Source organism: Helicobacter sp. 219-2, assembly GCF_030053225.1.
GTDB classification, from domain to species: Bacteria; Campylobacterota; Campylobacteria; order Campylobacterales; family Helicobacteraceae; genus Helicobacter; species Helicobacter pylori_C.
This window is the reverse complement of sequence record NZ_JASGBS010000001.1, coordinates 1,035,765-1,093,435: the sequence shown is the minus strand read 5'-3', so window position 1 is coordinate 1,093,435 and position 57,671 is coordinate 1,035,765. Positions and strand designations below refer to the sequence as shown.

Genomic DNA, 57,671 nt, shown 5'->3' with positions numbered 1-57,671 from the left:
TGATCGTTAAAGTCTTCGCTAACTACTTTTTTAAAGGTTTCATACATCGCTTGATTAAGCCCCATAGCGTCCTTACTCCTCAAAAACCCTAAATTCAAGCCTAATTTTTTAAAGATTTTAGCTAAAAGGATTTTACAACGCACTTTTAAGGGTTTTGACTCTAATATCCCTGCACTGCTCAATAAAACAATGCGTTCGTTTTCACACAAGATCGCTACTTTCCCTCCAAAGCTATGCCCAAAAACGACATGCGCTTTTTTATCCACGCTTTTTAAGAACAGATTGATGATATTAGCATAATCTTTAGTTTCTAAGACTTTTTCATCGTTAGGGCTTTGATTGAAGCCGGGCAAATCCACATACAAATGGTTGTAATTTAAAAAACAGCCTTGAAACGCTTGCTGCATGATTTCTTTAGAGCTCCCCCAGCCATGCAAAAACAAGGCGTTTAAAGGGCTATGGTGGTCTATAAAAGTGTAGGAAATGTCAAAAACGCTATCCAAATAAGCGATACTGCGTTTGGCCATTACTTATTCTTTTGGATTTGCAACAAATAAGAGTTTTTGATTGGGATTTTAGGGGTTTTGGGTAATGATTGCGCTAAATTTTCTAGCGTTGTTTTAAAATCATCAAACAAATAATTGGCCAAACTGCCAGGAATGGGGTTGATCTCATTAAGATACACTTCATTTTCTATGACAAAAAAATCGCAACGGATGAGCGCGCCATCAAACAAATCGTTATAGAGTTTTTTAAAATTTTCTTTCAATTGTTCTTCTAGGGCGTTAGAAAGATTCGCTTTAGGGGCTTTATTGCGTGAAAAATCCAAATATTTTTGTTTGAAATCTAAAAATTCCTGTTTGTTAGGCTCTTCAATATAGGAAAAACAAAAATCCTTTTTGATCTTACAGCCGGCTAAATTGTATTCTTTCACTCCCTGAATGAAAGGCTCTATTAAGACCTCTTTAGAATATTCAAACGCACCGTCTAAAGCGTAAATCAATTCTTTTTCTTCTTTCACAACGCTCACCCCTAAAGAGCTCCCGGCGTTACTGGGCTTGATTATGAAAGGAAAATTAAAGCCAATCAAATTCAGAGCGTTAGCGCGGTTTTTTTCATTCAAAAGAACATGATCTAAAGTCTTTACCCCTAAGTCTTTGGCGTAAAGCTTGGTTAAATATTTGTTATAACTCAACACGCTCGCTTCAATCCTAGGGCCTATAAAAGCGATACGATAAAATTCTAACAAGCTCGCTAATTTCCCGTCTTCGCCATCGCCCCCATGCACAAGATTGATCACTAAAGGCAATTCTATTATTTTAGTGCCTAAAAACGAGTTTTTAAGCAAGCCATTATGCGTAAGGATTAGGGGGGGTAATTTTTTTTCTTTGATTTGAGCGAAGTATTTTGAATGCATGTTAGATTCTTCAATCAAGTAAAAATGATGGTTTTCATCTAAAAAAATAAAATATTTAATCCTATCCTTTAGCGTTTCTTTAAGCGCGATCGCGCTCACAATACTGATTTCATGCTCAAAACTCGCCCCACCAAATAAAACGCAAAATTCCACGATCAAACTCCCTAAAAACGATTGCAATAAAGTCTATCTATATTTACCTAAAAAAAGGCTTTTGAATTTTCTTAAAATCAAAGTTTAATGTTAAAAAATCCTAAAATATTGATGACTAATAACACGCTCAATCCGGCTAAAACACCCGCTAAAGCGTCATCAGCCACAACCCCTAAGCCCCCTTTAACTTCTTTGTCTATCTTGCCAATGAGTGAGGGTTTAGTAATATCATAGATCCTAAAAAAGATAAAGCTCAAAATTACGCCCGCTAACGATAACCCGCTAATCGCCATCGCTAGCCACATGCCCACTAATTCGTCTATCACAATATAAGAGCTGTCATGGATCTTACTCTCTTCTTCTTCTTTATCTATTTGAGCGATAGCGATAAGCCCAATCAAAATTGCCGCTAAAAACAAAGTGTTAGCCGAAAAAATTAGAATAGGTAAGCCTAGTAACAACGCTACTAAACTCCCTATCGTTCCAGGAGCTTTTTTAGAATACCCGCTAAAAAAAAGGGTCAGAAAACACGCGCGAAGACTAAATTTATTCAATCATTGCCTTAAATTCTTTTTAAATCATGGCATTTTAGCATTTTATTTGCATTAAAAAGCGATTTTCTTAAACAATAAGGCTTAATTTTAAGCGCGTTTTAGTATGATAGCTTTTAAATTCTCTCAAAAATTAAAGGTTAATTTTAACATGTTGCTTTTCACTCCAGGCCCTGTAGCCATTAATGAAGAGATGCGCTCAAGCTTTTCTCAGCCAATGCCCCACCACCGCACTAAAGATTTTGAAAAGATTTTCCAAAGCGTGCGAGAAAATTTGAAAAAAATGACCGGTTTAGAAGAAGTTTTGCTTTTAAGTAGCAGCGGGACGGGGGCTATGGAAGCGAGCGTGGTTGCTTTATGTCAAAAAGAGTTGCTTTTTGTTAATGCGGGCAAGTTTGGCGAAAGGTTTGGCAAGATCGCTAAAGCCCATTCTATCAAAGCCCATGAATTAGTCTATGAATGGGACACGCCGGCTCAAGTGGATGGGATTTTAAACGCGCTTAAAGCCAACCCTAACATTGATGCGTTTTGCATTCAAGCATGCGAGTCTAGTGGGGGGTTACGACACCCTGTAGAAAAAATCGCTCAAGCGATCAAAGAAACTAACCCGAATGTTTTTGTGATAGTGGATGCTATCACCGCTTTAGGGGTTGAGCCTTTAGAAATAACGCATGTTGATGCGCTCATTGGAGGGAGTCAAAAAGCGTTCATGCTGCCTCCTGCGATGAGTTTAATCGCATTGAGCCAGAAAGCGATTGAACGCATAGAAGAACGCAATGTGGGGTTTTATTTCAATTTAAAGAGCGAATTGAAAAACCAAAGGAATAACACCACAAGCTACACCGCTCCTATTTTACACACTTTAGGGTTGCAACGCTATTTTGAATTGGTGCAAAATTTAGGGGGCTTTGAAGCGCTCTATAAAGAAACTAAACGAGTCGTTTTAGCCACTCAAAAAGCCGTTTTAGCTTTGGGTTTAAAGATTTTCCCTAAAAGCCCGAGCTTGAGCATGACAACGATTGTTAGCGAGCATGCTAAAGAATTGAGAAACCTTTTAAAAGAAAAATACCAGGTGCAATTTGCGGGCGGTCAAGAGCCTTATAAAGACGCGCTCATTCGTATCAACCACATGGGGATCATTCCTGTTTATAAAAGCACTTACGCTTTAAGTGCCCTAGAATTAGCCCTAAACGATTTGAATTTAAGGGAGTTTGATGGCGTGGCGAATACAACCTTTTTGAAGCAATATTATGAAATTTAAGGACTATAATGCATTATTCTTATGAAACCTTTTTGAAAGACAGCCTAAAATTAGTCAAACAAGTAGAGCAAATTTGTGGTGTCCCAGAAGCCCTTGTGTGCGTGATGCGAGGGGGCATGACTTTAGCGCATTTTTTGAGTTTGCACTGGAATTTAAGGGAAGTTTATGGCATCAATGCGATTTCTTATGACACCACCAACCGACAAAACGCCCTAAAAATTGAAAATATCCCCACGATCAAAGAGCGTTTAAAAACCATTCTTGTGGTAGATGAGATCGTAGATAGCGGTAATTCTTTAGAAGCGGTGCTTAAAGTGTTAGAAGACAAACACCCTGATAAAAAGTTTTATAGCGCGAGTTTGTTCCAAAAAACAAGCGCGAAATACAAAGCCGATGCGTTTTTAAAAGACGCTCCTGAATGGATTGATTTCTTTTGGGAAGTGGATTTGAAAAACTTAAAAAGCCATTAACATGCAAATTAAAGAAAACAAACAACTCTGCTTAATTTCATTAGGTTGTTCTAAAAATTTGGTGGATTCAGAGGTGATGTTAGGCAAGCTTTATAACTACACGCTCACTAATGACGCTAAGAGCGCTGATGTGATTTTGATCAACACTTGCGGTTTTATTGAAAGTGCCAAACAAGAGAGCATCCAAACCATTCTAAACGCCGCTAAAGATAAAAAAAGGGGGGCGATTTTGATTGCGAGCGGGTGCTTGAGCGAGCGCTATAAAGATGAGATCAAAGAGTTGATCCCTGAAGTGGATATTTTTACCGGCGTGGGGGATTATGACAAGATTGACATAATGATCGCTAAAAAACAAAACCAGTTCAGCGAGCAAGTGTTTTTAAGCGAGCATTATAACGCGCGCATCATCACGGGATCGAGCGTGCATGCGTATGTTAAAATTTCTGAGGGTTGCAATCAAAAATGCTCTTTTTGCGCTATCCCTAGCTTTAAGGGGAAATTACAAAGCAGGGAATTAGACTCCATTTTAAAAGAAGTGCAAGATCTCGCGCTTAAAGGCTATACGGATATGACTTTTATCGCACAAGATTCTAGCTCCTTTTTATACGATAAAGGGCAAAAAGACGGCTTGATCCAGCTCATTAGCGCGATTGACAAACAACAAGCCTTAAAGAGTGGTCGCATTCTATACCTCTACCCTTCTAGCACCACGCTAGAGCTTATTGGCGCGATTGAAAGTTCGCCCATTTTTCAAAATTATTTTGACATGCCCATCCAGCATATCAGCGACTCCATGCTTAAAAAAATGCGGCGCAACTCCAGCCAAGCGCACCATTTAAAGCTTTTAAACGCTATGAAGCAGGTTAAAGAAAGCTTTATAAGAAGCACGATCATTGTAGGGCATCCGGAAGAAAATGAGGGCGAATTTGAGGAATTGAGAGCGTTTTTGGACGAGTTCCGGTTTGACCGGTTGAATATTTTTGCTTTCAGTGCTGAAGAAAACACGCATGCCTATTCTTTAGAGAAAGTGCCTAAAAAAATCATCAACGCTCGCATTAAAGCCTTAAATAAAATCGCTCTAAAACACCAGAACAATTCCTTTAAGGCTTTGTTGAATAAGCCCATTAAAGCGTTAGTGGAAAATAAAGAGGGCGAGTATTTTTACAAAGCAAGGGATCTCAGGTGGGCGCCTGAAGTGGATGGGGAAATCTTAATCAATGACAGCGAACTAACCACCCCCTTAAAACCCGGGCATTATACGATTATGCCTAGCGAATTTAAAGACAATATCTTACTCGCTAAGGTTTTAAGGGCTTTTTAAAAGCTAGCTATAGGGCTAAAAGCGTGGCTGTAGCGTGGCTAGAGCAGGGGTTTGCGTTTTTTTTTGTTAAAATGCGTCAGAAAAATCCGGCATGAGGCAAAAATGAAAAACATTTATTTTAATGTAGAGAAAAGTATCAAAGATCTCCAAAAGATTTTTGAAAATACCGATGGCGCTGATGAGAGATTAAGAAAGTTCAACCAAAAAGCCATAGAGTTGTTCAAAAACTAGAGTCTGAGAGCTTAAAAGAGCTTGAAAGTTTAAAAAATAAGAAGAGTGGGAAAAATTTACCATTACTTTTTATGGGGAAACCGGCGCAGGGAAATCAACCTTCATTAAATGTTTGAGGCTGTTTTTTAAAGAACCAGGCAAAATGGATCAACAAGAGCGCTTCAAGCGGTTCTATGCAAATATGAAAAATTATAGAGGCAGCGAGCGTGCTGAGCTAGAAAAACTCCAAGATGGAGCGATCATAGGCGATGGGAGGAGTGATTCCACTTTAGAAACAAAATCTTACACTCTCAAGCACAACAATCAAAACTTTGTCTTGCTTGATGTTCCAGGGATAGAGAGCGATGAAAAGAAAGTTAAACAGCAAATTTCTAACGCTACAAGAAAAGCCCATGCTATTTTTTATGTTACAAAAACACCCGCTCCTCCGCAAAAAGGAGAAGAGGGAAAAGAGGGAACGATTGAAAAGATCCAAAAGCAACTCGATTCGCAAACAGAGGTATATACCCTATTCAATAAGCCAATTAACAATCCAAGAGCCTTAAAAGATGGGCTTATTGATGAGAACGAAAAAAAGAGCTTAAGAGATTTAAATGAAAAAATGAAAGCCATTTTAGGCAAACACTACGAGGGACACCAAATAGTCAGCGCCCAAGCGGCTTTTTATGGCCTTTCATCGGCACTACTGCCAGAGACTGATTTTTATAAAAACAAACAAAAATTTTTAGAAATTTTTAAAGTAGAAGAATTGTTATTGAAATCCCAATTTAAACAATTAGGAAAATTTATAGCCGGAACGCTTCTTGAAAACTCACGCAAAAAAATCATAGAATCCAACTGCAATAAAGCCTTAAGAGTGATAGAAAAATTGCAAAAAGCGATCGTAACCACGATTGACAGAGAGATAGACCCAACTATCAAAGAAATAAGGGATAAGCTACCAGAGACTTACTCCAACCTGGATCGTTCTAGAGATAAATTCGTATCTAATTTGAACAATTCAGTATCCAAAGAAACAGCGATTCAAAACTGACTTTAGAATAGAAATGTATGAGCGCATTGAAAAAGACATTAAAAATAAGGAATGTAAAGAAATCTTTAAAAATGAGCGCGAACAAGGCATGAAAGAATTGGATAGAACCATAGAAGGGTGAATTAAAAAGTGTGAGAAACAATTTAGTAAAGATATAAAAAAAGATATTGAACAATTTGAAGAGAGGATTAAAAATTCTCTAGTAATGTTAAACCACATCAACATTGATAGTGGTTTTGATCCCAATTTCAATATTCATAGAGGTAATAATATGCTAAATACACTAGGCTTATTGTCTTCAATAGCAAGTTTGGCTCTGCTTTTAGCGGTGCCTGTATTAAGGTGAGTTTGCACTAGCTGCAGGAATAGTTTTAGGAGCAATTGGGATAGTTAGATCAGTGTGGAGTTGGTTTAGTTCAGACTATAAAAAATCCCAACAAAGAAAAGAAGTGGATAAGAATTTAGATAAAGTTTGTGGAATAATTGAAGAGAAAATGAGAAACCAGATTGAAGATGCCAAAAAAGGCATATGTGAAAAGGTTGAAAGCCTAAAAGCTGGGCTTAACGATCCCGTTGTTTGTTATGAGCGCATGAGGGAAGGACTGATAAAAGCTGGTGAGGGCTTATGGCAAATATCTAATAACATCAAAACAAGGATCGCGCAATGAATGAAACGCTAGAACAATTTAAAAGAAATCAAAAGAGGAATTAAGAAAATCTTAAAAAATTGCTTGATTTTGTCAAGGCCGGTGAAAAATACGGCATTAAGGTTGAAGAGTCCTTCAAGGCAAAGATCAACAGCGCGATCCAAAGCGCTAATGATCAGAAACTCAGGGTGGCGTTGGTGGGAGGCTTTTCTGAAGGGAAGACATCCATAGCGGCAGCTTGGATCGAACGCTTGGATAAGAGCATGAAGATAGACCATCAAGAATCAAGCGATGCAGTTAAAATCTATGATATAGATAATGAAATGGAGCTGGTTGATACCCCGGGGTTGTTTGGTTTCAAAGAAAAAATAGCCGATAGCGGCAAAATAGAACGCTATAAAGATATTACCAAAAAATATGTCAGCGAAGCCCATCTTATTTTGTATGCGCTCAACCCGTCAAACCCCATCAAAGAAAGCCATAAGGACGATTTGAATTGGTTGTTTAGGACGCTCAATCTTTTATCCAGGACGATCTTTGTCATCAGCCGTTTTGATGAAGAAGCGGATATTGAAGATGAAGATGATTACAACAAAAGGTTTAAAACCAAAAAAGAAAACATTCAAAACCGACTGAATGATCTCATTTCTTTGAGTGAAAAAGAAAAAGAGAGTCTGAGCATTGTCGCTGTGGCTGCTAACCCTTTTAATGAGAGGCTTGAATACTGGCTAGAATATAAAGAAGAATTCCAAAAGCTTTCGCATATCAAAACTTTACAAGATGCGACGCAAAAAAAGATTAAAGAAAATGGCGGGAAATTAACCATTATAGAAGAGACCAAAAAAAGCGTCATTCAAGATGTTATTTATAAGCAAATGCCCTTGGCAAAAAAAAACGCAACAAAATCTTAAGAGAGAATTGGAATATTTGAATAAAGCGATGGAGAAAAGGCGAAAGGAGATTCAAAATTTAAATGGCGAAATTTCTCAAGCCCGCATTAATTTAAAAGAATTTATAACGAGATATTTTAGCGATCTCAGCCGTCAAGTTGCTGGCACCAGCCTAGAAACCTTTAATGATTTTGTTATCAGAGAAATAGGCGATGAAGGTATCAATATAAAAACAAGAGTCCAAAATGCATTTGAAAGAAAAACGCAAGGGATTTTAGATGAAATCGCTAAAATTAAAATGAGTTTTAATGCCGATAGGAGTTTTTTTGAAAAACATGCCGGAACATTGGGGAAAATTGGGAATGAATTTTTAACAAAAAGCGGATTTATCAATGCAACTAACATCAAACTGGCTAGAGACACAATAGCGGCTGGGGGAAAATTTGTGGGCATAGATCTGGCTTTCAAATTCAAACCATGGGGCGCTGTAAAATTGGCAGGAAACCTGAATAAAGCTTTGCCGTTTATCGGTATTGCTTTTGAAGCATGGGATTCTTGGAACAAATATCAAAAAGAGCAAAAGCTTGAAGAAGCTAAAGAAAAAATAGTATCCCATTTTGACAATCAAAAAAAAGAAATTTTAGATCTCATCAACGATGGAACCAGATTCAAACAAACATGTTTCTTAAGCGCGTTGGAACTGGAAAAATCGCTCCAAGAGATCAAAGAAGCGATTGAAAAAACGCAAGCGTATGATCAAGAATTTGAAAAATGGATTAAAGCCGGCGAAGATTTGATCAAGGGCGAAGATTTTATAGAAGTTGAGCCTGAAGAGGAATGAATCATGATCCAATCTGTGTTAAAATACCCAACGCGCCAACGCCAAAGTGCTTGCTAGCTAGTAAGCGGTGTTTTGAAAACTCTAACAATAAGGAAAGGCAATGTTTTCTAAAATCTGCTCATCTATTAAGCTCGCCAATTTGTTCAAGGGTTTTTTGTGCAAACGCATCGCAAGCCCTGTGCAAAGCGCTTGCATAATCAGTTTGGTTTTGGATATAAAAAATGTTTTTAAGAAAGAAAACGATCTATCAAACAAGATAGGCAAGACTTTAGACTTGATCGTGGGTTTTAAGAAAGAGAACCCGCAAGATTTTGACGAATTGTTTCAAATTTTAAAAGATCTTATCCAGGAATACGAGAAAAATCCTGAAGAGGTCAAGCAGAATCTCACAGAGATTATAAAATAAGACAAGGCATGAACCACCTCTTGATCCTTTATAACCCTTACTACCAGCGGGATGTTATCCAACAACATTTAAGCGTTTTACAGGAAAAATCCCAAGTGGGCTTTGGTAAAATCCGATCAAAGCTCAACGATCAAGAAAAGCACCACTCTTTAGAAGAGATTTACAAAGCCACTAGTGAAAAAAATTTTTTGCAGCTTTTTTTAACCGATTACGCTAATTTATTTGTCGCTAAGGTGATAAAGGTTTCTAAGGATATTGATGAGAGTTTGATCCCTAGCTATTATAAAGAAAAAAATTTGGAAGTGGAAGACTTTTTTATTATCAGCGATTTAAGGGAATTAGTCAGGGAAGACTTTAGCCTTTTAAGGGATCAATTTTTAGCCAATTTCATCGCACCCAACAACCACACTTACGCCATTTATGGGAATAATTATGTTTATCCTTTGCCGGTGAGATTGAAAGAAGAGCGTTCTTATTTTTTAGGCGATGAAAAGCATTATCTGAGCGTGTATAAAAGCAAAGAATATTTAATCATGCAAGAAAATTTCATGCGTTTTGTTTTTGGCAAAAGGCTTTTTTACCTCTTACACCATGATAGCATCAATAACATCATTCATGCAGAATTAGAGCTTTTACAAAGCGAAAACGATCTTTTGAATGATTTTACAAGCATCATCGTCAAATACTCCAAAACCTTAGAATACGAAATTTATCTTTTCGCTAAAAAAGTTCTTTTAAAGGCTTGCGCAAAAGATCCCAACCTTTATGATTTAAATTATAAAGTCCAAGGAAAATCTTTGATACTTGAAGATTTTTTCACTCAAAAGCCTAATCTTGGGAGCGTTAAATTTTTACTCAGACACGAAAAAGTCCAATACCATTTAGAAGAGAGCTTAAACCGATTCATCAATTATCCTTTTTCAAAAAGCCTCACTCTCATTCAAGATATCCGCAATGAAGCCGTCCATAAAAAAGCTCCAGGTTTGAATGAAGTGGAAAAGCTCAGGAACGAAATTTTAGGCATAGAAGGCGCGAACTTGTTAAAAGGCATTTTAATCCACAAGGAAGTTTCATGAAAGAATGCGATAAATTAAATCTATGCTTAATGCCGATTTGATAGCGCGAGATTTTAAAACCTATTTAGAGCCTTTAAGAGAGGGGAAAAATTTATTGGGTTTTTCGGGTGGGTTGGATTCTATTTGCTTGTTTCATCTTTTAGTTGGAGAAAATATCGCTTTTGATACCGCTTTAGTGGATTACAACACGCAAAAACAACGCCTTGAAATCATCCAGCACGCTCAAACACTCGCCCAAGCGCACCATAAAAAATGCTATATCCATTACGCCCCAAAGATTGAGCGCAATTTTGAAATGCAAGCGAGAAAGATCCGTTATGATTTTTTTGAAACTTTAATCAAAGAGCATTCTTACAAGCATTTGATTTTAGCGCACCACTTGAATGACAGACTGGAATGGTTTTTGATGCAATTAAGCAAAGGGGCCGGGCTAAACACGCTTTTAAGCTTTCAAGCTTATGAAAAAAGAGGGTTTTATGCGATCGTTCGCCCCTTGCTCTACACCCCTAAAGACACCCTTAAAACGCTCGCTAAAGATTGGGAATTTTTTGAAGATGATTCTAATTCTTCTTTAAAATTCAAACGCAATTTTTTCAGGAAAAATTACGCTAACTCCTTGATGCAGCATTATTCTAAGGGCATTATCCAAAGTTTTAAGTTTTTAGATAAAGAAAAAGAGCGGCTTTATTCTTTAATGCCCGTTTCACAAATGCATGGGATCACTTTTTTCAAGCATTCGCAAAATGCGCTTTTTATGGTGGATAAAATCTTAAAGCAAAAGGGGTATGTGTTGAGCTTTTCTCAAAAAGAAGAAATCAAACGCCATTTTTTTAGCCTAGAAATCGCTCAAAAATTCATCATTGAAAAGGATAGAGAGCATGCGTTTATCGCCCTTAAACCTCAAAAAACTTTAAGCATGCCAAAGGATTTTAAAGACAAAGCCAGGAGATTGAATATCCCTAAACGCTTACGGCCTGTTTTATACGCAGAGTTTTTAAAACAACCAACGCATGATTTTTTAACCCGTTTTAAACAGAGTTTAACGGATCTATAAAAGAGCTTCATTTCAATCCAGCGATAAGTTTTTAAAGCGCTTTTTAACCTTGATTGTGTCAAAATACAGCAAAAAACTTTGATATGAGAGTGAATGGACTTTAAGAATAAAAAATGGCTTTTTCTAGCCCCTTTGGCAGGCTATACGGATTTGCCTTTTAGGAGCGTGGTGAAAAAATTTGGCGTGGATGTTACCACAAGCGAAATGGTGAGCTCGCATTCGTTGGTATATGCGTTTGACAAGACTTCTAAAATGTTAGAAAAATCCCATTTAGAAGATCATTTCATGGCGCAAATTTCAGGCTCTAAAGAGGGCGTAGTCAAAGAAGCGGTGGAAAAAATCAACGCTTTAGAGCATGTGAGCGGGATTGATTTTAATTGCGGTTGCCCCGCTCCTAAAGTGGCTAACCATGGTAATGGTAGCGGGCTATTGAAGGATTTAAACCACTTGGTGAAGCTTTTAAAAACCATCAGAGAAAACACCAATAAAAAAATCACAAGCGTGAAAGTGCGTTTAGGCTTTGATCAAAAAATCCCTAAAGAAATCGCTCATGCCTTGAATGACGCGCCGGTGGATTATGTAGTGGTGCATGGGAGGACACGAAGCGACAAATACCAAAAAGACAAAATAGATTATGAAAGCATCGCTTTAATGAAAGGGATTTTAAAAAAGCCGGTGGTAGCCAATGGCGAAATTGACAGCGTGAAAAAAGCCTTTGAAGTTTTGCAAATCACGCAAGCTGATGGGTTAATGATAGGGCGAGCAGCCTTAAGAGCCCCATGGATATTTTGGCAAATCAAAAACAACACCACCGAATTGCCCGCAGTCGTGAAAAAAGATCTGGTTTTAGAACATTTTGATAAAATGGTGGAGTTTTATGGGGATAGGGGGGTGATCATGTTTAGGAAAAATTTGCATGCTTACGCTAAGGGCGAAATGCAAGCGAGCGCGTTTCGCAACTGCGTCAATACCCTTACAGAGGTAAAGAGCATGCGAGAGAGTATAGAGGAATTTTTTAATCAAGAAATGTTGCAAAGTGAAGTGCCATTATGGGTAGAATTGAATCAAAAAAGCGTTTGAAAGCGCTTGTTTTTTTAGCCAGTTTGGGGGTTTTGTGGGGCAATGCCGCTGAAAAAACGCCTTTTTTCAAAACAAAAAACCACATTTATTTGGGTTTTAGGCTAGGCACAGGGGCTAATGTAAGCACAAGCATGTGGCAACAAGCTTATAAAGACAACCCCACTTGCCCTAGCAGCGTGTGTTATGGCGAGAAATTAGAAGCCCATTATAAGGGGGGTAAAAACCTGTCTTATGCCGGGCAAATAGGCGATGAAATAGCTATTGATAAATACCATATTTTAGGATTAAGGGTGTGGGGGGATATAGAATACGCTAAAGCGCAATTGGGTCAAAAAGTGGGGGGTAATACCCTTTTATCCCAAGCCAATTATGACCCAAGCGCGATTAAAACCTACGATAGCGCTTCAAACGCTCAAGGCTCTTTGAATTTGCAAAAAACCCCAAACCCCCAAAACTTCCTTTTCAATAACGGGCATTTCATGGCGTTTGGTTTGAATGTGAATGTGTTTGTTAATCTCCCTATAGACACCCTTTTAAAACTCGCTTTAAAAACAGAAAAAATGCTGTTTTTTAAAATAGGCGTGTTTGGTGGGGGTGGGGTGGAATACGCAATATTATGGAGTTCTCAATATAAAAACCAAAACACCAATCAAGATGATAAATTTTTTGCAGCGGGTGGGGGGTTTTTTGTGAATTTTGGGGGTTCTTTGTATATAGGCAAACGCAACCGCTTCAATGTGGGGTTAAAAATCCCTTATTATAGCTTGAGCGTGCAAAGTTGGAAAAACTTTGGCTCTAGCAATGTGTGGCAGCAACAAACGATCCGACAAAACTTCAGCGTTTTTAGGAGTAAAGAAGTTTTTGTCAGCTACGCATTCTTGTTTTAGTTTGGCTTTATTCCCATTAAATACTGATAAAATTCAAAAGATAATTTTATCGTTACAAAAATCAACACTCTAAAGATAAATAAGTTAAAATACCCCAAAATCTTTTTTTTTTTTTTGAAATCCAATAAATTTATGATAAAGTTAAACATATTGTAAATAAATTTTCATTTCTATTCATTTTTACAATAAAAATTTACTTCAAGGAACACTTTTATGAAAAAACAATTTTTACTCTCTCTCTCTCTCGCTTCATCGCTTTTGCGTGCTGAAGACAACGGCTTTTTTGTGAGCGCGGGCTATCAAATCGGTGAAGCGGTGCAAACGGTCAAAAACACCGGTGAATTGAAAAACTTGAACGACAAATACGAGCAATTAAACCAGTATTTAAATCAAGTGGCTTCGTTGAGACAAAGCATTCAAAACGCCAACAACATTAGCTTGGTCAATAGCTCTTTAAACGATTTAAAAAGCTTTACCGAAAACAACTATAACAGCACCACCCAATCGCCCATCTTTAACGCCGTACAAGCCGTTATCACTTCGGTATTGGGTTTTTGGAGTCTTTATGCGGGGAACTACTTGACTTTTTTTGTGGGTAATAAGGATTCTAGACGACCAGCTAATGTCAATGGTAACCCTCCTTTTCAAACAATTATCGAAAACTGCTCAGGAATTGAAAACTGCGCTATGGAACAAACCACTTACAACAAGATGAAAAAATTTGCTGAAGAGCTCCAAGCAGTTCAACAAAACTCTGCCACTAAAGCGAACAATCTTTGCGCTTTATCCGGATGCACTGCAACAAATGGCCAAAACCCAAACTCAACCGTAAGCAACGCTCTTAACTTGGCGCAACAGCTTATGGATTTAATCGCAAACACTAAGACGGCTATGATGTGGAACAATATCGTCATCGCTGGCGTTTCAAACGCGTCCGGTGCTATCAAATCCACTGGTTACCCAACGCAATATGCGGTGTTTAACAATATCAAGGCGATGATACCTATCTTGCAACAAGCGGTTACGCTTTCTCAAAGTAACCACACCCTATCTGCTAGTTTGCAAGCTCAAGCTACAGGATCTCAAACAAACCCTGAATTCGCTAAAGACATCTACAATCTCGCTTTAAACCAAAAGCAAGTCATCTCTTATGCACAAGATATTTTCAACCTCTTTAATTCCATCCCTAAAGAGCAGTATAAATATCTAGAGAAAGCTTATTTGAAAATACCCAATGTGGGTCAAACTCCTACTAACCCTTACAGACAAGAGGTGAATTTGAATAAAGAAATTCAGACGATTCAAAGCAATGTGAGTTATTATGGCAATCGGATTGATTCGGCTTTAAGCGTGGCTAAAGATGTTTATAACCTAAAATCCAATCAAGCAAGCATTGTAGCAGCCTATAGCAACGCTAGTAGTTTGAGCCAAGAGATTTCTAAACTTCCCTATAACCAAGTCAATACAAAAGACATTGTCACACTACCCTATGATAAAAACGCTCCAGCAGCGGGCCAATACAATTACCAAATCAACCAAGAGCAAGCATCCAATCTTTCTCAAGCTTTAGCAGCGATGAGCAATAACCCCTTTAAAAAAGTGGGCATGATCAGCTCTCAAAACAATAACGGCGCATTGAATGGACTTGGCGTGCAAGTGGGCTATAAACAATTCTTTGGCGAAAGCAAAAGATGGGGGTTAAGGTATTATGGCTTCTTTGATTACAACCACGGCTATATCAAATCCAGCTTTTTTAATTCTTCTTCTGACATATGGACTTATGGCGGTGGGAGCGATTTGTTAGTGAATATCATCAACGATAGCATCACAAGAAAGAACAACAAGCTTTCTGTGGGTCTATTTGGTGGTATCCAACTAGCAGGGACTACATGGCTTAATTCTCAATATGTGAATTTAACCGCGTTCAATAATCCTTACAGCGCGAAAGTCAATACTTCCAATTTCCAATTCTTGTTCAATCTCGGCTTGAGGACGAATCTCGCTACAGCTAAGAAAGAAGACAGCGAACATTCCGCGCAACATGGCATAGAATTGGGCATTAAGATCCCTACCATCAACACGAATTACTATTCTTTCCTAGGCGCTAAGCTAGAATACAGAAGACTCTATAGCGTGTATCTCAATTATGTGTTTGCTTACTAAGTGTCTAAACTCTCTTTTTTAAGGGGGTTTAGAAAATCGCAACGCCAAGCTTTTTATCGTTAATGATAAAATCTACAAAACTAACGGCGCGACAACAAACCCTAACGCAACGCTCAAAGACACGACTAAAACCCCAGGGATCAAAAACGCATGATCAAACACATAACGGCCCATTTTAGTGGTGCCGGTGTTATCCATAGCGATCGCTCCTAGTAAAGTAGGGTAAGTGGGTAGCACAAACAACGCCGAAACGCTCGCAAAAGAAGCCACGATAATATACAAATGCTCCGTGTGGTTAGCGCTAATGCCTAAGGCTGTGATCACGCTTGGGATGAGCGCTTTAGAGGTGGCAGCTTGCGAATACAAAAGCATGGAAGCCAAAAAGAGCGCTACGGCTAATAAAAACGGGTAATCTGTGATCAAAAAAGAAGCGTATCGCTTGATTTCATCTAAATGATTGCTCACAAAAGTATCGCCCAACCACGCCACGCCTAACACGCACACGCACGCTTGCATGCCGGATTTAAACACGCTTGAATGAGCGATTTCATTAGCGTTAATTTTGCAAAAAAGCACAATTAAAGTTGCCACGCTCAACATGAAAGACACAATCGCATAATCTCTGCCTAAAACCACCGGGCTAATCAAAGCGATATTTTTAGAAATCGCGCTCGCATAAAAAACGATCGCTACAACCCCACAAATAAAAATCCATAACGATAATTTCGCGCTTTTTGAGGTTTCTTTTTCTTCTTTGATGGTGGGGGGCGAAATTTTTCCTGCCTTTAGGCGCTCTAAATAATTCGGATCGCTGTCTAATCTCAAATCAGTAAAACCCATAACAAACGCCGTGATCATGCATGCTAAAAAAGTCGTAGGGATCCAAACCATTAAAAGGGTCAAGTAATTCGCTCCTAAAGGCTCTAAAATGCCGCTCATAAACACCACCGCCGCACTCACCGGGCTTGCAGTAATAGCGACTTGACTAGAGGTTACCGCTAAGCTTAAAGGCGCTTTGGGTTTGATGTTTTGGCTCTGGCTCACTTCCACAATCACCGGAATTAAAGAAAAAACCGTATGCCCAGTGCCGGCTAGTATCGTTAAAAAATACGCCACGCTTGGTGCGAGGTAGTTGATTTGCTTGGGGTGTTTTCTTAAAATTTTTTCAGCGATTTTGACTAAGTAATCCAAGCCCCCCGCTTTTTGCATCGCGCTAATAGCGCTAATGACTGCCATGATGATTAAAATCACATCAAAAGGGATTTTGCCCGGATTTAGCCCCAAAAATAAGCATAAAATAAGCACGCCCAAACCCCACGCATAGCCCACTCCCAAGCCTCCTAACCTTGCCCCTAAAAAAAGCGAAAAAAGTAACACTACAATCTGAAAAAAGGCATCCACCATTAACTCTTTTTAAATTTATTTTAACGATGTTTTACTATACTATAAAACCTTTTAAATTTCAAAAGGTGGTCTATAATGAGAATATTTTTGAAATTGTTGATTCTTTTATTTTGTTTGAAGGGGCAAGTTATGGCTCAAAATTTACCCACCATTGCTTTACTGGCGACAGGAGGGACGATTGCAGGGAGTGGCGTTAATGCGAGTTCGGGTAGTTATAAAAGCGGCGAGTTGAGCATCAAAGAACTTCTTAAGGCTATCCCTAGTCTTAACAAACTCGCTCGCATTCAAGGGGAGCAGATTTCTAACATCGGCTCACAAGACATGAATGAAGAGGTATGGTTCAAGCTCGCCAAACGCACCCAAGAATTACTAGACGATAGCCGTATTCAAGGCGTGGTTATCACGCATGGCACGGACACTTTAGAAGAGAGTGCGTATTTTTTAAACTTAGTTTTACACTCCACAAAACCGGTCGTGCTAGTGGGAGCGATGCGTAATGCTTCTTCTTTGAGCGCGGATGGGGCTTTGAATTTGCATAACGCGCTGAGTGTAGCGGCTAATGAAAAAAGCGCGAATAAAGGCGTATTGGTGGTGATGGACGATAATATTTTTAGCGCTAGGGAAGTGGTTAAAACGCACACCACCCACACTTCCACCTTTAAAGCCTTAAATAGCGGTGCGATAGGGAGCGTGTATTATGGCAAAACGCGCTATTACATGCAACCTTTGAGAAAACACACCATGAAGAGCGAATTTTTTCTTTCACAACTCAAAACCCCCCTGCCTAAAGTGGATATTATTTACACGCATGCCGGCATGACCCCTGATTTATTCCAAGCGAGCCTAAACTCGCATGCAAAAGGCGTTGTGATAGCTGGGGTGGGTAATGGGAATGTGAGCGCTGGGTTTTTAAAAGCGATGCAAGAAGCGAGCAAAATGGGGGTTTTAATCGTTCGTTCTAGCAGGGTAGGCAGCGGTGGAGTCACTTCAGGCGAGATTGATGACAAAGCTTATGGCTTTATCACAAGCGACAATTTAAACCCCCAAAAAGCTAGGGTGCTTTTACAACTCGCTTTAACTAAAACGAATGATAAGGCAAAAATCCAAGAAATGTTTGAAGAGTATTAAAACCCTCTTTAGAATGGTTTGAAACGCTGAAGCGGTTTTAGGTTTTTATTTTTGATTGGAATTTAATCAAATCGTGGTTGGGGGTAGAAGTTGCTTTTAATGATAAATCCTACGCTTGGCTGATTGCTAAAAACTGCGATAAAACTGCCGTGTTAAAAAAACAATAAAAAATTACTAATAATATTTTATATAATAGCATGCTTCTATCCCAAACGCTAAAAGCGTTTAGGATTTCTGCTTAAAGGGTTTGAAGCTTTGATAGAAAAAGTGGTGTCGTTTAAGCTTTAGTGCTTATCGCTGTGATCTTCATCATGGTGGTCATGGTCTTTATCGTCATGATCTTTATCATGGTTTTTGCCATGTTTTTTGTCATGCTTCTTACCATGCTTATCGTGTTTGTGCATTTTTCCATGCTTGCATGATCTCAACCCAAAATCATCATCCAAGTCTTCCATGTTGCCTTTTTTAAGCGCTTCTTTAATAGCTTTTTGGCGGGCTTCAAAATCCGCTACGGTCATTTTGTCTGTGTTTTTAGTTGCATATTCATGCAATTGTTTGTGGAACGCCTTTCTCTTGTCTTCAGGCATCTTTTTCATGCGCATTTTCAACTCTTTTGTGTAATCCACAATATCCTGAGGAGCGACAACGCCAGCCATTTTAGCCAAATCCTCATCGCTTGTTTTGCTGAAATCCTTGGCGTTTAAAGCCACAAATAGCAACGCGCTAACAGAAAGTATTTTCAACGCTTTTTTCATGTTTTATCCTTTTAAATTAAATTTTATCTCACTTAGGAGAGCAATGTTCGTCTTTTTTCTTAACAGCCCTACACCAAACTTTTCTCGTATCGCCACTGCAAACGCTCACATTAAGCCCTTTTGCCTTGATTTCTTCAGCGCTCAAACCTTTGGTTTTTTCTTCTAATTCTTTACGCACTTCTTCACGCATTTTTTTGAAATCCTCTTCACTCATTTTGGAAAGATTCTTCCTAGCGATTCGGCTGAAATTCGTGCGGAATTTCTTAGCGTCTTCAGCGTTTAAGGCTTTAAGGCGTTTAGACACTTCCATGCGATAATCAATCGCTTCATTAGAAGGCAGAGTTCCTGCTAATTCTAAAAGCTCCTTATCTTTGAGTTGCGAAAAATCCCTAGCGCCTAAAACCTGTAATCCAAGCAAAGCTAACAGGCAAAAAGACAAACTCCTTCTCATTCCCAATTCCTTGTTGTCTAAATTTTTGCCGCATAACGACAGCAAATTTTGGCATTATACCATATTAATTTTAACTTATTCTCAAACATCTCTTAAGAGCGCTAAAAAATGGGGTTTTTAAATTTCGCACAAGCCATTGTATATCATCATTTAATTTTTATTTATAAAGGTCGTTTTAAACCCTAAAATTTTAAAATACCATTTTGAATGATTTGTTTATATGGTGTTGGTAGTTTTTGGCTTATTTTGAGTGAAAGGATTTAAGCAAGATGTTTGTGGTTTTTATAGAAGGTTTTGGTTTAGCGATTTCTTTGTGTGCGGCTGTGGGAGCACAATCCTTGTTTATTGTGGAAAGGGGAATGGCTAGGAATTATGTGTTTTTGATTTGCGCTTTGTGTTTTATGTGCGATATTGTGTTAATGAGCATGGGCGTGTTTGGCGTGGGGGCTTATTTTGCTAAAAACCTTTATTTGAGTTTGTTTTTGAATTTATTTGGAGCGGCTTTTACCGGATTTTACGCTTTTTTAGCTTTAAAAACCCTTTTTCAAACCTTTAAAAAGAAGCAAGTCCAAACCCCTAAAAAATTATCCTTAAAAAAGACCTTATTATTCACTTTAGGCGTTACCTTACTCAACCCTCAAGTGTATTTGGAAATGGTGTTTTTAATTGGCGCGAGCGCTTTGTCTTTTAATTTAGCTCAAAAATTTGTCTTTTTAGCCGGCACTTTATCGGCTGCCTTTTCTTGGCTTTTATTGTTATGCACTTTATCGTTGCGTTATGGCTCCAAACTTTTAAACAACCAAAAAATTTTTATGGGGGTGAATCTCTTTGTAACCGCTATCATGGGAACGCTTAGCGTTACTTTATTTAGGGATTTTTTAGCGCTATTGAGTAAAACCTAAAAAGGGGCTAGTTTTAAGTCATTTTGCATTACAATATTCCTAAATGAGTTTTAAGGATTACAATCAATATGCAAGTTTTAGCGTTAAAATACCGCCCCAAACATTTTAGCGAGCTAGTCGGTCAAGAGAGCGTGGCTAAAACGCTTTCTTTAGCCCTAGACAACCAGCGTTTGGCTAACGCTTATTTATTCAGCGGGTTAAGAGGTTCAGGCAAAACCAGCTCTTCTAGGATTTTTGCTAGGGCTTTAATGTGTGAAGAAGGACCAAAAGCTGTGCCTTGCGATACTTGCACCCAATGCCAGAGCGCTTTAAACAACCACCATATAGATATTATAGAAATGGACGGGGCGTCTAATAGGGGGATTGATGATGTCCGTAATCTCATAGAGCAAACGCGCTACAAACCAAGCTTTGGGCGCTATAAAATCTTTATCATTGATGAAGTGCATATGTTCACCACCGAAGCGTTTAACGCGCTTTTAAAGACTTTAGAAGAGCCTCCTAGCCATGTGAAATTCCTTTTAGCGACAACGGACGCCTTGAAATTGCCCGCTACCATACTCAGCCGCACCCAGCATTTCAGGTTTAAAAAAATCCCTGAAAATTCCGTTATTTCTCATTTAAAAACTATTTTAGAAAAAGAACAAGTGAGTTATGAAACAAGCGCGTTAGAAAAACTGGCTCACAGCGGGCAAGGGAGCTTAAGAGATACGATCACTCTTTTAGAACAAGCCATCAATTATTGCGATAACGCTATCACAGAAAGCAAAGTGGCTGAAATGTTAGGAGCGATTGATAGGAGCGTTTTAGAAGATTTTTTTCAAAGCCTAATCAACCAAGATGAAGCGCGATTGCAAGAGCGTTATGCCATTTTAGAAAATTATGAAACCGAGAGCGTTTTAGAAGAAATGATGCTTTTTTTGAAAGCGAAATTATTAAGCCCTGATTCGTATTCCATCCTTTTGATAGAGCGCTTTTTTAAAATCATTATGAGCGGTTTGAGCCTTTTAAAAGAAGGGGCTAATGCCAGTTTTGTGCTGTTGTTATTGAAAATGAAATTCAAAGAAGCTTTGAAACTCAAAGCCCTAGACGATGCGATTTTGGAATTAGAGCAAAGTAAAGAAAGCGCTTTAAAGCCCTTAAACCAAAACGCTAACGCCCCTAAACAAGAATCCAAAAGTGCAGAGAAAATAGAAAAGCCAGAAAAAAAAGAAAACACAGAAACCCCGCAAACCCCCATGCTTTCAGCCAAAGATCGCATTTTTCACAACCTTTTCAAACAAGTTCAAACATTGGTTTATGAGCGCAACTACGAATTAGGGGCGGTGTTTGAAAAAAATATCCGTTTTATTGATTTTGACAGCCAGACTAAAACCTTGACTTGGGAGTCTTTAGCCACCCATAAAGATAAAGAGCTTTTAAGAGAGCGTTTTAAAATCGTGAAAAGTATCGTTGATGGGGTTTTTGGCAAGGGCGAAAATATCAAAATCGCTTTAAAAAATCAAAATAAAAGCGCTTTAGAAGAAATTAAAGAGTTTAAATTCCCCTCTTTAAAGCCCAAACCAACCACCGAAACGACGGCTGAAATGAAAGAAAAAGAAACTAAAGAAGCGATTGAAAAAGAAACTAAAGAAAACGACACTAAAGAGGTTCAAGAAACCCAACCAAAAGAAACCCCTACAGCCTTGCAAGAATTCATGGCTAACCATTCTGATCTCATTGAAGAGATTAAGAGCGAGTTTGAAATCAAAAGCGTGGAATTGTTATGAGAGCGCATTTAGACGAGTTAGACAAAGTGGCTGCTGCAATTTTAAAAGATGATTTTAAGGGGGTGGTGCTTTTAAAAGGCGTTGTGGGGAGCGGTAAAACGACTTTGGTTCAAGCGTGCTTGAAGCACTTGGGTTTAGACATTCAAGCGACTTCGCCCACTTTTAGCCTGATGCATGCTTATAGCGAGAGCGTGTTCCATTATGATTTTTACATGCGCGATTTAGAGGCTTGCTTGGAGCTTGGCATGTTAGAGTGCTTGTTAGAAAAGGGGATCCATTTTGTGGAATGGGGCGATGAAAAATTAGAAAAAATTTTAAAAAAATACGATTTAGCTATTAAGGTTGTGGAAATTAAAACCGAATTAACCAGCCGTTTTTATACAATAAAGATCGTTTAAAGGGTCGTTTGAATGGATATTTTAAAAGCAGAGCATTTAAACAAACAGATTAAAAAAACCAAAATCGTTTCAGATGTTTCTTTAGAAGTGAAAAGCGGCGAAGTGGTGGGGCTTTTAGGGCCTAATGGGGCGGGTAAAACTACCACCTTTTATATGATATGCGGGCTTTTAGAACCTAGTGGGGGGAGCGTTTATTTAAACGATGTCAATTTAGCTAAATACCCCTTACACAAGCGTTCTAACTTAGGCATAGGCTACTTGCCCCAAGAATCCAGCATTTTTAAAGAATTGAGCGTGGAAGAGAATCTGGCCCTAGCAGGGGAGAGCACTTTTAAAAACTCTAAAGAGAGCGAAGAAAAAATGGAAAGCTTGTTAGACGCTTTCAATATCCAAGCCATAAGAGAGCGCAAGGGCATGAGCTTGAGTGGGGGAGAAAGAAGGCGCGTAGAAATCGCTAGGGCTTTAATGAAAAACCCTAAATTCGTGCTATTAGACGAGCCTTTTGCGGGCGTGGATCCGATTGCGGTGATTGACATTCAAAGAATCATTGAAAGCTTGATTGGATTAAACATCGGCGTGTTGATCACTGATCACAATGTGCGAGAGACTTTGAGCGTGTGCCATAGGGCGTATGTGATTAAAAGTGGCACGCTTTTAGCGAGCGGGAACGCTAATGAAATTTATGAAAACGCTCTGGTGCGTAAGTATTATTTAGGGGAAAATTTTAAGGTATAGACATGGCGGTTTTACGCGCAAACCTTAGCCCTAAAAATAAATTAAACGCTACCTTAAAAGGGTGGCTCCCCATTTTACAAAGCGAGCTTGAAGATTTAGAAGAAGTGTTGAAACAAAACGCCCTGGATAACCCCTTAATCAAAATTGAAAACAAACGCATCAAAAATTTTAGCGATCGTTTTAGCGCTAAAAATAGCAGCGATCATTTAGAAAATTTCGCAATCGCCTCTAAAAGCCTTTTTGAAACCTTAGAATCTCAAATCATTCCCCCTCTCTTTCCCACTGAAACCTCTCAAAAAATCGCTATGGATATTATCAATGGGCTAGATAGTGAAGGGTATTTTGAAGAAAACATTGAAGAAAGGGCTAAAATTTTAGGGGTAGAGAGCGAAGTTTATGAAAAAGTGCGCAAGCGTTTTAGTTACCTTAATCCCGCTGGCATTGGCGCTAAAGATGTGAAAGAGAGCTTTTTATTCCAGTTAGAGAGTAGGGAATTAGACAATAACGAGCTTTATGAAGAAGCGCGAAAAATCATTTTAAATTTAGAAAAACACCATGAATTTTCTAAAGATTTTTATTATGAAAAGGCTTTAAAGATTTTAAAATCCTTTAAAAACCCCCCAGCCATTGAGTTTTTAGAAAAAGAAATAGAAGTCATTCCGGAGCTTTTTATTCTAGAAGTGGATGATGAAATCATCGTGCGTTTGAATGATGAGAGCTATCCGACGATCAGTTTAGAAGAAAATCGCTTTAAAGATAGTGCTTATTTAAAAGAAAAATTAAAAGAGGCTAAAGATTTGATTGATGCACTAAATTTGAGAAAAGCCACGATTTATAAAATCGGTCTCATGCTTTTAGAATATCAATACGATTTTTTTAAGGGTAAAAAATTGCGCCCTTTAAAATTATTGGATTTAGCCAATGAGTTTAACCACTCTGTAAGCACGATTTCAAGGGCCATTTCTAATAAATATTTGGCATGTCAAAGGGGGGTTTTCCCGATTAAGCATTTCTTTAGCACCGCCTTAGACAATAGCGAGACTTCAAACGCTGTGATTAAAGACTACCTTTTAGAATTGATTAAAAATGAAGACAAAAAAGAGCCTTTGAGCGACGCTAAGATTTTAGAACTCATTGAAGAAAAATTCCATTTGAAAATGGTAAGAAGAACGATCACCAAATACCGCCAACTGCTTAATATCGCTTCTTCAAGCGAAAGGAAAAAGCTCTATTTGATGCGTGCTTGAAAATAAACAATCAAGTTCTACTCAAATGGATCAGAAAAAATCCGCTTAAGCTATCTTGACTCTAACATATTATGATTTTAATACTTAACTAATAGCATATCGTAATATTGACTTGACATTAAGTTATACACATAGGCTAAAAAGCCAGCGTTTAAAAAAAGAATGATTTTAGAGAGGTGAGCGGATGGGGTGGGTAAAAAAGTTTTATCGTTTTGATGCATGGGGTTTCCTAAATTTAAAAGTAACTAAAGATTAACATGTTTTTAATTCAATATCCATTAAGTGGTGGTTTTGTGGCTATTTCATTTTAATTTTGTTTTCCATTAAACCCAATAACTAAAATCTTATTTTTATGATAAACTACCTAATCATAGTAAATCTTAAACCAAAGAAAAACCATGAAAAAAACCCTTTTACTAACTCTCTTTTTCTCGTTTTGGCTCCACGCTGAAAGGAATGGATTTTATTTAGGTTTAAATTTTGCAGAAGGAAGCTATATTAAAGGACAAGGCAGCATCGGCGAAAAAGCTTCAGCAGAAAACGCCTTAAATCAAGCGATCAATAACGCAAAAAATTCATTATTCCCCGAACAAAACACAAAAGCCATAAGAGATGCACAAAACGCCTTAAACAAAGTGAAAGATTCAACAAAAATCGCTAACCGATTCGCAGGAAATGGTGGATCGGGCGGTCTTTTCAATGAACTCAGCTTTGGGTATAAATATTTTTTGGGTAAAAAAAGGATTATAGGGTTTAGGCACTCTCTTTTTTTCGGTTACCAACTTGGTGGCGTTGGTTCTGTTCCTGGCAGCGGTTTAATCGTTTTTTTACCCTATGGTTTCAATACGGATTTACTCATTAATTGGACTAACGATAAGCGAGCGTCCCAAGAATATGTTGAACGAAGGGTAAAAGGGCTCTCTATATTTTACAAAGATATGACCGGCAGAACGCTAGACGCTAATACATTAAAAAAGGTATCAAGGCACATATTTAGAAAATCTTCAGGGCTTGTGATTGGCATGGATATAGGGGCTAGCACTTGGTTTGCAAGTAACAATCTCACCCCTTTCAATCAAGTCAAGAGCCACACGATTTTTCAGTTACAAGGAAAATTTGGCGTTCGTTATAATAGCGATGAATACGATATTGATCGCTATGGCGATGAAATATATCTTGGGGGTTCTAGTGTTGAATTAGGGGTTAAAGTGCCAGCTTTTAAGGTCAATTACTATAGCGATAATTATGGGGATAAATTGGATTATAAAAGAGTGGTGAGCGTTTATCTTAACTATACATATAACTTTAAATAACTTTAAAAACAAACATTAAAACACGCTTTTTAAGGCTCTTTAGTTGGTTTTTTAAAACAAAACCTTATTTTTTATGAGATTCAAACTCTTCATAGCCTTTTTTTCTCAATTGGCATGCCGGGCATTCATCGCAGCCATAGCCATAAGCATGCAAAATCTTTCGCTCTCCTTGATAGCAGGTGTGCGTTTCTTTGATGACTAAATCTAAAGCCCCTAAATCTTTAGCCATTTGAAATTCTTGCGCTTTATTCAAAAACATTAAAGGTGTTAGGATTTTAATCGCCGTGTTTGATCCTAAATTGAGCGCATGCTCGATGCTTTTAATGAAATCTTCTTTACAATCCGGATAGCCGCTAAAATCCGCTTGCGAAACCCCTAAAGCGATGTTACTAGCCCCTATTTTTTGCGCGTAAGAATGCAAAAGGGTGATAAAAATAGCGTTACGATTAGGCACAAAAGAGTTGGGTAAATCTTTATTTTGCGCGTGCGAATGCCCTATTAAATCGTTAGAGTTTTTAAAAAGTGCGGAGTGGGTGATATTTTCTAAAAAATCTAATGGGATAATTTCATAAGGGAGTTGCAAAAGAGAAGCGATTTTTTGAGCGCATTCTAATTCCACAGAGTGTTTTTGCGCGTAATCAAACCCCACTAAATAGACTTTTTTAAAACGCTTTTTCGCCCATACGGCTAAAGTGGTGCTGTCTTGCCCGCCGCTAAAACTGATCACGCAAATTTCTTGTTCCATCAAAATTCCTTAAAATTCTAAAAAGATATAATAACACAAAGAAATTTTAAGAGTAAAAAGCGTGTTTGAACTAGACAAAGAATTAAAAGAATTGTTTGGCATTTATGAAAAATCCCCCTATGAGCTTTACTTGGTAGGGGGGTGCGTGCGCGATTATTTAATGGGCATTGCCCCTAAAGATTACGATTTAACCTCAAACGCTTTAGTCAATGAAAGTAAAGAGCTTCTTTTAAAGCACCATTTTAGGGTGCTAGAAACCGGCATCAAGCATGGCACGATCACGGCTCTTAAAAACAATCAAAGCTATGAAATCACAACTTTTAGAATTGAAAAAGGGCATATCAAGCACCGAAAGCCTAAAGAATTGGTTTTTAGCGCTCGTTTAACAGACGATTTAAAGCGGCGCGATTTTAGCATGAATGCGATCGCTTATAGCCCTACAAAAGGACTGATTGATCCTTTTAAGGGGCAAAGTGCGATTAAAAATCAAATGATTGAATGCGTGGGGGAAGCACGATTGAGGTTTTTTGAGGACGCTTTAAGGATTTTAAGAGCGCTACGATTTAGCGCGACTTTAGGCTTTAAGATAGCACCAAGCACCAAAAGAGCGATTTTTGCGTGTAAGGATTTGTTAAAACACCTCTCCAAAGAGCGCTTACAAAACGAATTGAATAAGTTTCTTATGGGGAAAAACGCCTATGAAGTAGCTAAAGAATATCAAGAAATTTTAGAGTTGGTTACTCAAGAGAAAATAGAAAATTTAGGGTTTTTAAAAAACGCGTCTTTCAATCTGGAATTAAGATTGTTAGGGTTTTTTAAACACCAAAAAAGTTTAGAAAATTTACGCTATCCTAAAAAAATTTGTGTTTTATTTTTAAAAGCTAAAGAATGCCATAAAGCTTTTTTAAATATTCATAACAAAACAGAATTAAAATTTTTATTAAAAAACTACGATTTAGAGCCTTTTAATTTGGCTTTAGATTTTTATGCACTCAAAAACCCCAAACGCGCTTTAAAAATTAAAAGCTTGTTAAAAGAAATATCCAACGCTAACGAGCCTTTTAAAAAAGAGCACCTAGCCCTTAAGGGCGGCACGCTCCAAAATTTGGGTTACCAGCGCCAACAAATCGGCGAAATTTTGAACGCATGCCTAAATTTAGTCATCGCTCACCCTAAAAATAATTCTTTAGAATGGCTGATAAAATGGGTTAAGGATCATTATTTACTTAATGATGCTATAAACCTTTCGCCAATAGGCAAAAAAATTACAAATGGAAAAACATGACAACGCAAAATCTTGATGAATGCCATAAGAGCTTTATTTTCAAGCAGAAAATCCGGTTTAAGCACATTGGATATGGCAGCCGTTTGTTATTATCGTTTATCATTATTTAGAAAAAGGAGATCAAAATGGACAGAGAACAAGTGGTTGCTTTACAGCACCAACGATTCGCTACGAAAAAATACGATCCCAATCGCCGTATTTCTCAAAAGGATTGGGAAGCGTTGGTTGAAGTGGGGAGGTTAGCCCCTTCTGCATTCGGGCTTGAACCATGGAAAATGCTTTTATTAAAGAATGAATGCATGAAAGAAGATTTAAAACCGATGGCCTGGGGGGCTCTTTCTAGTTTAGAGGGAGCGAGCCATTTTGTCATTTATCTTGCGCGAAAAGGCGTTACTTATGACAGCGATTATGTTAAAAAAGTGATGCATGAGGTTAAAAAAAGGGATTATGACACTGATTCTAGGTTCGCTCAAATGATCAAAAATTTCCAAGAGAGCGACATGGAACTCAATAGCGAACGATCCTTGTTTGATTGGGCTAGCAAGCAGACTTATATCCAAATGGCGAACATGATGATGGCAGCGGCCATGTTGGGGATTGATTCTTGCCCGATTGAAGGGTATGATCAAGAAAAAGTGGAGGCTTATTTAAAGGAAAAAGGCTATCTAAACACGGCGGAATTTGGGGTATCGGTAATGGCTAGCTTTGGTTATCGCAATCAAGAAATCACCCCTAAAACCCGCTGGAAGACAGAAGTTATTTATGAAGTGATTGAATAAAAAACGCTTTTGGCTTTTTGATAGCCAACCATAAAGAGCTTGGCGTTAGCCAAACGCTAATCTCTTAAATGATGTCTGTTCATGTTTGATAAAAACAAAACCACCACAGCATAATTAAGTATTCTTTAGGTATAATCAAAAACTATTTTTCAATAAAGGGTTTTTATGCTTCGTTTTGCGCCTTCGCCTACAGGGGATATGCACATAGGGAATTTAAGGGCAGCCATTTTTAACTACATTGTCGCCAAACAGCAGCATAAACCCTTTCTCATTCGCATTGAAGACACGGACAAAGAACGCAACATTGAAGGCAAAGATCAAGAAATTTTAGAGATTTTAAAGCTTATGGGGATAAGCTGGGATAAGCTCGTGTATCAAAGCCATAACATAGATTATCACAGAGAAATGGCAGAAAAATTACTGAAAGAAAATAAAGCGTTTTATTGCTATGCGAGTGCGGAGTTTTTAGAAAGAGAAAAAGAAAAAGCCAAAAATGAAAAACGCCCTTTCAGGTATTTAGACGAGTGGGCGGCTTTAGAAAAAGACAAGCACCATGCCCCTGTGGTGCGTTTAAAAGCCCCAAATCATGCGGTGTCTTTCAATGATGCGATTAAAAAAGAAGTGAAATTTGAACCTTATGAATTGGATTCTTTTGTGCTTTTAAGACAGGATAAAAGCCCGACTTATAATTTCGCTTGCGCATGCGATGATTTGCTCTATGAAATCAGTTTGATTATTAGAGGCGAAGATCATGTGAGTAACACCCCTAAACAAATTTTAATCCAGCAAGCTTTAGGCTCAAATAATCCGATTGTTTATGCGCATTTGCCCATTATTTTAGATGAAACAAGCGGTAAAAAGATGAGTAAAAGAGATGAAGCCTCCAGCGTGAAATGGCTTTTAAATCAAGGGTTTTTACCGGAGGCGATTGTGAATTATCTCATCACTATCGGTAATAAAGTGCCTAAAGAAGTTTTCAGCCTTGATGAAGCGATAGAATGGTTTGATTTAGAAAATCTTTCCAGTTCCCCGGCCCATTTTAATTTAAAATATTTAAAACACTTAAACCACGAGCATTTAAAGCTTTTAGACGATGATAAGTTATTAGAACTCACTTTGATAAAAGATAAAAACCTCTTAGGGCTTTTAAGATTGTTTATAGAAGAATGCGGCACGCTTTTAGAATTGAAAGAAAAAATTTCGTTGTTTTTAGAGCCAAAAGATATTGTTAAAACTTACGAAAACGAAGATTTTAAAGAGCGTTGTTTAGCGCTTTTTAACGCTCTAAAAAGCATGGATTTTCAAGCGTATAAGGATTTTGAAAGTTTTAAAAAAGAAGCCATGCGATTAAGTCAGCTTAAGGGTAAGGATTTTTTCAAACCTTTGCGCATTCTTTTAACCGGGAACTCGCATGGCGTTGAATTGCCTTTGATTTTCCCCTATATCCAAAGCCATTATCAAGAAGTTTTAAGGCTCAAAGCATGATATTTTCCACCCTTATTAATGCGGTAGCGGTGATTTTAAGCTCGCTCATTACGATTTATATGTGGGTAGTGATCATTTATTCACTCATTAGCTTTGTGCAACCTAACCCCAATAACCCCATCATGCAAATCCTCGCTCGCTTGTGCGAGCCGGTGTTTTATTTTTTACGCTCTAGATTCAAGCTTGTGTTTAACGGGTTGGATTTCGCTCCTTTAGTGGTGGTCATTGTTTTGAAATTTTTAGATTTAACCCTCATCCAATGGCTTTTTGCGCTCGCCAAAAGTTTTTAAAGAAAACCATGCGTTTTTTTATTTTATTTTTTATCGGCATGCTTGGCGTTGGTTTTTCTCAAACCGAGTTGAATTTAAAAGATTTAGAAAAAAAGCCCGCCGGGATTGTTAGGGATTATTATTTATGGCGTTATATTAGCGATAAAAAAACCACTTTAGAAAACGCCAAAAAAGCCTATGAATTGACTCAAAATAAAAACAACGCCTTACAAAAGGCCATGCAAGAAAAAGGCTCAGACAATCCAGAAAAAAGCCCTGATGTTAAATTGCCTGAAGATATTTATTGCAAGCAAACGGCTTTAGAAAGCATGCTAGAAGAAGCAGACACTTTCCAAGCAAGCTGTATCGCTATCGCTTTAAAATCAAAAATCAGAGATTTTGATAAAATCCCCCTTCAAACCCTTAAGCCCTTACAAATTAAAATCAAAGAGGCTTACCCCGTTCTTTATGAAGAATTAGAAATTTTGCAAAGTAAGAATGTGAGCGCTTCTTTATTTAAGGCTAATGTGCAAGTGTTTAGCGCGCTTTTCAACCATTTGAGTTATGAAAAAAAGCTCCAAATTTTTGAAAAACATATCCCTATTAAAGAGTTAAACCGCCTTTTAGATGAAGATTACCCGGCGTTTAACCGCTTGATCTATCAGGTTATTTTAGATCCTAAATTGGATCATTTTAAGGACGCTCTCACTAAAACTAACGCTACCCACAGCAACGCACAAACCTTTTTTATCCTAGGGATTAATGAAATCTTGCGTAAAAAACCCTCTAAAGCGCTCAAGTATTTTGAACGCTCAGAAGCGATGGTTAAAGACGATGATTTTTCAAAAGACAGAGCGGTTTTTTGGCAGTATTTAGTCTCTAAAAAGAAAAAAACTTTGGAACGCCTTTCACAAAGCCCTTCCTTAAACCTCTATAGTCTTTATGCGAGCCGCAAGCTCCAAACCACGCCCAGTTATCGCATCATTTCTCACATCCAAAATTTAAGCCAAGAAGACCCTCCTTTTAACACTCATGACCCTTTTTCGTGGCAAATTTTTAAGGAAAAAACCTTGAGTTTGAAAGGCGAAGACGCGTTTAATGCGATGCTAAAAAGCTTGTATTATGAAAAAAGCACCCCTGAATTGACCTATCTTTTAAGCCAACGCAATAAAGACAAGATTTATTATTATTTATCCCCTTATGAAGGCATTATTGAATGGCAAAATATTGATGAAAAGGCTATGGCGTATGCGATCGCTAGGCAAGAAAGCTTTTTGCTCCCGGCAGTCATTTCGCGCTCGTTCGCTCTAGGGCTTATGCAAATCATGCCCTTTAATGTAGGGCCTTTCGCTAAAAGCCTTGGTATGGATAATGTTGATCTAAACGACATGTTTAACCCCAATATCGCTCTCAAATTTGGTAATTATTACTTGAACCATCTAAAAAAAGAATTCAACCACCCCCTTTTTGTCGCCTACGCTTATAACGCTGGGCCTGGGTTTTTAAGGAGGTGGCTAGAAAGCTCCAAACGATTTAAAGAAAAAAATCATTTTGAGCCATGGCTTAGCATGGAGCTTATGCCTTATAGCGAAACCCGTTTGTATGGCTTTAGGGTCATGCTCAATTACTTGATTTATCAAGAAATTTTTGGGAATTTCATCCCTGTTGATGCATTTTTAGAACAAACTCTTAACTCAAAGGACAAACCATGATTAAAAAATGCCTTTTTCCTGCCGCTGGCTACGGCACGCGCTTTTTGCCGATCACTAAAACCATTCCTAAAGAAATGCTGCCCATTGTGGATAAGCCTTTAATCCAATACGCTGTAGAAGAAGCGATGGAGGCAGGCTGTGAAGTGATGGCGATTGTTACAGGCAGAAACAAGCGCAGTTTAGAAGATTATTTTGACACGAGCTATGAAATAGAGCATCAAATCCAAGGCACCAACAAAGAAAACGCCCTAAAAAGCATTCGTAACATTATAGAAAAATGCTGTTTTTCCTATGTGCGCCAAAAACAAATGAAAGGATTAGGGCATGCGATTTTAACCGGAGAAGCCCTCATAGGCAATGAGCCTTTTGCGGTGATTTTAGCCGATGACTTATGCATAAGCCATGATCACCCAAGCGTGCTAAAGCAAATGATTTCATTGTATCAAAAATACCAATGCTCCATTGTAGCCATTGAAGAGGTGGCGCTAGAAGAAGTTTCAAAATATGGCGTGATTAGGGGCGAATGGTTAGAAGAGGGGGTGTATGAGATTAAAGACATGGTGGAAAAACCAAGCCAAGAAGACGCCCCAAGCAATCTGGCCGTGATAGGGCGCTACATTTTAACCCCGGATATTTTTGAAATTTTAAGCGAGACGAAACCGGGCAAAAACAATGAAATCCAAATCACAGACGCCTTACTCACTCAAGCCAAAAGAAAACGAATCATCGCTTACCAGTTCAAAGGCAAACGATACGATTGCGGGAGCGTGGAGGGCTATATTGAAGCGAGCAACGCTTATTATAAAAAACGCTTGTAAATCTTATCAACATGGGCAATTTGATTTATTATGCTTACATGTATTTGATCCTCTTTGTATGCTTGCTGCCTGTGTTATTGGTGGGGCTTGTTTGGAGGCTTTCTCGCCCCCCCTTAAAGCAAAATATTCCTAATAAAAGCCTCTCTTTAAAAGATTTGAGCGAACAAATCAAAAACCTTAAAAGCGTGCCAGCTTTAGAAAAACTTAAAAACAGCTTTAATGAGCGTTTTAAAATTTGCCCCAAAGACAAAGAAACTCTGTGGTTAGAAACGATCCAAAATTTAGTCGCTTCAGAATTTTTTGAATTAGAAGACGCTATTAATTTTGGGCAAGAATTAGAAAAAGCTAACCCTAGTCATGCGCAAAAAATCGCTAACGCTACCGGCTTAGCCCTTAAGAATAAAAAAGAAAAAGGATAGAATTGGATTTTTTAGAGATTGTAGGACAAGTCCCTTTAAAAGGGGGGGTAGAAATTTCTGGGGCGAAAAACTCCGCGCTCCCCATTTTAGCCGCCACGCTTTTAAGCCAACAGGAAGTCAAAATCAAATCTTTGCCCCAAGTGGTGGATATAAAGGCGATGGCGTTATTGTTGCAAAATTTAGGCGCGAACTTAGAATGGCTTGATCCTAACACGCTTCAGATCAGAGCCAAATCCTTACGCCACACTGAAGCCACTTACGATTTGGTGCGTAAAATGCGCGCTTCCATTTTGGTTTTAGGCCCACTATTAGCGCGTTTTAAAGAATGCTTAGTGAGTTTGCCCGGTGGGTGCGCTATAGGAGCAAGGCCAGTGGATTTACACTTAAAAGCGATGCAACAATTAGGGGCTGAAATCAAAATTGAGCAAGGCTATATCCATGCAAAAGCCCCTAAAGGCTTGAAAGGGAATGATATTTTATTTGATAAAATCAGCGTTACAGGCACAGAAAACGCTCTCATGGCAGCAAGCTTAGCTAAAGGGATCACGCGCATCATTAACGCTGCTAAAGAGCCAGAAATCACTCAATTGTGCGCGTTTTTACAAAGTGGGGGGGTAGAAATTCATGGCGTTGGCAGCAGCGAGTTAAAGATTAGGGGGGTAGAAAATGACGCTTTGAATTTAAAAGGCATTCAAATCATACCCGATAGGATTGAAGCAGGCACTTATTTATGCGTGGGGGCTATCACTAACAGCCAGCTTAAAATCAATCGCATCATCCCTAACCATCTTCAAGCGATCACCGATAAGCTCATAGAAATTGGTTTTTTGCTAGACATTCAAGAAAATTCTATAGAAATTTATCCGGCCAAAAAACGACAAGCCTTTGAAATCACCACGAAAGAATACCCAGGCTTTCCCACAGACATGCAAGCGCAATTCATGGCGTTAGCCACGCAGTGTTTGGGGACGAGCGTGATTGAAGAAACGCTTTTTGAAAACCGCTTTATGCATGCGAGCGAACTGCAACGATTAGGGGCTAATATCAGCCTGAAAACGAATGTTGCTACCATTAGCGGATCCACAGAGCTTACCGGAAGCGATGTGATGGCGACCGATTTAAGGGCTTCTTCGGCTCTCATTTTAGCCGCCTTAGTGGCTAAGGGCGTGAGTAGGGTGCATAGGATTTACCACTTGGATAGAGGTTATGAGAGATTAGAGGATAAAATCAACGCCTTAGGGGCAAAAGTTGTGCGCTTAAAAGAAAAATAGCTCAATATTTGGTTACAATAGCTAGAATATTTTTCAATTATTACATAAGGAGCTTTTATGCGTATTGAGCATGATTTCATTGGGCAAATGGAAATTAGCGATGAAGTTTATTACGGGATCCAAACTTTAAGAGCGAGTGAAAATTTTTTCATCACCAACGACAAGCTTTGCAGTTATCCTGTTTTTATCAAATCTTTTGCTCAAGTCAAAAAAGCGGCTGCTTTAGCGAATGCGCAATTAGGCTTGATTGATGAAAAGCTTAAAATTGCGATTTGCCATGCGTGCGATTTGCTCATTGATGGCAAATACCATGATCAATTCATTGTGGATATGGTTCAAGGGGGGGCTGGCACAAGCACAAACATGAACATGAATGAAGTGATTGCTAATTTGGCTTTAGAATACATGGGGCATAAAAAGGGCGAGTATCAATTTTGCCACCCAAACGACCATGTCAACCGCTCTCAATCCACTAATGACGCCTATCCTAGTGCGTTAAAAATCGCTATTTATGAACGCTTGAGTAATTTAGTCGCTCCCATGAAGGCTTTAAGGGACGCTTTCGCTCAAAAAGCTAAGGAATTTTCTCATGTGATTAAAATGGGGCGCACCCAGCTTCAAGACGCTGTGCCTATGACTTTAGGGCAAGAGTTTGAAACTTATGCCTTGATGGTTGATAGGGATATTGAGCAGGTTTTAGACGCTAGGAATTGGGTAAGAGAGCTTAATTTAGGCGGAACCGCTATTGGCACAGGGATCAATTCGCACCCGGATTATCGCAGTTTGATTGAAAAGAAAATCCAAGAAGTAACGGGCCGCCCCTTTGTCATGGCTAATAACTTGATAGAAGCCACTCAAAGCACGGGAGCGTATGTGCAAGTGAGTGGGGTGTTAAAGCGTATTGCAGTGAAACTCTCTAAAGTCTGTAACGATCTCAGGTTACTCAGCTCAGGCCCTAGAGCCGGGCTGAATGAAATCAATTTGCCTAAAATGCAGCCGGGCAGCTCTATTATGCCCGGTAAAGTCAATCCGGTGATCCCTGAAGTGGTCAATCAAGTGTGCTTTGCGGTGATTGGGAATGATTTGAGCGTGGCGTTAGCCGCAGAAGGAGGGCAATTGCAACTCAATGTGTTTGAGCCGGTTATCGCTTATAAGCTTTTCCATTCCTTTGTGATTTTAGGGCGTGCGATTGAAACCTTAACGACTAAATGCGTGGAAGGCATCACGGCTAATGAAAAGATTTGCCACGATTATGTCTTTAACAGCATTGGCATTGTTACTGCGCTAAACCCTCATATCGGCTATGAGAAATCTGCTATGATCGCTAAAGAAGCTTTAAAAAGCGATCGCTCTATCTATGACATCGCTTTAGAAAAGAAAATCTTAACTAAAGAGCAACTGGATGATATTTTCAAGCCAGAAAACATGCTAAGCCCTCACGCTTTCAAAAAGCATAAAGACTGAACGCTTTGCAACTTTTACGCCTTCAAACTTTACGCTCCCTTTATATGGAGCGTTTTTTGGGCGAAACTTACACGAATATCAACCTTACCAAGCCCCAAAATAAGCCCCTTAACAAACAAGTTTATGAGGGCATAGAAAATTGCAATCTGTGCAAACGCCATCAAAATTCAAAACCGGTGATCGGGCTTTTTAACCCCACTTCCAAGCTCACTTTCATCACGCTAACCCCCATGCTAGATAGCCAATTAAATTTCTTAAACAATTTAAAAGCGGCCATGTTAGAGAGCATTATCCAAAAAGTTTTTAACTGCCCCTTAAAAGATTGCAGTATTTTATCGCTCCTTAAATGCGACTCTAACAGCCTTAATTTAGAAGAAGAAATCAACGCATGCCTATTCCATTTAACCTGGCAATTAGACAACAGCGCTTCAAAAGTCATTGTGGTATTTGGCGAGATTTTGCCCAAACGCCTTTTAAACCTTTCTAAAGAAGAATCCTTTGGGCGCATCGTGTCTTTAAAAACAAAACATTTTTTAAGCACCCATGCTTTAGAGGACATGCTCAAAAACCCAACGCTCAAAAAAGAAGCGTTAGCGCATTTTAAAATAGCGCTCCAATTTCTTAATCAATCTTAAAATACGCCCTATTTTCTAACCCATCTCCTTATGGCGCGCAACAAGGGTAAGGATTTTTGATAAGCTTTGCGATAGATTTTAAAAGAGGTGTTTTGGGATAGCTCCAATAAAGGGGTAGCCTTTGATAAGAGGCGTTCATGATCTCTTCTCAAATCATCATAATTAACCCTCAAATCATCATAATTAACCCTCAAATCATCATAATTAACCCTCAAATCATCATAATTAACCCTCAACCCATCAACAGACACTAACGGCTCATTCAAATCACGATGAAGAGCAGAATAATGGGCATCATTGCAATGATAAATCGTATCGTTCTCAAGAATGTTTTTAAAAAAATCTAGGATCTTTTCAAAACTCAAATCCTGGTAAAAACCCGCTTTCCCATCAATGGTGTTTAAAGGGTTTTCATAGAGCATGTCTAAATAAGCGTTTTGGTGGGTGTGCAAGTATTTGATATAATCAATCGCTTCATCAAAGTTTTTAAAATCATGGACATTCACAAAACTTTTAGGGTTAAAGTCTTTCGCCACGCTAGGACTCCCCCAATAAATAGGGATGGTGTGGCTGAAATACGCATCAAGGATTTTTTCGGTTACATAGCCATAGCCTTGTGAGTTTTCAAAACAGAGGTTGAATTTGTATTGGCTTAAAAATTCGTTTTTGTTTTTGACCTTATAGCCCAGAGTGTTTTTCACGCTCCCTCCCGAAGCCACTGGCTCAATAGCATTTAAAGCGTCATAGAAAGCGTTTCTGATGGGAGCGTTAGCGTTGCTCGCTACAAAACTGGCAAACCCTCTTTTCAAAGGGTCGCTTTCATTATGGATTAGTGCGCATAAATTGGGGTGGTTTTCTTTAAATTTATGGGAGGGTTTTTTTAAAGTATAAAGGCTGTCAGCTTTGAGTTTATAGGGTGAAGTGGTGTCATTAACGATCTCGGCTTTATAATGCAAATAAGCGTAATACAAAGGCATTCTCAAATAGCGATCGTTAAAATCTAATTCATCAAAGCCTATGGCGTAATCAAAGAGGTTGAAATTAGGCGCTTCATTTTCGCCGGTGTAAAACACTCTTTTGGTGTTTTGATAGGATAAGATTTTTCTGGCTTGTTCCAAAGGATTGCCAAAGACTAGATCTGAGGGTTCGTTGGGGTTTTGATGGAGGGTGATTTTATAGCGTTGTTTTAGGATGAAATAAAGAATGTTCGCTTTAAATTCTTTAGGGCCGTTAAACCAATTCGCCACAGCGATTTTTAGGGGGGGGAGATTTAGAGGCAATTTTTTTTTAGTTGAAGCGCTTTCTATGAAGGCGTCTAGTAAAGGTTGGAACATTTTTATCCTTTAAAGGAGTATTTTACAAAAAAATTTTTTTTAAATCAAAGGCTTGATTAGGGCTAAATCAGGCTCATTGATGCAATGCGTGGCGTGCTGTTTTAAAACCTCTTTAGCGTTGAAAGCGATTTTAATGCGGGCATGTTTGAACATGCTCAAGTCATTCGCTCCATCGCCCACGACTAAAGTGTTCGTTTTACTGATATTCAACAAGCGTTGTAAGGAAAGAAGCATTTCGCCTTTAGAATGTGAAAACATCATATGCCCAGTAACCAAGCCGTTTAAGGCGTTATTTTCCACTATCAGCGTGTTACTGAAAGCCGCATCTAAATGCAATAAATCCCTGTAATGATTCGTCGCTAGATTAAAGCCTCCGCTGAAGCAAACCACTTTGTAATTTTTCTCTTTTAAGGCGCTAACAAGTTCAAACGCCCCCTCAAATAAAGGCAGACTTTCACAAACTTCTTTGGCTAGTTTTAAAGGCATGTTTTTGAGTTTGGAAACCCTTAAAATAAGACTTTTATGAAAATCTGTCTCGCCATTCATGGCTTGTGAAGTGATCTTTTTCACTTCATCAAACACCCCCCACGCCCTCGCTAAAGACTCAATCGTCTCAGCATTGACCAGCGTGGAGTCAAAATCAAAAACGGCTAGTTTTTGCACTCAATGACCCTAAAATTAAGATTTCCTGCTTTTAGCGATCCCTTTGATATACTGATCAGCCAAATACAAGCCATGGTTTTCATTACCAATCAACTCAATTTTATCCAAAATATCCTTGAAAAGCACTTCTTCTTCATGCTGTTCAGACACATACCATTGCAAGAAATTAAAAGTCGCATGATCTTTGCCTTTTATGGCATGATCAACGATATTATTAATAGACTCGCTGATGTGTTGCTCATGTTCATAGGCTTTTTGGAAAATTTGAGTCAAACCTTCAAACTTATGCTCAGGCGCACTGATGCTAGTCAATTGCACAGGCACATTGTTTTCATTCAAGAAGACGATAAGCTTTTTAGCATGCTCGTATTCTTCAGCCGCATGGTCAAATAAGAAAAGCCCCGCGCCATCTAAGCTATGGGTATAGCACCATGAACTCATGCTCATATACAAGTTGGAAGAGTTCATTTCCTTATTCACCTGTTCGTTTAGCAACTTAATGATGTCTTTTGATAACATAGTATCTCCTTTGTGTTGGTTTAAGTTGTCCCATAATTATAGCATAAATGATAATGAAAAAGTAAACAAGAGTATGAAAATTTTTAAAAACTTACAAAAGTGAGAAAGAACACCAGCTAATAGCTTGATAAATCTTAGATTTTATCATAAAAATCCTTTTAATAAGAATTAGGTGAAAAAAGGGGTTGGCACCAATTAGGGGGTTAAAAAGGGGGTATTATTACATAATGTATAAAAAGCATTCTTAAATCTAAAAATGCTACAATGTTTGTTTTTAAAACGAAAGGGCAATTTAACCATGGACTTTTTAGAAAGAGTATTAGACAATCAAGTTACTGAAAGTAAGGAATTAGTCAGGCTTTATGATTATGATTTATACACGCTAGGGGAAGTAGCGGATCGCATGCGCCAAAACATGCACCAAAAAATCGTGTATTTTAATGTCAATAGGCATTTAAACCCTAGTAATATTTGCGCGGACGCTTGCAAATTTTGCGCTTTTTCAGCCCACAGAAAAAACCCTAACCCTTATGAAATGAGCTTGGAAGAAATCCTAGAAAAGGTTAAAAACTCCTACAACAAGGGGATTAAAGAAGTCCATATCGTGAGCGCTCATAACCCTAATTACTCTTATGAATGGTATTTAAAGGTGTTTGAAACCATCAAGCAAGAAATGCCTAATTTGCATTTAAAGGCCATGACCGCTGCAGAAGTGCATTTTTTAAGCGCCAAATTCAACAAACCTTTTGAATTGGTGCTAGAAGACATGCTCAAAGCCGGGGTGGATTCCATGCCTGGTGGGGGAGCGGAGATTTTTGATGAAGAGATTAGGCGTAAAATCTGTAATGGTAAGGTGGGATCTTCTCGGTGGTTAGAAATCCATGCTTATTGGCACAAATTAGGCAAAATGAGTAACGCTACCATGCTTTTTGGGCATATTGAAAATAAAATCCATCGCATTGATCACATGCTAAGAATCAAAAAAATCCAAAGCCCTAAAGATAAAGTAGAAAATAAAGAAGGGGGCTTTAACGCTTTTATCCCTTTGTTGTATCAAAAAGAAAACAATTATTTGAAAGTGGAAAAATCCCCTAGCGCGATAGAAATCTTAAAAACCATCGCTATATCTCGCATTCTTTTAAATAATGTCCCCCACATTAAAGCCTATTGGGCGACTTTGGGCTTGAATTTAGCTTTAGTGGCTCAAGAATTTGGCGCTAACGATTTAGACGGCACGATAGAGATAGAGAGCATTCAAAGCGCGGCAGGCGCGAAGAGCCGGCATGGTTTAAAAAAAGAAGATTTGATATTTAAAATCAAGGACGCTGGTTTTATTGCGGTAGAAAGGGATAGTTTGTATAATTTTATACAGAAATTTTGATAATTTTTAGCGTTTTTAAGAATGATTAGTTATAATAACGCTACTAACAACACTCAAGCTAAAATCTATTAAGGAAATCAGTATTAAAAAATTAATTCTATCTTCTCTTGTTTTCGCATGTATCAATACCAGCGTTGAAGCTTTAGAAAATGACGGCTCTAAACCAAACGATTTGACTCCACCAAAAGAAGCCTCTCAAGAATCTCAAAAAAATGAGGCTCAAAACGAAACCACTCAATCAAGTCAAATGCCTAAAGAAATGAAAGTCAAGTCCGTTTCCTATATTGGGCTTTCTTACATGTCTGACATGCTCGCTAATGAAATTGTAAAGATTCGTGTGGGCGATATTGTGGATTCTAAGAAAATAGACACCGCTGTTTTGGCTTTGTTCAATCAAGGGTATTTTAAAGATGTTTATGCCACTTTTGAAGGCGGCATATTAGAGTTTCATTTTGATGAAAAAGCCAGAATTGCCGGGGTAGAAATCAAGGGTTATGGGACTGAAAAGGAAAAAGACGGCTTAAAATCCCAAATAGGGATCAAAAAGGGCGACACCTTTGATGAGCAAAAATTAGAGCATGCTAAAACGGCTTTAAAAACCGCTTTAGAGGGGCAGGGCTATTATGGGAGCGTGGTGGAGGTGCGCACCCAAAAGGTCAGTGAGGGCGCGTTATTAATCGTGTTTGATGTGAATAGGGGGGATAGTATTTATATCAAACAATCCATTTATGAGGGAAGTGCGAAATTAAAACGCCGCATGATTGAATCTTTGAGCGCGAACAAGCAACGAGATTTCATGGGTTGGATGTGGGGCTTGAATGACGGGAAATTGCGTTTAGATCAATTAGAATACGATTCTTTGCGTATCCAAGATGTGTATATGCGTAGGGGTTACTTAGACGCTCATATTTCTTCGCCTTTTTTGAAAACGGATTTTTCTACCCATGACGCTAAGCTTCATTATAAAGTCAAAGAGGGGATCCAATACAGGATTTCAGACATTTTAATAGAGATTGATAACCCGGTAGTCCCCTTAAAAACCTTAGAAAAAGCGCTTAAAGTTAAAAGAAAAGATGTCTTTAATATTGAGCATTTAAGAGCGGATGCGCAAATTTTAAAAACCGAAATCGCCGATAAGGGTTATGCGTTTGCGGTGGTGAAGCCAGACTTGGATAAGGATGAAAAAAACGGGCTTGTGAAAGTCATTTATCGTATTGAAGTGGGCGATATGGTGTATATCAATGATGTCATCATTTCAGGGAATCAGCGCACAAGCGATAGGATCATCAGAAGGGAGTTATTGTTAGGGCCTAAGGATAAATACAACTTGACTAAACTCAGAAATTCCGAAAATTCTTTAAGGCGTTTAGGGTTTTTCTCTAAAGTCAAAATTGAAGAAAAAAGGGTGAATAGCTCGCTTATGGATTTGTTAGTGAGCGTAGAAGAGGGGCGCACCGGGCAGTTGCAATTTGGGTTAGGCTATGGCTCTTATGGAGGGCTTATGCTTAATGGGAGCGTGAGCGAAAGAAACCTTTTTGGCACAGGACAAAGCATGAGCTTGTATGCTAACATTGCTACAGGGGGGGGCAGATCTTATCCGGGCATGCCAAGAGGAGCGGGGCGTATGTTTGCTGGGAATTTGAGCTTGACTAATCCAAGGATTTTTGACAGCTGGTATAGCTCTACGATCAATCTTTATGCGGATTATAGGATAAGCTACCAATACGTCCAACAAGGCGGGGGCTTTGGGGTGAATGTCGGGCGTATGCTAGGCAACAGAACTCATGTGAGCTTAGGGTATAACTTGAATGTTACCAAACTCCTTGGTTTCAGCAGCCCTTTATACAACCGCTACTATTCCTCTGTTAATGAAGTGGTCGCTCCAAGGCAATGCTCTACCCCCGCATCGGTGATTATCAATCGCTTATCAGGCGGTAGAACTCCCTTACAACCTGAAAATTGTTCTAGTCCTGGAGCGATCACCACTTCACCAGAAATAAAAGGTATTTGGGATAGGGATTACCATACGCCTATCACCAGCTCTTTCACCCTTGATGTGAGCTATGACAACACCGATGATTATTATTTCCCTAGAAATGGGGTTATCTTTAGCTCCTATGCGACGATGTCTGGCTTGCCAAGCTCTGGCACGCTCAATTCTTGGAACGGGTTAGGCGGGAATGTCCGTAACACTAAAGTCTATGGTAAATTCGCCGCTTACCACCATTTGCAAAAATATTTATTGATAGATTTGATCGCTCGCTTTAAAACGCAAGGAGGCTATATCTTTAGGTATAACACCGATGATTACTTGCCCTTAAACTCCACCTTCTACATGGGGGGCGTAACCACGGTGAGAGGCTTTAGGAACGGATCGGTTACGCCTAAAGATGAGTTTGGCTTGTGGCTTGGAGGCGATGGGATCTTCACCGCTTCTACAGAATTGAGCTATGGGGTGTTAAAAGCGGCTAAAATGCGTTTAGCGTGGTTTTTTGACTTTGGTTTCTTGACCTTTAAAACCCCAACTAGGGGGAGTTTCTTCTATAACGCTCCCGTCACAACAGCGAATTTTAAAGATTATGGCGTTATAGGGGCTGGGTTTGAAAGAGCGACTTGGAGGGCTTCTACAGGCTTACAGATTGAATGGATTTCGCCCATGGGGCCTTTGGTGCTCATATTCCCTATAGCGTTTTTCAACCAATGGGGCGATGGCAATGGCAAGAAATGTAAAGGGCTATGCTTCAACCCTAACATGGGCGATTACACGCAACACTTTGAATTTTCTATGGGAACAAGGTTTTAAAATGCGCATTAACAGAGAAGAAATTTTGGATTTAATGAAAAACGCGCCCTTGAAAGAATTAGGGCAAAAGGCTTTAGAAATCAAGCAGCGCTTGCACCCTGAAAACTTGACGACTTTTATTGTGGATAGGAATATCAATTACACCAATATTTGTTTTGTGGATTGCAAGTTTTGTGCCTTCAAACGCACTTTAAAAGAAAAAGACGCCTATGTGTTGAGCTATGAAGAAATTGATCAAAAGATTGAAGAACTACTCGCTATTGGCGGCACGCAGATCCTTTTTCAAGGGGGGGTGCATCCGCAGCTCAAAATAGACTATTACGAAAATTTAGTCAGCCATATCGCTCAAAAATTCCCCACCATCACCATTCATGGTTTTAGCGCGGTTGAAATTGATTACATTTCTAAAATCTCTAAATTGTCTTTAAAAGAAGTTTTAGAAAGGTTGAAAAACGCCGGTTTAAGCTCCATTCCAGGAGCGGGAGCAGAAATATTAAGCGATAGGGTGCGCGATGTGATCGCTCCTAAAAAATTGAGTAGTGATCGCTGGATTGAAGTGCATAGAATGGCGCATTTTTGCGGGATTAAAAGCACGGCTACCATGATGTTTGGGAGCGTGGATAATGAAGAAGATGTGGTGGAGCATCTACAAAGAGTACGCGATTTGCAAGATGAAACCGGTGGCTTTAGGGCTTTTATTTTGTGGAGTTTTCAGCCCAACAACACCCCTTTAAAAGAAGAAATCCCAAGCATTAAAAAAGCGAGTTCCAATCGGTATTTACGCTATTTGGCATGCAGTAGGATTTTTTTAGATAACATTCAAAACATACAAAGCTCATGGGTTACTCAAGGCTCTATGATAGGGCAGTTGGCCTTGTTGTTTGGAGCGAATGATTTAGGGAGTGTGATGATGGAAGAAAATGTAGTGAAAGCGGCCGGAACGAGTTTTTGCATGAATGAAGCAGAAATGATAGAGCTTATTGAAGACATTGGGAGCGTGGCGGCTAAACGAAACACCGCTTATGAAATCTTAAAGCGTTATCCGGCTAAAGCAAAGGCATGAGAATGAAAAAAATTTTAATCACTTTATTATTAGGAGTTTTTATGGGGTTACAAGCGAGCGCTTTGATACGCCAAGAAATCAATCAAGCTAAAGTCCCTGTGATTTATGAAGAAAACCATTTGTTGCCTATGGGGTTTATCCATTTAGCCTTTAGGGGGGGTGGGAGCTTAAGCGATAAAAACCAGTTGGGTTTGGCGAAATTATTCGCGCAAGTTTTAAACGAAGGTACTAAAGAGCTTGGCGCAGTGGGATTTGCGCAAGCGTTAGAGCAAAAAGCGATCAGTTTGAATGTGGATACCAGCACAGAAGATTTGCAAATCACTTTAGAATTTTTAAAAGAATACGAAGATGAAGCCATCATGCGCTTAAAAGAGCTTTTAAAATCCCCTAATTTCACGCAAAGCGCTTTAGAAAAAGTCAAAACCAGAATGTTAGCCGCGCTTTTGCAAAAAGAAAGCGATTTTGATTATCTGGCTAAATTGACTTTAAAACAAGAGCTTTTTGCTAACACCCCTTTAGCTAATGCAGCCTTAGGCACTAAAGAGAGTCTTCAAAAAATCAAGCTAGACGATTTGAAACAGCAATTTGCTAAGGTTTTTGAACTCAATAAACTCGTGGTGGTGCTTGGGGGTGATTTGAAAATCGATCAAACCCTTAAGCGTTTGAATAACGCTCTTAATTTCTTGCCGCAAGGTAAAGCGTATGAAGAGCCTTATTTTGAAACGAGCGATCAAAAGAGCGAAAAAATCCTCTATAAAGACACCGAGCAGGCTTTCGTGTATTTTGGCACACCCTTTAAAATCAAGGATTTAAAACAGGATTTAGCGAAATCTAAAGTCATGATGTTTGTGCTTGGGGGGGGGTTTGGCTCTCGTTTGATGGAAAAAATCAGGGTTCAAGAGGGCTTAGCTTATAGCGTGTATATCCGTTCCAATTTTTCTAAAGTGGCGCATTTTGCAAGCGGGTATTTGCAAACCAAGCTCAGCACTCAAGCTAAAAGCGTTGCCTTAGTTAAAAAAATAGTCAAAGAATTTATAGAAAAAGGCATGACGCAACAAGAATTAGACGACGCTAAAAAGTTTTTACTAGGCTCTGAGCCTTTGAGGAATGAAACGATCTCTAGCCGCTTGAACACCACTTACAATTATTTTTATTTAGATTTGCCTTTAAATTTCAACCAAACGCTGCTGGATCAAATCCAAAAAATGAGTTTGAAAGAGATCAATGATTTCATTAAGGAGCATACCGAAATCAACGACTTGACTTTTGCCATTGTGAGCAACAAAAAGAAGGACAAATGATGCCATTTGAAGCTGTAATCGGGCTAGAAGTCCATGTCCAACTCAACACCAAAACCAAAATCTTTTGCTCTTGCTCTACAAGCTTTGGAGAATCCCCTAATTCTAACACTTGCCCTGTGTGTTTGGGCTTACCGGGAGCTTTGCCGGTATTGAATAAAGAAGTGGTTAAAAAAGCCATCCAATTAGGCACAGCCATTGAAGCCAACATTAACCAATATTCCATTTTTGCGAGGAAAAATTATTTTTACCCTGATTTGCCTAAGGCTTATCAAATTTCGCAGTTTGAAGTCCCTATTGTGAGCGATGGGAAATTAGAGATTGACACCAAAGAGGGTGCAAAAATCGTGCGTATTGAAAGAGCCCACATGGAAGAAGACGCTGGTAAAAATATCCATGAGGGCAGCTGTTCTTTAGTGGATTTGAACCGCGCTTGCACCCCTTTATTAGAAATTGTCAGTAAGCCGGACATGCGAAATAGTGAAGAAGCCATAGCGTATTTGAAAAAGCTCCATGCTATCGTGCGTTTTATAGGGATTTCTGATGCGAACATGCAAGAGGGGAATTTCAGGTGCGATGCGAACGTATCCATTAGACCCAAAGGCGATGAAAAGCTTTACACGAGAGTGGAGATTAAAAACTTAAATAGCTTTAGATTCATCGCTAAAGCGATTGAATACGAGATAGAGCGCCAAAGCGTGGCGTGGGAAAGCGGGCGCTATCATAAAGAAGTGGTTCAAGAAACGCGCCTTTTTGACACCCATAAAGGGATCACCCTTTCTATGCGCAATAAAGAAGAATCAGCGGATTACCGCTATTTTAAAGATCCGGATTTGTATCCTGTTTTTATTGATGAAAAACTTTTAAAAGAAGCTCAAAAGATCAATGAATTGCCTAGCGCGAAAAAAATCCGCTACATGAAAGATTTTAACCTTAAAGAAGACGATGCGAATTTATTGGTGAGCGATCCTTTATTGGCAGAGTATTTTGAAAGCATGCTCAATCTTGGGGTTAAGGCTAAAACGAGCGTAACATGGCTTTGCGTGGAATTATTAGGGCGCTTGAAAGCCGAAATCACTTTAGAAAATTGCAGAGTTAGCGCTCACATGTTAGGCGTTTTAGCCAAACGCATTGATGAGGGCAAGATTTCTGGCAAGAGCGCTAAAGATGTGTTAGACAGGCTTTTAGAAGAGCAAGGGGGCGATGTGGATGCGCTCATTGAACAAATGGGCTTGTCTCAAGTCAATGACACCGAAGCGATTGTTAAAATCATAGAAGAGGTGCTTAAAAACAACGCTGATAAGGTGCTTGAATACAAAAGCGGTAAGGACAAGCTTTTTGGGTTTTTTGTGGGGCAGGCGATGAAAAATTTAAAAGGCGCTAATCCTAGCGTGGTGAATGCTATTTTGAAAGAGAAATTGGATTGATGAGGAAAATTTTTTCTTATGTTTTGAAGGCTTTGTTGTTTTTTGGGATCGCTCATGCAGAGCCTGAATCTAAAGTAGAAGCCTTAGAAGGGAAGAAACAAGAGTCTTCTTTGGATAAAAAAATCCGCCAAGAGTTAAAGAATAAAGAGTTAAAGAATAAAGAGCTAAAGAATAAAGAGCTAAAGAATAAAGAAGAAAAGAAAAACACCGAAGAAAAGAAAGAAATAAAGGCCAAAAGAAAGCCCAGAGCAGAAGTCCATCATGGGGATTCCAAAAATCCCGCTCAAAAAATAACGCCTTCTAAAATTAAAGGGAACAAAAAAGCCCTCCAAAACCAAAGCGATCAAAATAACGCAATAAAACCCAAAGAGAAAGCCACTCAAACCACGGAAAAAAAAGAAGCAAGCCCTAGCTCTCAATTCAATTCCATTTTCGGTAATCCTAATAACGCTGCTAACAACACCCTTGAAGATAAGGTCGTAGGGGGCATTTCTTTGCTTGTTAATGGATCGCCTATCACGCTGTATCAAATCCAAGAAGAGCAAAAAAAATCTAAAGTGAGCAAAGCTCAAGCTAGGGATCGTTTGATCGCTGAACGCATTAAAAACCAAGAAATTGAACGCTTAAAAATCCATGTAGATGACGACAAATTAGACCAAGAAATGGCGATGATGGCACAACAGCAAGGCATGGATTTGGATCATTTCAAACAAATGCTTATGGCTGAGGGGCATTATAAACTCTATAGGGATCAGCTTAAGGAGCATTTAGAAATGCAAGAATTGTTGCGTAATATTTTACTCACGAATGTGGATACCAGCTCTGAAACCAAAATGCGCGAATATTACAACAAGCACAAGGAGCAATTCAGTATCCCCACTGAAATAGAAACCGTGCGCTACACTTCCACCAATCAAGAGGATTTAGAAAGGGCTATGGCAGACCCTAATTTGGAAATTCCAGGGGTGAGTAAGGCTAATGAAAAAATAGAGATGAAAACCCTAAACCCTCAAATCGCTCAAGTCTTTATCTCGCATGAGCAAGGATCTTTCACGCCCGTTATGAATGGGGGTGGGGGGCAGTTTATCACCTTTTATATCAAGGAAAAGAAGGGTAAAAACGAAGTGAGCTTCAGCCAAGCCAAGCAATTCATCGCCCAAAAATTAGTGGAAGAATCTAAAGATAAGATTTTAGAAGAGCATTTTGAAAAATTGCGCGTTAAGTCTAGGATTGTGATGATTAGAGAGTGATTTTTAGATTGTGCAACACTTCAATTTTCTCTATAAAGATTCTTTATTTTCTATCGCTTTATTCACTTTCATTATCGCTCTTGTGATTTTATTAGAACAGGCTAGAGTGTATTTCACCCAAAAGAAAAACAAAAAATTTTTACAAAAATTCGCCCAAAATCAAAACGCTTATGCGGGCAGTGAGAATTTAGACGAGCTTTTAAAGCATGCTAAAATTTCTAGTTTGATGTTTTTAGCCAGAGCGTATTCTAAAGCGGATGTGCAAATGAGTATTGAAATCTTAAAAGGGCTTTTGAATCGCTCCTTAAAAGATGAAGAAAAAATCGCTGTTTTAGATTTATTAGCCAAAAATTATTTTAGTGTGGGGTATTTGCAAAAAACAAAAGACACCGTGAAAGAAATTTTGCGCTTTTCCCCAAGGAATGTGGAAGCGTTATTGAAACTTTTGCATGCGTATGAATTAGAAAAAGATTATTCAAAGGCTTTAGAAACTTTGGAATGTTTGGAAGAATTAGAAACGCCTGAAATTGAAACGATTAAAAATTACCTTTATCTCATGCATTTAATAGAAAATAAAGAAGATGCGGCTAAAATCTTGCATGTTTCAAAAATGTCATTAGATTTGAAAAAAATCGCCCTAAATCACTTAAAATCGCATGATGAAAATCTTTTTTGGCAAGAAATTGATGCGACCGAGCGTTTAGAAAATGTGATCGATCTTTTATGGGATATGAATATCCCTGCTTTTATTTTAGAAAAACATGTTATTTTGCAAGACATCGCGCGATCTCAAGGGCTGCTTTTGGATAACAAACCTTGCCAAGTTTTTGAATTAGAGGTTTTACGCGTTCTATTGAATAGCCCCATAAAAGCGAGTCTGACTTTTGAATACCGCTGCAAGCATTGCAAACAAATCTTTCCTTTTGAAAGCCATAGGTGCCCTGTGTGTTACCAGTTAGCGTTTATGGATATGGTGCTTAAAATTTCTAAAGAAACGCATGCTGTGGGAGTGGATTGAATGCAAGAAATTGAAATTTTTTGCGATGGCTCTTCTTTAGGCAATCCCGGGCCAGGCGGTTATGCGGCGATTTTACGCTATAAAGATAAAGAAAAAATCATCAGTGGAGGCGAATCATTCACCACGAATAACCGCATGGAATTAAAAGCGCTCAATGAAGCGTTAAAAATTTTGAAACGCCCATGCCGTATCACGCTTTATAGCGATTCGCAATACGTGTGCCAGGCGATTAATGTGTGGCTAATTAACTGGCAAAAAAAGAATTTTTCTAAAGTCAAAAATGTGGATTTGTGGAAAGAATTTTTAGAAGTTTCTAAAGGGCATTTGATCATGGCTGTTTGGATCAAGGGGCATAATGGGCATGCCGAGAACGAACGATGCGATAGTCTCGCTAAATTAGAGGCACAAAAACGCACTAAAACGACCAAAGGGAAAAATGATGAAAAACAAATATTCTCAAAATAGCCCTTATATAACGCTAGAAAAAGCTTTAGGGTATTCTTTTAAAGACAAGCGTTTATTGGAGCAAGCCTTAACGCATAAATCATGCAAGCTCGCTTTGAACAATGAGCGCTTGGAATTTTTAGGCGATGCGGTGTTGGGTTTGGTGATAGGGGAGTTGCTATACCATAAATTCTATCAATACGATGAGGGCAAACTCTCTAAATTAAGGGCTTCTATTGTGAGCGCGCATGGTTTTACTAAATTAGCGAAAGTGATCGCTTTACAGGATTATTTGCGCGTTTCTTCTTCTGAAGAAATTTCTAAAGGGAGAGAAAAACCCTCCATTTTATCAAGCGCTTTTGAGGCTTTAATGGCCGGGGTGTATTTAGAAGCGGGGTTAGCTAAGGTGTGCAAAATCATACAGAATCTACTCAATCGCGCTTACAAGCGTTTGGATTTGGAGCATTTGTTTATGGACTATAAAACCGCTTTACAGGAATTAACCCAAGCGCAATTTTGCGTGATCCCCACTTACCAATTGCTCAAAGAAAAAGGCCCCGATCACCATAAAGAATTTGAAATGGCTCTATACATTCAAGATAAAATATACGCGACCGCTAAAGGCAAAAGCAAAAAAGAAGCCGAACAGCAATGCGCTTATCAAGCGCTTCAAAAACTTAAGGAAGCAAAATGAACACTTTGGGGCGTTTTTTAAGGCTCACGACTTTTGGGGAATCACATGGGGATGTGATAGGGGGGGTATTAGACGGCATGCCTAGCGGGATTAAAATAGACTATGCGTTATTAGAAAATGAAATGAAGCGCCGCCAAGGGGGGAGGAACGTTTTCACCACACCACGAAAAGAAGACGATAAAGTGGAAATAACAAGCGGGGTTTTTGAAGATTTTAGCACAGGGACGCCTATAGGGTTTTTAATCCACAACCAAAGGGCTAGGAGCAAGGATTATGATAACATTAAAAACCTTTTCAGGCCTAGCCATGCGGATTTCACTTATTTTCATAAATACGGCATCAGAGATTTTAGGGGTGGAGGGAGGAGTTCGGCCAGAGAGAGCGCTATAAGAGTGGCTGCTGGGGCGTTTGCTAAAATGCTTTTAAGAGAAATTGGCATTGTTTGTGAAAGCGGGATCATGGAAATAGGGGGCATTAAAGCCAAAAATTATGATTTTAATCACGCTTTAAAAAGCGAGATTTTTGCCCTAGATGAAGAACAAGAAGAAGCGCAAAAAACAGCCATTCAAAACGCTATCAAAAACCACGATAGCATAGGGGGCGTGGCTTTGATTAGAGCAAGAAGTGCAAAAATAAATCAAAAGCTCCCCATTGGCTTAGGTCAAGGGCTATACGCTAAATTAGACGCTAAAATCGCTGAAGCGATGATGGGGCTTAATGGGGTGAAAGCGGTTGAAATAGGTAAGGGGGTAGAAAGCTCTTTATTAAAAGGCTCAGAGTATAACGATTTAATGGATCAAAAGGGGTTTTTGAGCAATCGTAGTGGGGGGGTTTTAGGGGGCATGAGCAATGGGGAAGAAATCATCGTAAAAGTACATTTCAAACCCACGCCAAGCATTTTCCAACCTCAACAAACCATAGACATTAACAATCATGAATGCGAATGCTTGTTAAAAGGCAGGCATGATCCTTGCATTGCGATTAGAGGGAGTGTGGTGTGCGAGAGTTTGCTTTCATTGGTGTTGGCTGATATGGTATTACTCAATTTGACTTCAAAAATAGAGTATTTAAAAACGATTTATAATGAGAATTAAACCAAATTGGATACAATCAGCTTAAAAAGGATATAAAGTGGAAAAATTACCTAAAAAACGAGTTTCTAAAACCAAATCACAAAAACTTATCAATAGCCTAACAACCCAAAAAAACAGAGCCTTTCTCAAAAAAATCAGTGCTAGTGAAATGCTTTTAGAATTAGAAAAAGGGGCGTTTAAAAAAAATGAAGCTTATTTTATTTCTGATGAAGAAGATAAAAATTATGTTTTAGTGCCAGATAATGTGATTTCTCTTTTGGCAGAAAACGCCAGAAAGGCTTTTGAAGCCAGGCTCAGGGCGGAATTAGAAAGGGATATTATCACCCAAGCACCGATTGATTTTGAAGATGTGCGTGAAGTTTCCTTGCAATTGTTAGAAAATTTACGCCAAAAAGACGGGAATTTGCCCAATATCAACACCTTAAACTTTGTCAAACAAATCAAAAAAGAACACCCTAATTTATTTTTTAATTTTGACAACATGTTCAAACAACCCCCTTTTAATGAGAATAATTTTGAAAATTTTGACAACAGCGATGAGGAAAATTTTTAATGCAAACCATTGATTTTGAAAAATTTTCCCAATATTCAAAGCCCGGGCCGCGATACACCAGCTACCCAACGGCGGTGGAATTTAAAGAAAATTTTAATGAAGAGAGCTTGAAAACGGCGTTTTTTAACCATGACCATCTCAAAAACCCCATGCCTTTATCGCTTTATACGCATTTGCCCTTTTGCAGGAGCGCGTGTTATTTTTGCGCTTGTTCAGTCATTTACACAAGCTTAGAAGAGAAAAAAACCCGCTATATCAGCTACCTTAAAAAAGAACTCGCTCTTTTAAAAAATGCGATGGATACCAACAGAGAAGTGGCGCAATTCCACTATGGAGGCGGCACGCCGACCTTTTTTTCACCCACTCAATTAGATGAAATCACCCAAAGCATTCAAGAAGTTTTCCCTAATTTCAGTCAAGATATTGAGATGAGTTGTGAGATTGACCCTAGGCATTTCACCAAAGAACACATGCAAACCTTGTTTGATAGGGGTTTTAACCGCTTGAGTTTTGGGGTGCAAGATTTTGATTTTGAAGTCCAAAAAGCCATTCACCGGATCCAGCCTTTTGAAATGGTTCAAGAATCCGTGAAGCTCGCTAGAGATTGTGGCATCAAATCCATTAATTTTGATTTGATTTATGGCTTACCCAACCAGACTAAAGAGAGTTTTTTAAAAACTTTGGAATTGGTTTTGAAACTGGATCCGGACCGATTAGCGGTGTTTAATTACGCGCATGTGCCTTGGGTGAAAAAAACGATGCGTAAAATTGATGAAACCTTATTGCCAAGCCCTAGAGATAAGCTAGAGATTTTAGAATCTCTCATTAGTTTTTTAGAAAAAGCCCATTACCAAATGATAGGCATGGATCATTTCGCTAAAAGCGATAATGAATTGTATCTGGCCCTTCAAAAAGCAGAGTTGCGCCGTAATTTTCAAGGCTATACTACTAAAAAATTCACTCAAACCATTGGCATTGGCGTTACGAGCATTGGCGAAGGGAGCGATTATTACACGCAAAATTATAAAGACTTGCGCCACTATGAAAAAGCCCTTGATTTGGGGCATTTACCGGTAGAAAGGGGTGTAATACTCACCAAAGAAGACATATTAAGAAAAGAAGTGATCATGCAAATGATGAGTAATTTAAAATTGGATTACTATAAGATTGAAGAAAAATTTTCTATTGATTTTAAAGCGCATTTTAAAAAAGAATTAGAAAAATTAAAGCCTTATGAAGAAGCGGGCTTGCTTTCTTTTAACGCTAAAGGCTTTGAGATGACCAAAACAGGGGGCATGCTCGTAAGAAACATGGCTATGGAGTTTGACGCGTATTTGCGTGGGGGCGAAAAACATTTCAGTAAAACGCTATGAACGGGAATATTTTTGAAGAAGTAGGGGACGCTTGCGTTAAATGCGCTAAATGCGTGCCAGGTTGCACCATATACCGCATTCATAAAGACGAAACGACTTCGCCTAGAGGCTTTTTAGATTTGATGCGCCTAAACGCTCAAAACAAGCTCAAATTAGACACGAATTTAAAACACCTTTTAGAAACTTGTTTTTTATGCACCGCTTGCGTGGAAATTTGCCCCTTTCATTTGCCCATAGACACTTTAATAGAAAAAGCCAGAGAAAAAATCGCTCAAAAATACGGCATTGCTTGGTATAAAAAATCCTATTTTTCCCTTTTAAAAAACCGCAAAAAAATGGATAGGGTGTTTTCGGTGGCGCATTTTTTAGCCCCTTGTATCTTCAAGCAAGTAGGGGATAGTTTAGAGCCTAGAATAGCGTTTAAAGGCTTATTCAAACGCTTTAAAAAAAGCGCACTCCCTCCCTTAAATCAAAAAAGTTTTTTACAAAAGCATGCAGAAATGAAGCCTTTAGAAAACCCCATTCAAAAAGTGGCGGTTTTTATAGGGTGCTTGAGCAATTACCATTACCAGCAAGTGGGGGAAAGCTTGTTGTATATTTTAGAAAAACTCAACATTCAAGCGATCATCCCTAAGCAAGAATGCTGCTCAGCACCTGCGTATTTTACCGGCGACAAAGACACCACGCTTTTTTTAGTGAAAAAAAACATAGAATGGTTTGAAAGCTATTTAGATGAAGTGGATGCGATCATTGTGCCTGAAGCCACATGCGCTAGCATGCTCATCAATGATTATTACAAGGTGTTTTTAGGCGAAAAGGATAGGGATTTGTATGTGAAGCGCTTGGAAAAAATCACGCCTAAAATCTATCTGGCGAGCGTGTTTTTAGAGAAACACACCCCTTTAAAACATCTTTTAGAAAAAATCCCTAAGGGAAAAAAAGAGACTATCACCTACCATAACCCTTGCCATGCCAAAAAAACCCTAAACGCTCATAAGGAAGTGCGCAACCTGCTCAATTTGCATTATGAAATTAAAGAAATGCCGGATAATTGTTGCGGTTTTGGGGGGATTACGATGCAAACAGAAAAGGCGGGATTTTCTTTAAAAGTAGGGCTTCTTAGGGCTAAAGAAATCATAGACACTAAAGCTGAAATTGTAAGCGCTGAATGCGGGGCATGCCACATGCAATTAAACAACGCCTTAAAGTCTTTAGATGACCCTAACACCCCGCAATTTTCGCACCCTTTAGAACTCATCGCTAAAGCTTTAAAAAGCGCTGAATAAAAAGCCTTTTTAACCCCACTTTCTAACATCTTTTTATATAATACAGAACTTTAACGCCACTATTTAAGGAATGAAAAATGTCAGAAATCAGCACCTTCAAACTCGCCAAAGAAAAATTGCAAGCCATACCTAACCAACGCCTTAAAGGGAGCTGGTTTGAAAAAGTTTCTAAGCGTTTTTTAAAAGAGCATGACAGCGCCGATGAATACGAGTCTATTGATCTTTGGAACGATTGGAAATTAAGGGGGAAGGAGGGCGATCGTGGGATTGATATGGTGATCACAACGGCTTCAAAAGAATACATCGCCGTGCAATGCAAATTCCATCAAGACAGCGTTTCACTGAACGACATTGCGACTTTTTTAAGCAAATTGCAAAGCGGGGTAAAAGAGGTTAGGTTTAAAAAAGGGATCATCATCTCCACTTCTAATTTAACCTCTACCGCTCTTAACGAAATTGAACAAATCAGAAAAAGCAAAGGGATTGATATTATTGAAATCAATGAAGAGGATTTTATCTATTCTCAGATTGATTGGGAAAAGTTCGATCCCACGCAAACTCAAGGCGAACTCCCCCTATGCGATAAGAAAAAGCCGCGCCCTCACCAAATAGAAGCGATAAAAGCCACCAAAGAGTATTTTTCTAACCCTAAAAACACTAGAGGCAAGCTCATTATGGCATGCGGGACAGGCAAAACCTACACTTCTTTAAAAATCATGGAAGCTTTAGAACCCAAAATCACGCTTTTTTTAGCGCCAAGTATCGCTTTGCTTTCCCAAACTTTTAGAGAATACGCGCAAGAAAAAAGCGATCCTTTTTACGCTTCTATCGTGTGCAGCGATGATAAAGTCGGGAAAGGTAAGAAAAATAAAAACGATGATGACACCGATGATATTAATTTTTCTGAGCTCCCCAACAAGCCCTCCACTCGCCCTGAAGACATTTTAAGCGTTTGTGAAAAAGCGCAAAAAGAAAACAAGCGCTTCATCATCTTTTCAACTTATCAAAGCGCGTTGCGTATTAAAGAAGCGCAAGAAGCGGGTTTGGGCGAAATTGATCTTGTCATTTGCGATGAAGCCCACAGAACGGTAGGGGCTATGTATTCTAGTAATGAAAGGGACGATAAAAACGCTTTCACGCTTTGTCATAGCGATGAACATATCAAGGCTAAAAAACGCCTTTATATGACCGCCACGCCTAAAGTTTATAGCGAAAGCTCTAAAGCTAGAGCCAAAGAGAGCGATAATGCCATCTATTCTATGGACGATGAGAGTATTTTTGGCGAAGAAATCTATACGCTCAATTTTACCAAAGCGATCGCTTTAGATCTTCTCACAGACTACAAAGTCATGATTTTAGCGGTGCGGAAAGAAAATTTAAGCGGCGTTACTAACAGCGTGAATAAAAAGATCAGTCGGCTTGAAGCCGAAGGCACTAAACTGGATAAAAAGCTCATCAATAACGAATTTGTTTGTAAGATTATCGGCACTCATAAAGGGTTAGCCAAAAAGGATTTAATCGCTTTAGATGATGAAAACAAACAAGACCACAACTTGCAAAACAAAAACGACACCACTCCCTCTCAAAGAGCCATAAGCTTTTGCAAAAGCATTAACACGAGCAAGAATATTAAGGACTCCTTTGAAACGATTATGGAATGCTACAATGAGAAGAGCTTAAGAAAAAGAGTTTTAAAAACCTAACAATCAGCATCGATCACATTGATGGCACCATGAATTGTAAGGTCAGGCTTGAAAAATTAGAAGAACTCAATGCATTTAAGCCTAACACTTGCAAGGTTTTAAGTAACGCTAGGTGTTTGAGCGAAGGGGTGGATGTCCCGGCGTTAGATAGCATTGTCTTTTTTGATGGCAAAAGCGCTATGGTGGATATTATCCAAGTGGTGGGTAGGGTGATGCGAAAAGCCAAACACAAGAAAAGAGGCTATATCATTTTGCCTATCGCTTTAGAAGAGAGTGAAATCCAAAACCTGGATGAAGCCGTCAATAACACCAATTTCAAAAACATTTGGAAAGTGATAAAAGCCTTAAGAAGCCATGACCCAAGCCTGGTTGATGAAGCCACTTTTAGAGAAAAAATCAAAATCTTTGGGAGCGATGACCACAACAATGATGGAACAAATCAAGACGATGAAGAGCCACAATAGGGGATAGGAACTATTGGGAAAATTTCACTAAAAAAACGGGCAATATCGCAAGAACCTTGAATAACCGCTTGAAAGATATTTTTGAAAAAAACCCTGAATTTTTCCACGGCTTTTTGGATTCCTTAAGAGGCAATATCCATTCAAACATCAAAGAAGATGAAGCCTTAGACATGATCACCTCTCACATCATCACTAAGCCCATTTTTGATGCAATTTTTGGGGACAATATCAAAAACCCTATCTCAAAAGCCTTGGATAAAATGGTAGAAAAACTCTCCACTCTGGGCTTACAAGGAGAAACTAAAGATCTTAAAAACCTCTATGAAAGCGTGAAAACAGAAGCCATGCACGCCAAAAGCCAAAAAAGCCAACAAGAACTCATTAAAAACCTCTACAACACTTTCTTTAAAGTAGCCTTTAGAAAGCAAAGCGAAAAACTAGGGATCGTTTATACGCCTATAGAGGTTGGTGGATTTCATTTTAAGAGCCACTAACGGCATTTTGAAAAAGCATTTCAACACGGATTTTAACGATAAAAACATCACGATTTTTGATCCCTTCACCGGCACTGGGAGTTTTATCGCTCGTTTGCTTTCTAAAGAAAACGGGCTTATTAGCGATGAAGCCTTAAAAGAGAAGTTTTTAAACCATTTATTCGCTTTTGACATCGTGCTTTTAGCCTATTATATCGCTTTAATCAATATCACTCAAGCGGCGCAAAATAGGGATGGCTCGTTAAAAAATTTCAAAAATATCGCGCTCACGGACAGCCTGGATTTTTATGAGGAAAAAAACGATAAGGGGGTGTTCGATCTCTTTAAGGATTTGGAAGAAAACAA

At 38.7% G+C, this 57,671-nt stretch carries 50 protein-coding genes and 3 pseudogenes (2 of these 53 cut by a window edge); 42 read left to right on the top strand and 11 right to left on the bottom strand.

The features are described from left to right. The 3 genes from estV to P6280_RS05290 form a co-directional block, all read right to left on the bottom strand. Positions 1-527 carry the 5' portion of a lipase EstV gene (gene estV / locus P6280_RS05300; RefSeq protein WP_283237192.1) on the bottom strand. 199 nt of this gene lie to the left of the window's left edge, so the window shows 527 of its 726 coding nt (coding positions 1-527); it begins with the start codon at positions 525-527; its stop codon lies beyond the left edge, outside the window. Continuing rightward, a complete protein-coding gene (locus P6280_RS05295) occupies positions 527-1,570 on the bottom strand; it encodes a D-alanine--D-alanine ligase (RefSeq protein WP_283237464.1) in 1,044 nt (347 codons plus the stop codon). The genes estV and P6280_RS05295 overlap by 1 nt, the downstream gene beginning before the upstream one ends. Positions 1,571-1,647: 77 nt before the next feature. Further along, complete coding sequence (locus P6280_RS05290; RefSeq protein ID WP_120941300.1) at positions 1,648-2,124, bottom strand: phosphatidylglycerophosphatase A family protein; 477 nt, start codon at positions 2,122-2,124, stop codon at positions 1,648-1,650. A gap of 148 nt (positions 2,125-2,272) precedes the next feature. On the opposite strand from P6280_RS05290, the gene P6280_RS05285 reads away from it, so the two are divergent. The 11 genes and pseudogenes from P6280_RS05285 (at position 2,273) to sabA (ending at position 15,481) form a co-directional block, all read left to right on the top strand. After that, positions 2,273-3,382 (top strand): pyridoxal-phosphate-dependent aminotransferase family protein, encoded by a 1,110-nt coding sequence (locus P6280_RS05285; RefSeq protein ID WP_283237191.1) that lies wholly within the window; start codon positions 2,273-2,275, stop codon positions 3,380-3,382. 8 nt (positions 3,383-3,390) lie between these two features. Further along, positions 3,391-3,852 (top strand): phosphoribosyltransferase, encoded by a 462-nt coding sequence (locus tag P6280_RS05280; protein ID WP_000559486.1) that lies wholly within the window; start codon positions 3,391-3,393, stop codon positions 3,850-3,852. Position 3,853: 1 nt separating this feature from the next. Then, the gene (gene rimO, locus P6280_RS05275) at positions 3,854-5,173 is read left to right on the top strand and encodes a 30S ribosomal protein S12 methylthiotransferase RimO (RefSeq protein ID WP_283237190.1); all 1,320 of its coding nucleotides are present in this window, start codon (positions 3,854-3,856) and stop codon (positions 5,171-5,173) included. A 102-nt stretch (positions 5,174-5,275) separates the two neighbouring features. Continuing rightward, positions 5,276-7,105, top strand: a pseudogene (locus P6280_RS05270) (GTPase). Beyond that, positions 7,102-8,815, top strand: a pseudogene (locus P6280_RS05265) (LeoA/HP0731 family dynamin-like GTPase). Before P6280_RS05270 ends, P6280_RS05265 begins: the two co-directional pseudogenes overlap by 4 nt. A 154-nt stretch (positions 8,816-8,969) precedes the next feature. Then, positions 8,970-9,221, top strand: a complete 252-nt coding sequence (locus P6280_RS05260; protein ID WP_283237189.1) for a hypothetical protein — start codon at positions 8,970-8,972, stop codon at positions 9,219-9,221. 8 nt (positions 9,222-9,229) lie between these two features. Beyond that, positions 9,230-10,297 carry an HP0729 family protein gene (locus P6280_RS05255; protein WP_283237188.1) on the top strand — a complete coding sequence of 356 codons (1,068 nt, stop codon included), beginning with the start codon at positions 9,230-9,232 and terminating at the stop codon, positions 10,295-10,297. A gap of 22 nt (positions 10,298-10,319) precedes the next feature. Continuing rightward, positions 10,320-11,351, top strand: coding sequence for a tRNA lysidine(34) synthetase TilS (gene tilS, locus P6280_RS05250; protein WP_283237187.1), 1,032 nt, complete (start codon positions 10,320-10,322; stop codon positions 11,349-11,351). Between the two features lie 93 nt (positions 11,352-11,444). Then, the gene (locus P6280_RS05245; protein ID WP_283237186.1) at positions 11,445-12,431 is read left to right on the top strand and encodes a tRNA dihydrouridine synthase; all 987 of its coding nucleotides are present in this window, start codon (positions 11,445-11,447) and stop codon (positions 12,429-12,431) included. Beyond that, on the top strand, positions 12,401-13,318 hold the full coding sequence (locus P6280_RS05240) for an outer membrane beta-barrel protein (RefSeq protein WP_283237185.1): 918 nt from the start codon (positions 12,401-12,403) through the stop codon (positions 13,316-13,318). Before P6280_RS05245 ends, P6280_RS05240 begins: the two co-directional genes overlap by 31 nt. 213 nt (positions 13,319-13,531) lie before the next feature. After that, a complete protein-coding gene (sabA, locus tag P6280_RS05235; RefSeq protein WP_283237184.1) occupies positions 13,532-15,481 on the top strand; it encodes a Hop family adhesin SabA/HopD in 1,950 nt (649 codons plus the stop codon). A 72-nt stretch (positions 15,482-15,553) separates the two neighbouring features. Here sabA and P6280_RS05230 read toward each other — a convergent pair whose 3' ends face one another. Continuing rightward, positions 15,554-16,885: an anaerobic C4-dicarboxylate transporter gene (locus tag P6280_RS05230; protein ID WP_283237183.1), complete on the bottom strand. Its 1,332-nt coding sequence runs from the start codon at positions 16,883-16,885 to the stop codon at positions 15,554-15,556. Between the two features lie 75 nt (positions 16,886-16,960). Between P6280_RS05230 and P6280_RS05225 the strand changes: the two genes are divergently transcribed. Then, complete coding sequence (locus P6280_RS05225) at positions 16,961-18,013, top strand: type II asparaginase (protein WP_283237182.1); 1,053 nt, start codon at positions 16,961-16,963, stop codon at positions 18,011-18,013. A 284-nt stretch (positions 18,014-18,297) separates the two neighbouring features. Here the strand turns inward: P6280_RS05225 and P6280_RS05220 are convergent, their stop codons facing one another. Together P6280_RS05220 and P6280_RS05215 are read right to left on the bottom strand one after the other, a co-directional pair. After that, positions 18,298-18,768 carry a sialic acid-binding protein gene (locus P6280_RS05220; protein WP_024773280.1) on the bottom strand — a complete coding sequence of 157 codons (471 nt, stop codon included), beginning with the start codon at positions 18,766-18,768 and terminating at the stop codon, positions 18,298-18,300. 28 nt (positions 18,769-18,796) lie between these two features. Then, the gene (locus tag P6280_RS05215) at positions 18,797-19,219 is read right to left on the bottom strand and encodes a DUF1104 domain-containing protein (protein WP_096528235.1); all 423 of its coding nucleotides are present in this window, start codon (positions 19,217-19,219) and stop codon (positions 18,797-18,799) included. 269 nt (positions 19,220-19,488) lie between these two features. Between P6280_RS05215 and P6280_RS05210 the strand changes: the two genes are divergently transcribed. From P6280_RS05210 to P6280_RS05190, 5 genes are all read left to right on the top strand, one after another. Next, positions 19,489-20,121, top strand: a complete 633-nt coding sequence (locus tag P6280_RS05210) for a LysE family transporter (protein ID WP_000498369.1) — start codon at positions 19,489-19,491, stop codon at positions 20,119-20,121. A gap of 68 nt (positions 20,122-20,189) precedes the next feature. Beyond that, complete coding sequence (locus P6280_RS05205) at positions 20,190-21,890, top strand: DNA polymerase III subunit gamma/tau (protein WP_283237181.1); 1,701 nt, start codon at positions 20,190-20,192, stop codon at positions 21,888-21,890. Next, positions 21,887-22,288, top strand: coding sequence for a tRNA (adenosine(37)-N6)-threonylcarbamoyltransferase complex ATPase subunit type 1 TsaE (tsaE, locus tag P6280_RS05200; protein WP_001201267.1), 402 nt, complete (start codon positions 21,887-21,889; stop codon positions 22,286-22,288). Before P6280_RS05205 ends, tsaE begins: the two co-directional genes overlap by 4 nt. Before the next feature lie 12 nt (positions 22,289-22,300). After that, on the top strand, positions 22,301-23,023 hold the full coding sequence (gene lptB / locus P6280_RS05195) for an LPS export ABC transporter ATP-binding protein (protein WP_000353244.1): 723 nt from the start codon (positions 22,301-22,303) through the stop codon (positions 23,021-23,023). Positions 23,024-23,025: 2 nt separating this feature from the next. Further along, on the top strand, positions 23,026-24,270 hold the full coding sequence (locus P6280_RS05190) for an RNA polymerase factor sigma-54 (protein ID WP_283237180.1): 1,245 nt from the start codon (positions 23,026-23,028) through the stop codon (positions 24,268-24,270). Positions 24,271-24,347: 77 nt separating this feature from the next. On the opposite strand, the gene P6280_RS05185 is transcribed toward P6280_RS05190, so the two are convergent. Continuing rightward, positions 24,348-24,491, bottom strand: coding sequence for a hypothetical protein (locus P6280_RS05185; protein WP_283237475.1), 144 nt, complete (start codon positions 24,489-24,491; stop codon positions 24,348-24,350). A 177-nt stretch (positions 24,492-24,668) separates the two neighbouring features. Between P6280_RS05185 and oipA the strand changes: the two genes are divergently transcribed. Beyond that, complete coding sequence (gene oipA / locus P6280_RS05180; RefSeq protein ID WP_212849956.1) at positions 24,669-25,583, top strand: outer inflammatory protein OipA; 915 nt, start codon at positions 24,669-24,671, stop codon at positions 25,581-25,583. 64 nt (positions 25,584-25,647) lie between these two features. Here the strand turns inward: oipA and queC are convergent, their stop codons facing one another. Further along, on the bottom strand, positions 25,648-26,328 hold the full coding sequence (queC, locus tag P6280_RS05175) for a 7-cyano-7-deazaguanine synthase QueC (protein ID WP_219032294.1): 681 nt from the start codon (positions 26,326-26,328) through the stop codon (positions 25,648-25,650). Between the two features lie 61 nt (positions 26,329-26,389). Here queC and P6280_RS05170 point away from each other — a divergent pair, with 61 nt between their 5' ends. From P6280_RS05170 to P6280_RS05125, 10 genes are all read left to right on the top strand, one after another. After that, entirely contained in the window at positions 26,390-27,613 is a 1,224-nt protein-coding gene (locus P6280_RS05170; protein WP_283237179.1) for a CCA tRNA nucleotidyltransferase, read from the top strand. 125 nt (positions 27,614-27,738) lie between these two features. After that, positions 27,739-28,392, top strand: a complete 654-nt coding sequence (gene frxA, locus P6280_RS05165; protein ID WP_283237178.1) for an NAD(P)H-dependent flavin oxidoreductase FrxA — start codon at positions 27,739-27,741, stop codon at positions 28,390-28,392. Positions 28,393-28,557: 165 nt separating this feature from the next. Beyond that, a complete protein-coding gene (gltX, locus tag P6280_RS05160) occupies positions 28,558-29,877 on the top strand; it encodes a glutamate--tRNA ligase (protein WP_283237177.1) in 1,320 nt (439 codons plus the stop codon). Then, positions 29,874-30,167 carry a YggT family protein gene (locus P6280_RS05155; RefSeq protein ID WP_000577948.1) on the top strand — a complete coding sequence of 98 codons (294 nt, stop codon included), beginning with the start codon at positions 29,874-29,876 and terminating at the stop codon, positions 30,165-30,167. Before gltX ends, P6280_RS05155 begins: the two co-directional genes overlap by 4 nt. An 8-nt stretch (positions 30,168-30,175) precedes the next feature. Continuing rightward, complete coding sequence (locus P6280_RS05150) at positions 30,176-31,858, top strand: lytic transglycosylase domain-containing protein (protein WP_283237176.1); 1,683 nt, start codon at positions 30,176-30,178, stop codon at positions 31,856-31,858. After that, entirely contained in the window at positions 31,855-32,676 is an 822-nt protein-coding gene (galU, locus tag P6280_RS05145; RefSeq protein WP_000591466.1) for a UTP--glucose-1-phosphate uridylyltransferase GalU, read from the top strand. The genes P6280_RS05150 and galU overlap by 4 nt, the downstream gene beginning before the upstream one ends. Positions 32,677-32,687: 11 nt before the next feature. Continuing rightward, positions 32,688-33,095 (top strand): hypothetical protein, encoded by a 408-nt coding sequence (locus tag P6280_RS05140; RefSeq protein WP_096469127.1) that lies wholly within the window; start codon positions 32,688-32,690, stop codon positions 33,093-33,095. Between the two features lie 2 nt (positions 33,096-33,097). After that, a complete protein-coding gene (gene murA / locus P6280_RS05135) occupies positions 33,098-34,366 on the top strand; it encodes a UDP-N-acetylglucosamine 1-carboxyvinyltransferase (protein WP_283237175.1) in 1,269 nt (422 codons plus the stop codon). A 57-nt stretch (positions 34,367-34,423) separates the two neighbouring features. Then, entirely contained in the window at positions 34,424-35,830 is a 1,407-nt protein-coding gene (gene aspA / locus P6280_RS05130) for an aspartate ammonia-lyase (RefSeq protein WP_001217495.1), read from the top strand. 44 nt (positions 35,831-35,874) lie between these two features. Beyond that, the gene (locus tag P6280_RS05125) at positions 35,875-36,465 is read left to right on the top strand and encodes a uracil-DNA glycosylase family protein (protein WP_197298199.1); all 591 of its coding nucleotides are present in this window, start codon (positions 35,875-35,877) and stop codon (positions 36,463-36,465) included. An 8-nt stretch (positions 36,466-36,473) separates the two neighbouring features. On the opposite strand, the gene P6280_RS05120 is transcribed toward P6280_RS05125, so the two are convergent. The 3 genes from P6280_RS05120 to P6280_RS05110 are packed head-to-tail and all read right to left on the bottom strand — an operon-like array spanning position 36,474 to position 38,981. Continuing rightward, positions 36,474-37,799 carry a glycosyltransferase family 10 domain-containing protein gene (locus P6280_RS05120; RefSeq protein ID WP_283237174.1) on the bottom strand — a complete coding sequence of 442 codons (1,326 nt, stop codon included), beginning with the start codon at positions 37,797-37,799 and terminating at the stop codon, positions 36,474-36,476. A gap of 39 nt (positions 37,800-37,838) precedes the next feature. After that, positions 37,839-38,462, bottom strand: coding sequence for a phosphoserine phosphatase SerB (serB, locus tag P6280_RS05115; RefSeq protein ID WP_180516015.1), 624 nt, complete (start codon positions 38,460-38,462; stop codon positions 37,839-37,841). A gap of 15 nt (positions 38,463-38,477) precedes the next feature. Beyond that, a complete protein-coding gene (locus P6280_RS05110) occupies positions 38,478-38,981 on the bottom strand; it encodes a ferritin (protein WP_000949201.1) in 504 nt (167 codons plus the stop codon). Between the two features lie 298 nt (positions 38,982-39,279). Between P6280_RS05110 and mqnE the strand changes: the two genes are divergently transcribed. The 14 genes and pseudogenes from mqnE to P6280_RS05040 form a co-directional block, all read left to right on the top strand. Then, positions 39,280-40,362, top strand: a complete 1,083-nt coding sequence (gene mqnE / locus P6280_RS05105; RefSeq protein ID WP_283237173.1) for an aminofutalosine synthase MqnE — start codon at positions 39,280-39,282, stop codon at positions 40,360-40,362. Positions 40,363-40,444: 82 nt separating this feature from the next. Further along, positions 40,445-43,165 (top strand): outer membrane protein assembly factor BamA, encoded by a 2,721-nt coding sequence (gene bamA / locus P6280_RS05100; protein WP_283237463.1) that lies wholly within the window; start codon positions 40,445-40,447, stop codon positions 43,163-43,165. 1 nt (position 43,166) lies between these two features. Further along, positions 43,167-44,228, top strand: coding sequence for a dehypoxanthine futalosine cyclase (locus tag P6280_RS05095; RefSeq protein WP_283237172.1), 1,062 nt, complete (start codon positions 43,167-43,169; stop codon positions 44,226-44,228). A gap of 2 nt (positions 44,229-44,230) precedes the next feature. After that, positions 44,231-45,529, top strand: coding sequence for a M16 family metallopeptidase (locus tag P6280_RS05090; protein ID WP_283237171.1), 1,299 nt, complete (start codon positions 44,231-44,233; stop codon positions 45,527-45,529). Further along, a complete protein-coding gene (gatB, locus tag P6280_RS05085) occupies positions 45,529-46,953 on the top strand; it encodes an Asp-tRNA(Asn)/Glu-tRNA(Gln) amidotransferase subunit GatB (RefSeq protein ID WP_283237170.1) in 1,425 nt (474 codons plus the stop codon). The genes P6280_RS05090 and gatB overlap by 1 nt, the downstream gene beginning before the upstream one ends. After that, entirely contained in the window at positions 46,953-48,203 is a 1,251-nt protein-coding gene (locus P6280_RS05080) for a SurA N-terminal domain-containing protein (protein ID WP_283237169.1), read from the top strand. The genes gatB and P6280_RS05080 overlap by 1 nt, the downstream gene beginning before the upstream one ends. Before the next feature lie 10 nt (positions 48,204-48,213). Beyond that, entirely contained in the window at positions 48,214-49,221 is a 1,008-nt protein-coding gene (locus tag P6280_RS05075) for a hypothetical protein (protein ID WP_283237168.1), read from the top strand. After that, the gene (rnhA, locus tag P6280_RS05070) at positions 49,222-49,686 is read left to right on the top strand and encodes a ribonuclease HI (protein WP_212882942.1); all 465 of its coding nucleotides are present in this window, start codon (positions 49,222-49,224) and stop codon (positions 49,684-49,686) included. Then, entirely contained in the window at positions 49,661-50,359 is a 699-nt protein-coding gene (gene rnc / locus P6280_RS05065; protein ID WP_283237167.1) for a ribonuclease III, read from the top strand. Before rnhA ends, rnc begins: the two co-directional genes overlap by 26 nt. Then, positions 50,356-51,453 (top strand): chorismate synthase, encoded by a 1,098-nt coding sequence (gene aroC, locus P6280_RS05060; protein ID WP_231201505.1) that lies wholly within the window; start codon positions 50,356-50,358, stop codon positions 51,451-51,453. Before rnc ends, aroC begins: the two co-directional genes overlap by 4 nt. Before the next feature lie 37 nt (positions 51,454-51,490). Further along, a complete protein-coding gene (locus tag P6280_RS05055; protein WP_000413482.1) occupies positions 51,491-52,006 on the top strand; it encodes a DUF2603 domain-containing protein in 516 nt (171 codons plus the stop codon). Beyond that, on the top strand, positions 52,006-53,379 hold the full coding sequence (gene hemN, locus P6280_RS05050) for an oxygen-independent coproporphyrinogen III oxidase (protein WP_283237166.1): 1,374 nt from the start codon (positions 52,006-52,008) through the stop codon (positions 53,377-53,379). The genes P6280_RS05055 and hemN overlap by 1 nt, the downstream gene beginning before the upstream one ends. Then, positions 53,376-54,665, top strand: coding sequence for a (Fe-S)-binding protein (locus P6280_RS05045; RefSeq protein ID WP_283237165.1), 1,290 nt, complete (start codon positions 53,376-53,378; stop codon positions 54,663-54,665). Before hemN ends, P6280_RS05045 begins: the two co-directional genes overlap by 4 nt. Positions 54,666-54,742: 77 nt before the next feature. Next, positions 54,743-57,671, top strand: a pseudogene (locus tag P6280_RS05040) (type ISP restriction/modification enzyme); it runs 1,795 nt beyond the window's last position.

Excerpts from the sequence above, each read along its gene's own strand:
- P6280_RS05240 (WP_283237185.1), top strand. The coding sequence starts at position 12,401 with ATGGGTAGAATTGAATCAAAAAAGCGTTTGAAAGCGCTTGTTTTTTTA.
- P6280_RS05245 (WP_283237186.1), top strand. The coding sequence starts at position 11,445 with ATGGACTTTAAGAATAAAAAATGGCTTTTTCTAGCCCCTTTGGCAGGC.
- rnhA (WP_212882942.1), top strand. The coding sequence starts at position 49,222 with ATGCAAGAAATTGAAATTTTTTGCGATGGCTCTTCTTTAGGCAATCCC.
- lptB (WP_000353244.1), top strand. The coding sequence starts at position 22,301 with ATGGATATTTTAAAAGCAGAGCATTTAAACAAACAGATTAAAAAAACC.
- hemN (WP_283237166.1), top strand. The coding sequence starts at position 52,006 with ATGCAAACCATTGATTTTGAAAAATTTTCCCAATATTCAAAGCCCGGG.
- P6280_RS05230 (WP_283237183.1), bottom strand. The coding sequence starts at position 16,885 with ATGGTGGATGCCTTTTTTCAGATTGTAGTGTTACTTTTTTCGCTTTTT.
- gltX (WP_283237177.1), top strand. The coding sequence starts at position 28,558 with ATGCTTCGTTTTGCGCCTTCGCCTACAGGGGATATGCACATAGGGAAT.
- aroC (WP_231201505.1), top strand. The coding sequence starts at position 50,356 with ATGAACACTTTGGGGCGTTTTTTAAGGCTCACGACTTTTGGGGAATCA.
- P6280_RS05140 (WP_096469127.1), top strand. The coding sequence starts at position 32,688 with ATGGGCAATTTGATTTATTATGCTTACATGTATTTGATCCTCTTTGTA.
- P6280_RS05110 (WP_000949201.1), bottom strand. The coding sequence starts at position 38,981 with ATGTTATCAAAAGACATCATTAAGTTGCTAAACGAACAGGTGAATAAG.
- P6280_RS05225 (WP_283237182.1), top strand. The coding sequence starts at position 16,961 with ATGAGAATATTTTTGAAATTGTTGATTCTTTTATTTTGTTTGAAGGGG.
- aspA (WP_001217495.1), top strand. The coding sequence starts at position 34,424 with ATGCGTATTGAGCATGATTTCATTGGGCAAATGGAAATTAGCGATGAA.
- P6280_RS05215 (WP_096528235.1), bottom strand. The coding sequence starts at position 19,219 with ATGAGAAGGAGTTTGTCTTTTTGCCTGTTAGCTTTGCTTGGATTACAG.
- tsaE (WP_001201267.1), top strand. The coding sequence starts at position 21,887 with ATGAGAGCGCATTTAGACGAGTTAGACAAAGTGGCTGCTGCAATTTTA.
- P6280_RS05095 (WP_283237172.1), top strand. The coding sequence starts at position 43,167 with ATGCGCATTAACAGAGAAGAAATTTTGGATTTAATGAAAAACGCGCCC.
- P6280_RS05155 (WP_000577948.1), top strand. The coding sequence starts at position 29,874 with ATGATATTTTCCACCCTTATTAATGCGGTAGCGGTGATTTTAAGCTCG.
- rnc (WP_283237167.1), top strand. The coding sequence starts at position 49,661 with ATGAAAAACAAATATTCTCAAAATAGCCCTTATATAACGCTAGAAAAA.
- P6280_RS05080 (WP_283237169.1), top strand. The coding sequence starts at position 46,953 with ATGAGGAAAATTTTTTCTTATGTTTTGAAGGCTTTGTTGTTTTTTGGG.
- rimO (WP_283237190.1), top strand. The coding sequence starts at position 3,854 with ATGCAAATTAAAGAAAACAAACAACTCTGCTTAATTTCATTAGGTTGT.
- mqnE (WP_283237173.1), top strand. The coding sequence starts at position 39,280 with ATGGACTTTTTAGAAAGAGTATTAGACAATCAAGTTACTGAAAGTAAG.
- queC (WP_219032294.1), bottom strand. The coding sequence starts at position 26,328 with ATGGAACAAGAAATTTGCGTGATCAGTTTTAGCGGCGGGCAAGACAGC.
- P6280_RS05280 (WP_000559486.1), top strand. The coding sequence starts at position 3,391 with ATGCATTATTCTTATGAAACCTTTTTGAAAGACAGCCTAAAATTAGTC.
- P6280_RS05285 (WP_283237191.1), top strand. The coding sequence starts at position 2,273 with ATGTTGCTTTTCACTCCAGGCCCTGTAGCCATTAATGAAGAGATGCGC.
- P6280_RS05205 (WP_283237181.1), top strand. The coding sequence starts at position 20,190 with ATGCAAGTTTTAGCGTTAAAATACCGCCCCAAACATTTTAGCGAGCTA.
- P6280_RS05210 (WP_000498369.1), top strand. The coding sequence starts at position 19,489 with ATGTTTGTGGTTTTTATAGAAGGTTTTGGTTTAGCGATTTCTTTGTGT.
- P6280_RS05190 (WP_283237180.1), top strand. The coding sequence starts at position 23,026 with ATGGCGGTTTTACGCGCAAACCTTAGCCCTAAAAATAAATTAAACGCT.
- P6280_RS05090 (WP_283237171.1), top strand. The coding sequence starts at position 44,231 with ATGAAAAAAATTTTAATCACTTTATTATTAGGAGTTTTTATGGGGTTA.
- P6280_RS05045 (WP_283237165.1), top strand. The coding sequence starts at position 53,376 with ATGAACGGGAATATTTTTGAAGAAGTAGGGGACGCTTGCGTTAAATGC.
- P6280_RS05125 (WP_197298199.1), top strand. The coding sequence starts at position 35,875 with ATGGAGCGTTTTTTGGGCGAAACTTACACGAATATCAACCTTACCAAG.
- gatB (WP_283237170.1), top strand. The coding sequence starts at position 45,529 with ATGCCATTTGAAGCTGTAATCGGGCTAGAAGTCCATGTCCAACTCAAC.
- oipA (WP_212849956.1), top strand. The coding sequence starts at position 24,669 with ATGAAAAAAACCCTTTTACTAACTCTCTTTTTCTCGTTTTGGCTCCAC.
- P6280_RS05220 (WP_024773280.1), bottom strand. The coding sequence starts at position 18,768 with ATGAAAAAAGCGTTGAAAATACTTTCTGTTAGCGCGTTGCTATTTGTG.
- frxA (WP_283237178.1), top strand. The coding sequence starts at position 27,739 with ATGGACAGAGAACAAGTGGTTGCTTTACAGCACCAACGATTCGCTACG.
- tilS (WP_283237187.1), top strand. The coding sequence starts at position 10,320 with ATGCTTAATGCCGATTTGATAGCGCGAGATTTTAAAACCTATTTAGAG.
- P6280_RS05185 (WP_283237475.1), bottom strand. The coding sequence starts at position 24,491 with ATGCATCAAAACGATAAAACTTTTTTACCCACCCCATCCGCTCACCTC.
- P6280_RS05120 (WP_283237174.1), bottom strand. The coding sequence starts at position 37,799 with ATGTTCCAACCTTTACTAGACGCCTTCATAGAAAGCGCTTCAACTAAA.
- P6280_RS05255 (WP_283237188.1), top strand. The coding sequence starts at position 9,230 with ATGAACCACCTCTTGATCCTTTATAACCCTTACTACCAGCGGGATGTT.
- galU (WP_000591466.1), top strand. The coding sequence starts at position 31,855 with ATGATTAAAAAATGCCTTTTTCCTGCCGCTGGCTACGGCACGCGCTTT.
- P6280_RS05150 (WP_283237176.1), top strand. The coding sequence starts at position 30,176 with ATGCGTTTTTTTATTTTATTTTTTATCGGCATGCTTGGCGTTGGTTTT.
- sabA (WP_283237184.1), top strand. The coding sequence starts at position 13,532 with ATGAAAAAACAATTTTTACTCTCTCTCTCTCTCGCTTCATCGCTTTTG.